This window comes from Nocardioides panacisoli, from assembly GCF_039537325.1.
Taxonomy (GTDB): Bacteria; Actinomycetota; Actinomycetes; order Propionibacteriales; family Nocardioidaceae; genus Nocardioides; species Nocardioides panacisoli.
This window is the reverse complement of record NZ_BAABAH010000011.1, coordinates 1-54727: the sequence shown is the minus strand read 5'-3', so window position 1 is coordinate 54727 and position 54727 is coordinate 1. Positions and strand designations below refer to the sequence as shown.

General features: G+C 71.7%; 61 protein-coding genes and 1 tRNA gene (1 of these 62 cut by a window edge). 35 read left to right on the top strand and 27 right to left on the bottom strand.

The window, feature by feature from the left end; all coding sequences use genetic code 11:
• The 4 genes from ABD709_RS14840 to ABD709_RS14825 form a co-directional block, all read left to right on the top strand.
• Nucleotides 1–273: the 3' end of a CASTOR/POLLUX-related putative ion channel gene (locus ABD709_RS14840; RefSeq protein WP_344776748.1), read on the top strand. It extends 1692 nt beyond the left edge of the window; only the last 273 of its 1965 coding nucleotides appear in the window; its start codon lies off the left edge, out of view; its stop codon occupies nt 271–273.
• A gap of 66 nt (nt 274–339) precedes the next feature.
• Nucleotides 340–978, top strand: coding sequence for a DUF6758 family protein (locus tag ABD709_RS14835; protein ID WP_344776747.1), 639 nt, complete (start codon nt 340–342; stop codon nt 976–978).
• Nucleotides 979–1063: 85 nt separating this feature from the next.
• Nucleotides 1064–1930 (top strand): PHP domain-containing protein, encoded by an 867-nt coding sequence (locus ABD709_RS14830; RefSeq protein ID WP_344776745.1) that lies wholly within the window; start codon nt 1064–1066, stop codon nt 1928–1930.
• Nucleotides 1927–2544: a MarC family protein gene (locus tag ABD709_RS14825; RefSeq protein ID WP_344776743.1), complete on the top strand. Its 618-nt coding sequence runs from the start codon at nt 1927–1929 to the stop codon at nt 2542–2544. The genes ABD709_RS14830 and ABD709_RS14825 overlap by 4 nt, the downstream gene beginning before the upstream one ends.
• A gap of 187 nt (nt 2545–2731) precedes the next feature.
• Here the strand turns inward: ABD709_RS14825 and ABD709_RS14820 are convergent, their stop codons facing one another.
• Nucleotides 2732–3493, bottom strand: a complete 762-nt coding sequence (locus ABD709_RS14820; protein WP_344776741.1) for an SDR family NAD(P)-dependent oxidoreductase — start codon at nt 3491–3493, stop codon at nt 2732–2734.
• A gap of 53 nt (nt 3494–3546) precedes the next feature.
• Here ABD709_RS14820 and ABD709_RS14815 point away from each other — a divergent pair, with 53 nt between their 5' ends.
• From ABD709_RS14815 to ABD709_RS14800, 4 genes are all read left to right on the top strand, one after another.
• Nucleotides 3547–4329: a ParA family protein gene (locus tag ABD709_RS14815; RefSeq protein WP_344776739.1), complete on the top strand. Its 783-nt coding sequence runs from the start codon at nt 3547–3549 to the stop codon at nt 4327–4329.
• Between the two features lie 4 nt (nt 4330–4333).
• On the top strand, nt 4334–5104 hold the full coding sequence (locus tag ABD709_RS14810; RefSeq protein ID WP_344776737.1) for a L,D-transpeptidase: 771 nt from the start codon (nt 4334–4336) through the stop codon (nt 5102–5104).
• Between the two features lies 1 nt (nt 5105).
• A complete protein-coding gene (locus tag ABD709_RS14805) occupies nt 5106–6389 on the top strand; it encodes an MFS transporter (protein WP_344776735.1) in 1284 nt (427 codons plus the stop codon).
• A gap of 61 nt (nt 6390–6450) precedes the next feature.
• Complete coding sequence (locus ABD709_RS14800; protein ID WP_344776733.1) at nt 6451–7263, top strand: endonuclease/exonuclease/phosphatase family protein; 813 nt, start codon at nt 6451–6453, stop codon at nt 7261–7263.
• Between the two features lie 75 nt (nt 7264–7338).
• Here ABD709_RS14800 and ABD709_RS14795 read toward each other — a convergent pair whose 3' ends face one another.
• Nucleotides 7339–8769 carry a DEAD/DEAH box helicase gene (locus ABD709_RS14795; RefSeq protein ID WP_425575144.1) on the bottom strand — a complete coding sequence of 477 codons (1431 nt, stop codon included), beginning with the start codon at nt 8767–8769 and terminating at the stop codon, nt 7339–7341.
• A 212-nt stretch (nt 8770–8981) separates the two neighbouring features.
• On the opposite strand from ABD709_RS14795, the gene ABD709_RS14790 reads away from it, so the two are divergent.
• Nucleotides 8982–9677: a ferritin-like fold-containing protein gene (locus tag ABD709_RS14790; RefSeq protein WP_344776731.1), complete on the top strand. Its 696-nt coding sequence runs from the start codon at nt 8982–8984 to the stop codon at nt 9675–9677.
• Between the two features lie 18 nt (nt 9678–9695).
• Here ABD709_RS14790 and ABD709_RS14785 read toward each other — a convergent pair whose 3' ends face one another.
• Nucleotides 9696–10847 carry a hypothetical protein gene (locus tag ABD709_RS14785; protein WP_344776729.1) on the bottom strand — a complete coding sequence of 384 codons (1152 nt, stop codon included), beginning with the start codon at nt 10845–10847 and terminating at the stop codon, nt 9696–9698.
• A gap of 136 nt (nt 10848–10983) precedes the next feature.
• Between ABD709_RS14785 and eno the strand changes: the two genes are divergently transcribed.
• The 5 genes from eno to ABD709_RS14760 are packed head-to-tail and all read left to right on the top strand — an operon-like array spanning nt 10984 to nt 15999.
• The gene (gene eno, locus ABD709_RS14780; protein ID WP_344776727.1) at nt 10984–12261 is read left to right on the top strand and encodes a phosphopyruvate hydratase; all 1278 of its coding nucleotides are present in this window, start codon (nt 10984–10986) and stop codon (nt 12259–12261) included.
• A 24-nt stretch (nt 12262–12285) separates the two neighbouring features.
• Nucleotides 12286–12882 carry an FtsB family cell division protein gene (locus tag ABD709_RS14775; protein WP_344776725.1) on the top strand — a complete coding sequence of 199 codons (597 nt, stop codon included), beginning with the start codon at nt 12286–12288 and terminating at the stop codon, nt 12880–12882.
• Nucleotides 12879–13376, top strand: a complete 498-nt coding sequence (locus tag ABD709_RS14770) for a DUF501 domain-containing protein (RefSeq protein ID WP_344776723.1) — start codon at nt 12879–12881, stop codon at nt 13374–13376. Before ABD709_RS14775 ends, ABD709_RS14770 begins: the two co-directional genes overlap by 4 nt.
• On the top strand, nt 13349–14281 hold the full coding sequence (locus tag ABD709_RS14765; protein WP_344776721.1) for a Ppx/GppA phosphatase family protein: 933 nt from the start codon (nt 13349–13351) through the stop codon (nt 14279–14281). Before ABD709_RS14770 ends, ABD709_RS14765 begins: the two co-directional genes overlap by 28 nt.
• Before the next feature lie 32 nt (nt 14282–14313).
• Nucleotides 14314–15999 carry a protein kinase domain-containing protein gene (locus ABD709_RS14760; RefSeq protein WP_344776719.1) on the top strand — a complete coding sequence of 562 codons (1686 nt, stop codon included), beginning with the start codon at nt 14314–14316 and terminating at the stop codon, nt 15997–15999.
• Here the strand turns inward: ABD709_RS14760 and ABD709_RS14755 are convergent.
• Entirely contained in the window at nt 15986–16513 is a 528-nt protein-coding gene (locus ABD709_RS14755) for an SRPBCC family protein (protein ID WP_344776717.1), read from the bottom strand. The two genes, ABD709_RS14760 and ABD709_RS14755, sit on opposite strands and share 14 nt — an antisense overlap.
• Nucleotides 16510–16827: an ArsR/SmtB family transcription factor gene (locus ABD709_RS14750; protein ID WP_344776715.1), complete on the bottom strand. Its 318-nt coding sequence runs from the start codon at nt 16825–16827 to the stop codon at nt 16510–16512. Before ABD709_RS14750 ends, ABD709_RS14755 begins: the two co-directional genes overlap by 4 nt.
• Before the next feature lie 88 nt (nt 16828–16915).
• Here ABD709_RS14750 and ABD709_RS14745 point away from each other — a divergent pair, with 88 nt between their 5' ends.
• The 3 genes from ABD709_RS14745 to ABD709_RS14735 all read left to right on the top strand — a co-directional run bounded on the left by ABD709_RS14745 (nt 16916) and on the right by ABD709_RS14735 (nt 18099).
• Nucleotides 16916–17437, top strand: a complete 522-nt coding sequence (locus ABD709_RS14745; protein WP_344776713.1) for a glycine cleavage system transcriptional repressor — start codon at nt 16916–16918, stop codon at nt 17435–17437.
• Complete coding sequence (locus ABD709_RS14740; protein WP_344776711.1) at nt 17434–18018, top strand: peptide deformylase; 585 nt, start codon at nt 17434–17436, stop codon at nt 18016–18018. Before ABD709_RS14745 ends, ABD709_RS14740 begins: the two co-directional genes overlap by 4 nt.
• Nucleotides 18019–18024: 6 nt before the next feature.
• A tRNA-Leu gene (locus ABD709_RS14735) sits at nt 18025–18099 on the top strand.
• A 13-nt stretch (nt 18100–18112) separates the two neighbouring features.
• Here the strand turns inward: ABD709_RS14735 and ABD709_RS14730 are convergent.
• Nucleotides 18113–19363, bottom strand: a complete 1251-nt coding sequence (locus tag ABD709_RS14730; RefSeq protein WP_344776709.1) for a glycoside hydrolase family 43 protein — start codon at nt 19361–19363, stop codon at nt 18113–18115.
• A 64-nt stretch (nt 19364–19427) separates the two neighbouring features.
• Here ABD709_RS14730 and ABD709_RS14725 point away from each other — a divergent pair, with 64 nt between their 5' ends.
• From ABD709_RS14725 to ABD709_RS14715, 3 genes are all read left to right on the top strand, one after another.
• On the top strand, nt 19428–20126 hold the full coding sequence (locus ABD709_RS14725) for an SAM-dependent methyltransferase (protein WP_344776707.1): 699 nt from the start codon (nt 19428–19430) through the stop codon (nt 20124–20126).
• 82 nt (nt 20127–20208) lie between these two features.
• The gene (locus ABD709_RS14720; protein ID WP_344776705.1) at nt 20209–21675 is read left to right on the top strand and encodes a glycoside hydrolase family 5 protein; all 1467 of its coding nucleotides are present in this window, start codon (nt 20209–20211) and stop codon (nt 21673–21675) included.
• Nucleotides 21676–21807: 132 nt separating this feature from the next.
• A complete protein-coding gene (locus ABD709_RS14715) occupies nt 21808–22677 on the top strand; it encodes a Bax inhibitor-1/YccA family protein (protein WP_344776703.1) in 870 nt (289 codons plus the stop codon).
• 48 nt (nt 22678–22725) lie between these two features.
• Here the strand turns inward: ABD709_RS14715 and ABD709_RS14710 are convergent, their stop codons facing one another.
• Nucleotides 22726–23169: a DUF1707 domain-containing protein gene (locus ABD709_RS14710; protein WP_344776701.1), complete on the bottom strand. Its 444-nt coding sequence runs from the start codon at nt 23167–23169 to the stop codon at nt 22726–22728.
• A 188-nt stretch (nt 23170–23357) separates the two neighbouring features.
• On the opposite strand from ABD709_RS14710, the gene ABD709_RS14705 reads away from it, so the two are divergent.
• Genes ABD709_RS14705 through ABD709_RS14690 form a run of 4 tightly spaced genes read left to right on the top strand, consistent with a single transcriptional unit; the run spans nt 23358 to nt 27323 of the window.
• Nucleotides 23358–24101 carry an ABC transporter ATP-binding protein gene (locus ABD709_RS14705; protein WP_344776699.1) on the top strand — a complete coding sequence of 248 codons (744 nt, stop codon included), beginning with the start codon at nt 23358–23360 and terminating at the stop codon, nt 24099–24101.
• Complete coding sequence (locus tag ABD709_RS14700) at nt 24098–25429, top strand: FtsX-like permease family protein (RefSeq protein WP_344776697.1); 1332 nt, start codon at nt 24098–24100, stop codon at nt 25427–25429. Before ABD709_RS14705 ends, ABD709_RS14700 begins: the two co-directional genes overlap by 4 nt.
• A gap of 29 nt (nt 25430–25458) precedes the next feature.
• Nucleotides 25459–26685 carry a sensor histidine kinase gene (locus ABD709_RS14695; protein WP_344776695.1) on the top strand — a complete coding sequence of 409 codons (1227 nt, stop codon included), beginning with the start codon at nt 25459–25461 and terminating at the stop codon, nt 26683–26685.
• Nucleotides 26682–27323, top strand: coding sequence for a LuxR C-terminal-related transcriptional regulator (locus tag ABD709_RS14690; RefSeq protein ID WP_344776913.1), 642 nt, complete (start codon nt 26682–26684; stop codon nt 27321–27323). The genes ABD709_RS14695 and ABD709_RS14690 overlap by 4 nt, the downstream gene beginning before the upstream one ends.
• A 15-nt stretch (nt 27324–27338) precedes the next feature.
• On the opposite strand, the gene ABD709_RS14685 is transcribed toward ABD709_RS14690, so the two are convergent.
• The gene (locus ABD709_RS14685; RefSeq protein WP_344776693.1) at nt 27339–28361 is read right to left on the bottom strand and encodes an SGNH/GDSL hydrolase family protein; all 1023 of its coding nucleotides are present in this window, start codon (nt 28359–28361) and stop codon (nt 27339–27341) included.
• Between the two features lie 36 nt (nt 28362–28397).
• Between ABD709_RS14685 and ABD709_RS14680 the strand changes: the two genes are divergently transcribed.
• Together ABD709_RS14680 and ABD709_RS14675 are read left to right on the top strand one after the other, a co-directional pair.
• Entirely contained in the window at nt 28398–29807 is a 1410-nt protein-coding gene (locus tag ABD709_RS14680; RefSeq protein ID WP_344776691.1) for a cystathionine beta-synthase, read from the top strand.
• Nucleotides 29808–29815: 8 nt separating this feature from the next.
• Complete coding sequence (locus ABD709_RS14675; RefSeq protein WP_344776689.1) at nt 29816–30295, top strand: GNAT family N-acetyltransferase; 480 nt, start codon at nt 29816–29818, stop codon at nt 30293–30295.
• Between the two features lie 145 nt (nt 30296–30440).
• Here the strand turns inward: ABD709_RS14675 and ABD709_RS14670 are convergent, their stop codons facing one another.
• The 5 genes from ABD709_RS14670 to ABD709_RS14650 all read right to left on the bottom strand — a co-directional run bounded on the left by ABD709_RS14670 (nt 30441) and on the right by ABD709_RS14650 (nt 34114).
• On the bottom strand, nt 30441–30893 hold the full coding sequence (locus tag ABD709_RS14670) for a hypothetical protein (RefSeq protein WP_344776687.1): 453 nt from the start codon (nt 30891–30893) through the stop codon (nt 30441–30443).
• 97 nt (nt 30894–30990) lie between these two features.
• A complete protein-coding gene (locus tag ABD709_RS14665) occupies nt 30991–31263 on the bottom strand; it encodes a GlsB/YeaQ/YmgE family stress response membrane protein (RefSeq protein ID WP_344776685.1) in 273 nt (90 codons plus the stop codon).
• A gap of 135 nt (nt 31264–31398) precedes the next feature.
• Complete coding sequence (locus tag ABD709_RS14660; RefSeq protein WP_344776683.1) at nt 31399–32025, bottom strand: hypothetical protein; 627 nt, start codon at nt 32023–32025, stop codon at nt 31399–31401.
• Between the two features lie 89 nt (nt 32026–32114).
• On the bottom strand, nt 32115–32600 hold the full coding sequence (locus ABD709_RS14655) for a hypothetical protein (RefSeq protein WP_344776681.1): 486 nt from the start codon (nt 32598–32600) through the stop codon (nt 32115–32117).
• Between the two features lie 194 nt (nt 32601–32794).
• Entirely contained in the window at nt 32795–34114 is a 1320-nt protein-coding gene (locus ABD709_RS14650; RefSeq protein ID WP_344776679.1) for an ApeA N-terminal domain 1-containing protein, read from the bottom strand.
• Between the two features lie 166 nt (nt 34115–34280).
• Between ABD709_RS14650 and ABD709_RS14645 the strand changes: the two genes are divergently transcribed.
• A complete protein-coding gene (locus ABD709_RS14645; RefSeq protein ID WP_344776677.1) occupies nt 34281–34958 on the top strand; it encodes a hypothetical protein in 678 nt (225 codons plus the stop codon).
• A gap of 589 nt (nt 34959–35547) precedes the next feature.
• On the opposite strand, the gene ABD709_RS14640 is transcribed toward ABD709_RS14645, so the two are convergent.
• Complete coding sequence (locus ABD709_RS14640) at nt 35548–35934, bottom strand: hypothetical protein (RefSeq protein WP_344776675.1); 387 nt, start codon at nt 35932–35934, stop codon at nt 35548–35550.
• A gap of 396 nt (nt 35935–36330) precedes the next feature.
• On the opposite strand from ABD709_RS14640, the gene ABD709_RS14635 reads away from it, so the two are divergent.
• A complete protein-coding gene (locus ABD709_RS14635) occupies nt 36331–37410 on the top strand; it encodes an HNH endonuclease (protein ID WP_425575143.1) in 1080 nt (359 codons plus the stop codon).
• On the opposite strand, the gene ABD709_RS14630 is transcribed toward ABD709_RS14635, so the two are convergent.
• The gene (locus ABD709_RS14630; RefSeq protein WP_344776671.1) at nt 37392–38225 is read right to left on the bottom strand and encodes a GNAT family N-acetyltransferase; all 834 of its coding nucleotides are present in this window, start codon (nt 38223–38225) and stop codon (nt 37392–37394) included. The two genes, ABD709_RS14635 and ABD709_RS14630, sit on opposite strands and share 19 nt — an antisense overlap.
• Nucleotides 38226–38372: 147 nt before the next feature.
• On the opposite strand from ABD709_RS14630, the gene fdxA reads away from it, so the two are divergent.
• The gene (gene fdxA, locus ABD709_RS14625) at nt 38373–38699 is read left to right on the top strand and encodes a ferredoxin (RefSeq protein WP_344776669.1); all 327 of its coding nucleotides are present in this window, start codon (nt 38373–38375) and stop codon (nt 38697–38699) included.
• Between the two features lie 5 nt (nt 38700–38704).
• On the top strand, nt 38705–39811 hold the full coding sequence (gene dapC / locus ABD709_RS14620) for a succinyldiaminopimelate transaminase (protein WP_344776911.1): 1107 nt from the start codon (nt 38705–38707) through the stop codon (nt 39809–39811).
• A gap of 9 nt (nt 39812–39820) precedes the next feature.
• Here the strand turns inward: dapC and ABD709_RS14615 are convergent, their stop codons facing one another.
• The 4 genes from ABD709_RS14615 to ABD709_RS14600 form a co-directional block, all read right to left on the bottom strand.
• Nucleotides 39821–40195: a hypothetical protein gene (locus ABD709_RS14615; protein WP_344776667.1), complete on the bottom strand. Its 375-nt coding sequence runs from the start codon at nt 40193–40195 to the stop codon at nt 39821–39823.
• Nucleotides 40196–40339: 144 nt separating this feature from the next.
• A complete protein-coding gene (locus ABD709_RS14610) occupies nt 40340–40720 on the bottom strand; it encodes a hypothetical protein (protein WP_344776665.1) in 381 nt (126 codons plus the stop codon).
• Nucleotides 40721–40836: 116 nt separating this feature from the next.
• Nucleotides 40837–41559, bottom strand: coding sequence for an ANTAR domain-containing protein (locus ABD709_RS14605; RefSeq protein WP_344776663.1), 723 nt, complete (start codon nt 41557–41559; stop codon nt 40837–40839).
• 45 nt (nt 41560–41604) lie between these two features.
• Entirely contained in the window at nt 41605–42312 is a 708-nt protein-coding gene (locus ABD709_RS14600) for a GAF and ANTAR domain-containing protein (protein ID WP_344776661.1), read from the bottom strand.
• Nucleotides 42313–42539: 227 nt separating this feature from the next.
• Between ABD709_RS14600 and ABD709_RS14595 the strand changes: the two genes are divergently transcribed.
• The gene (locus ABD709_RS14595; RefSeq protein WP_344776659.1) at nt 42540–43442 is read left to right on the top strand and encodes a fatty acid desaturase family protein; all 903 of its coding nucleotides are present in this window, start codon (nt 42540–42542) and stop codon (nt 43440–43442) included.
• Here the strand turns inward: ABD709_RS14595 and ABD709_RS14590 are convergent.
• The 3 genes from ABD709_RS14590 to ABD709_RS14580 are packed head-to-tail and all read right to left on the bottom strand — an operon-like array spanning nt 43439 to nt 45869.
• Entirely contained in the window at nt 43439–44329 is an 891-nt protein-coding gene (locus ABD709_RS14590; RefSeq protein WP_344776657.1) for a VldE C-terminal domain-containing protein, read from the bottom strand. The genes ABD709_RS14595 and ABD709_RS14590 overlap by 4 nt on opposite strands.
• A 12-nt stretch (nt 44330–44341) precedes the next feature.
• On the bottom strand, nt 44342–45286 hold the full coding sequence (gene dapD / locus ABD709_RS14585) for a 2,3,4,5-tetrahydropyridine-2,6-dicarboxylate N-succinyltransferase (protein ID WP_344776655.1): 945 nt from the start codon (nt 45284–45286) through the stop codon (nt 44342–44344).
• 37 nt (nt 45287–45323) lie between these two features.
• Nucleotides 45324–45869 (bottom strand): DinB family protein, encoded by a 546-nt coding sequence (locus ABD709_RS14580; RefSeq protein WP_344776653.1) that lies wholly within the window; start codon nt 45867–45869, stop codon nt 45324–45326.
• Between the two features lie 233 nt (nt 45870–46102).
• On the opposite strand from ABD709_RS14580, the gene ileS reads away from it, so the two are divergent.
• The 3 genes from ileS to ABD709_RS14565 are packed head-to-tail and all read left to right on the top strand — an operon-like array spanning nt 46103 to nt 50324.
• Entirely contained in the window at nt 46103–49324 is a 3222-nt protein-coding gene (gene ileS, locus ABD709_RS14575) for an isoleucine--tRNA ligase (RefSeq protein ID WP_344776651.1), read from the top strand.
• Complete coding sequence (locus tag ABD709_RS14570; RefSeq protein WP_344776649.1) at nt 49321–50019, top strand: AzlC family ABC transporter permease; 699 nt, start codon at nt 49321–49323, stop codon at nt 50017–50019. The genes ileS and ABD709_RS14570 overlap by 4 nt, the downstream gene beginning before the upstream one ends.
• Nucleotides 50016–50324, top strand: coding sequence for an AzlD domain-containing protein (locus tag ABD709_RS14565; protein WP_344776647.1), 309 nt, complete (start codon nt 50016–50018; stop codon nt 50322–50324). The genes ABD709_RS14570 and ABD709_RS14565 overlap by 4 nt, the downstream gene beginning before the upstream one ends.
• Here the strand turns inward: ABD709_RS14565 and ABD709_RS14560 are convergent.
• Nucleotides 50314–51072: a methyltransferase family protein gene (locus tag ABD709_RS14560; RefSeq protein WP_344776645.1), complete on the bottom strand. Its 759-nt coding sequence runs from the start codon at nt 51070–51072 to the stop codon at nt 50314–50316. The genes ABD709_RS14565 and ABD709_RS14560 overlap by 11 nt on opposite strands.
• A gap of 85 nt (nt 51073–51157) precedes the next feature.
• Here ABD709_RS14560 and ABD709_RS14555 point away from each other — a divergent pair, with 85 nt between their 5' ends.
• The gene (locus ABD709_RS14555) at nt 51158–52189 is read left to right on the top strand and encodes an alpha/beta fold hydrolase (protein WP_344776643.1); all 1032 of its coding nucleotides are present in this window, start codon (nt 51158–51160) and stop codon (nt 52187–52189) included.
• A gap of 24 nt (nt 52190–52213) precedes the next feature.
• On the opposite strand, the gene ABD709_RS14550 is transcribed toward ABD709_RS14555, so the two are convergent.
• The 4 genes from ABD709_RS14550 to ABD709_RS14535 all read right to left on the bottom strand — a co-directional run.
• Complete coding sequence (locus tag ABD709_RS14550; RefSeq protein ID WP_344776641.1) at nt 52214–53308, bottom strand: glycosyltransferase; 1095 nt, start codon at nt 53306–53308, stop codon at nt 52214–52216.
• Nucleotides 53305–53895: a TetR/AcrR family transcriptional regulator gene (locus ABD709_RS14545; protein WP_344776639.1), complete on the bottom strand. Its 591-nt coding sequence runs from the start codon at nt 53893–53895 to the stop codon at nt 53305–53307. The genes ABD709_RS14550 and ABD709_RS14545 overlap by 4 nt, the downstream gene beginning before the upstream one ends.
• An 81-nt stretch (nt 53896–53976) precedes the next feature.
• Entirely contained in the window at nt 53977–54591 is a 615-nt protein-coding gene (locus ABD709_RS14540; RefSeq protein WP_344776637.1) for a maleylpyruvate isomerase N-terminal domain-containing protein, read from the bottom strand.
• Between the two features lie 26 nt (nt 54592–54617).
• A partial coding sequence (locus tag ABD709_RS14535) for an integrase core domain-containing protein (protein WP_344776909.1) occupies nt 54618–54727 on the bottom strand: 110 nt, incomplete at its 5' end.

Sequence of the window (54727 nt, the reverse complement as noted above, 5' to 3'; positions counted from 1 at the left end):
GCGCGGATCGAGCCGGTGCTCGCCGAGCTGCTCGCCGCCGACGGCAGCGAGGTCTACCTCCGGCCGGCAGAGTGGTACGTCGTCCCGGCGACCGCCGTGGCCTGGGCGACCGTCGTCGCCTCCGCCGCCCGCCGGGGCGAGACCGCGATCGGCTTCGCCTCCGAGGCGCTGGCCGAGGACGGCTCCTCGATCGGTGTCGTCGTCAACCCGCCGAAGAGCCGTCCGCTGAGCGTGGTGCCCGGCGACCGGGTCGTCGTACTGGCGGAGGACTGAGGTCGTTCTGCGGCCGGCCCGGCGTGGTGCTTGACGCGAGCCGCGCTGGGCACCAGTTTTGACGAGGTGTTGCGTGTCGGCTGCCCTCGCTGCTCGGCACCCGTGGGCGAGGACGGCGCGGGCGGCTGGAGCTGTCCCGAGCACGGGGAGGTCGTCCCGCTGTGGCGACCGGAGTCCGCGACCTACGACGAGTTCGCGCGGCACCTCGGGCGGACCGCGGCGTTCCCGACGTACCTGCCCTGGCCGTTGGGCCCGGGCTGGAGCATCAGCGACTTCGCGGCCGTGGCGCCCGAGCAGGGCTCCGCGGTCGCCTCGATGACCTGCGTGTCCGGCACCAGCGTGCTCGACGGGCCGGTCGACGTGATCGTCGTGAGCGAGGAGGCCGGCACCGGTCTCGGCGCCCGGGTCGCGGGGTTGGGCGACGGCGCGGATCCCGGCGCGGAGCTGGGCGACGGCCCGGCGACCGTCCGGGTGCGGCTCGAGGCCCGCACGGTCGGGCTCTGGCCGGTCTCGGTCAGCAGCAGCGACGGCGAGCTGGACCGGTCGGTGCTGCTCGGCGAGGCGGAGGGACGCTGGCTGTGGCTGGTGCTGCGGCCCGCCTCCGCGATCCTGCTCCTCCGCGACGACTGGATCTTGCGCGACGTGTCCGCCACCGGTCCCGGCCTCGTCGCCCTTCCCTTCGGTGGTCCCGGCCCCGCCTGGTGACCGCCGACCCGGCACAAGCTTGAGCCGACTCGGCGCCGGGTTCGCCGAGTTCCTGCCGACTCGGTGATGGCCCTAGGCTCCACGGGTGCGGATCGACCTGCATACCCACTCCTCGGCGAGCGACGGCACGCAGCCGCCCGCCGCGCTGGTGCGGGCGGGGGCCGAGGCCGGGCTCGACGTCATGGCGATCACCGACCACGACTCGACCGCCGGGTGGGCCGAGGCGGCGGCCGCCGCCGAGTCGATCGGCATCGGGCTGGTCCGCGGTATCGAGATCAGCACCCGGTTCCGGCGCAGCGGCGTGCACCTGCTGGCCTACCTGCCCGCCTCGGACGACCCGGCGCTGGTCGAGGAGCTGTCCCGGGTGGTGGCGGGCCGGGAGGAGCGCGTGCCGGCGATGCTCGCGCGGCTCCGCGCGGTCGGCGTACCCGCGACCGAGGAGGCGCTGGCCGAGATCACCGGCGACACGGCTGCGACGGGACGACCGCACGTGGCCGACCTGCTGGTCCGGCTCGGCGTGGTCGCGGACCGGTCCGAGGCGTTCGACCGCTTCCTGCGGCCCGGCCGCCCGGCGTACGTCGACCGCTACGCCGCGGACCTCGTGACGATGCTCGGCCTGGTGACCGGCGCCGGCGGTGTCCCGGTCGTGGCGCACGCGTGGGGCCGGGGGAGCGGCAGGGCCCTCGACCGCGAGGCGTTCGCGGAGCTCGCGGACGCCGGCCTCTTCGGCATCGAGGTCGACCACCTGGACCACGACGGGGCGCAGCGCGCCGCCCTGCGGGAGATCGCGGCGGACCTCGATCTCGTGGTCACCGGCTCGAGCGACCACCACGGCCTGGGCAAGCTCGACCACCACCTCGGCGTCGAGACGACCGCGCCGGCGTCCTACGAGCGGATCGTCGCGCGCGCGGCCGAGCTCGGCTCGCGCACCCCGGTGGTGGGCGTCGGATGAGCAGCGTCGTCGACACGGTCCTGCTCGGCGAGGTCCTGGTCACCTTGTTCGTGATCATGGACCCGGTCGGCACGGTGCCGATCTTCCTGTCGCTGACCGCCGGGCGCAGCCCGGCGACGGCGAAGCGCGCCGCCTGGCAGGCGGTGGCGGTGTCGTTCTTCGTGATCACCCTGTTCGCGTTCTTCGGGCAGCGGATCCTCGACTACCTGGGCATCTCGCTGCCGGCGCTGCAGTGCGCGGGCGGGCTGCTGCTCCTGCTCGTCGCGCTCGAGCTGCTGACCGGCAAGGAGGAGGAGGCCTCGGCTGCCGGCGACGTCAACATCGCGCTGGTGCCGCTCGGCACCCCGCTGCTCGCCGGTCCCGGCGCGATCGTCGCGACCATGCTGTTCGTCCAGCAGATCGACAGCTTCGCCGACCTGACCGCCGTCGCGCTCGGCATCGTCGGCGTGCACGCCGCCCTCTGGCTCGCGATGCGCTTCTCGCTGCCGATCCTCCGGCTGATCCGCGAGGGCGGCGTGCTCCTCGTCACCCGGATCGCCGGCCTCCTGCTCTCCGCGATCGCCGTACAGCTCGTCGCCGACGCCGTCCGCGCCTTCATCGCCGGCGAGGGCTGACCGCCGAATCCTCCCTCGTGCCGCGTCGAATCGTCGCTCATGCGGCGTCGAATCCTCCGTCGTGCGAGCTCGAATCGTCGCCTGTGACGATCCGGCCGCACCGCTCACGATTCAACGCGGCACGGAGGACGATTCAGCCCGTCACGGGGGAAGATTCGACGCGGCACGAGGGAGGATTCGGCGCCGCCTACTTGCGACCGAGGGACTGGAAGCGCTGGAGGACGCCGCGGGGGACGATGCGGGTGCCGGTGACGATCGCCTTGTAGCGGAGGCTGGGGATCGACATCGCCCGGCCCTTGTCGAAGTCGGCGAGCGCCTCGCGCACGAGGGCGTCGGGCTCGAGCCAGAGCATCTTCGGCGCGGAGGCGTCGCGGTCGACGCCGAGCCGCTCGTGGAACTCGGTCTTCACGAACCCCGGGCAGAGCACCATCACCGTGACGCCGCGGTCGGCGTACTCGGCGTGCGCCCACTGGCTGAAGGAGTTCACCCACGCCTTCGCCGCGCTGTAGGTGCCGCGCGGCAGGAACGCCGACACGCTGGAGACGTTGATCACACCGCCGCGGCCGCGCTCGACCATCCCGCCCATCGCCGCGTGCGTGAGCCTGAGCACGGCGCGGACCAGCACGTCCTGCTGGGCCTGCTCGACGTCGACCGGGTTGTCGAGGAAGTTGTCCTTGAGCCCGAAGCCCGCGTTGTTGACCAACAGGTCCACGGGGCGGGCGCGGTCGGCGAGGCGCTCCTCGACGGTGGCCAGCTGGGCGGGATCGACCAGGTCGGCGGCGACGGTCTCCACCTCGACGCCGTACGACGACCGCAGCTGCGCGGCCACCTCCTCCAGCCGCTCGGTGTTCCTCGCGACCAGGACGAGGTCGTCGCCACGGGCGGCGAGCTGGGTGGCGAACTCATGGCCGATCCCGGCGGTGGCGCCGGTGACGAGTGCGGTGGACATGCCGCCCAGTGTTCCGCACCCCCTCCGGGCGGTACGGCATAGTGTCCCCTGAGATGAGCACGCGCCCCGAGCCCACCGTCCTCGCCGTCGCCAACCAGAAGGGCGGCGTCGCGAAGACCACCAGTGTCGCCTCCATCGGCGCGGCCCTCGCCGAGCGCGGCCAGCGGGTGCTGCTCGTCGACCTCGACCCGCAGGCCTGCCTGACGTTCTCGCTCGGCATCGATCCCGAGGACCTCGAGCTCTCGGTGCACCACGTGCTCACCAAGGGGACCGCACCGGGTGAGGTGATCCTCGAGACCGAGGACGGTGTCGACCTCCTGCCGGCGACGATCGAGCTCGCCCGCGCCGAGGCCGACCTGCTGACCCGCACCGGTCGTGAGCACGTGCTCCGCGGCGTGGTCGAGGACCTCGAGGACCACGGCTACGACTGGATCCTGCTCGACTGCCCGCCGTCGCTCGGCGTGCTGACCGTCGCCGCGCTGACGGCCGCGCGGGGCGTCCTCGTGCCGCTGCAGTGCGAGACCCTGTCCCACCGCGGCGTCGGCCAGCTGCTCGACACCGTGCACGACGTACGCCGGTTCACCAACCGGGACCTCGAGGTGTGGGGCGTCCTCCCGACGCTCTACGACGGCCGCACCAACCACTCGCGGACGGTGCTCGACACGATCTCGGACACCTACGACCTCGCCGTGATCGAGCCGCCGATCCCGAAGACGATCAAGTTCGCCGAGGCGCCTGCCGCGGGCCGCTCGATCCTGAGGACGAGCCGCTCCAGCAAGGGCGCGCAGGCCTACCGCGAGGTCGCCGGGAACCTCATCGACCGGGCAGGCCGCTGACGTCGTGAAGCACGCGCGCGACCCCGTCGGCCGGCACCGGCACGTCGAGCCGGGCCGTCGCCGCGCGCAGCCGCCGACCGGTCGCCACCGCGGCCCCGTCCGGCCACGCTACGGGCGGATCGCCCTGGTCGTCTCGGCAGTGACCGTCACCGCGGTCGGCGTGCTCGGGACGATCGGCGTGCTCGGCAACGACCCCGACCCGGCACTCGCGGCCGCCAGCGCGGGCCGGGACGTCGGCTCGCAGCAGGACCTCGCGCAGTCCGACGACGGGACCACGCGGCACCCCGCTCGGGAGCGGACCACCACGACGAAGGACGAGAGCGACGCGACCGCGGACCCGACCGCGACCCCGGACAGCACGGCCGACGTACCGCTGCCGCCAGCATCGGGCAGCGGCCGGCGGATCGTCTTCAGCGAGTCGCAGCAGCGGATCTGGCTCGTGGACGGGACGGGCTCCGTGCTGCGGACCTACCTCGGCTCGGGCAGCGTCTACGACAACCTCGACCCCGGCAGCTACGAGGTCTACTCGAAGTCGCGCTACGCCGTCGGCGTCGACGACTCCGGCACCATGCAGTACTTCGTCCGGTTCACCCAAGGCGACGAGGGCGCGGCGATCGGGTTCCACTCCATCCCGGTGCTCGACGGACAGCCGGTGCAGACCCGGGCCGAGCTCGGCACACCGGAGTCGCACGGCTGCATCCGGCAGGCGCTGCCGGACGCGATCGCGCTGTGGAACTTCGCCCCCATCGGCACGACGGTCGTCGTCACCGCCTGAGGTGATCGCTCGGCTCCGCGCGCTGCGGATGGACCTCTCGCCGTGGCGGGCGTCGCGCGACTTCCGGCTGCTGCTCCTCGCCGGCACCGTCTTCTACCTGGGCGGGATGGTCAGCTACGTCGCGATCCCCTTCCAGGTCTACCGGCTGACCGGCTCCAACTTCGCCGTCGGCGCGATCGGCCTGGTCGAGCTCGGCCCCCTCATCGTGTTCGGCCTGTACGGCGGCGCGCTGGCCGACCACGTCGACCGCCGCCGGCTCCTCGTCGGCACCGGTGTGGCCCAGGCGGTGCTGACCGGCGTCCTGGCGGTGAACGCCTTCCGGCACCACCCGAGCATCGTGCTGGTCTTCGTCGTGGCGGCGCTGCTCGCGTGCGCCTCGTCGATGCAGCGTCCGTCCCGGGAGGCGCTGCTGCCGCGGACCGTGAGCCACGACCTGATCCCTGCGGCGAACGCGCTCGCGTCGTTCGGCGCGCAGATCGGGCTGCTGGTCGGACCGGGGATCGGCGGCCTGCTCATCGCGTACGCCGGCATCGGCTGGTGCTTCGTCGTCGACGTCGCGGGGCTCGCGGTCGCGACCCTGCTCTACCTGCTGATGCGGTCCTACCCGCACCGCGGTGAGACCACCCCGCCGAGCCTCGCCGGCATCGGCCAGGGGCTGCGGTACGCCGTCGGCCGCCGCGACCTGCTCGGCACCTACCTCGTCGACATCGCGGCGATGCTGCTCGCGCTCCCGGTCGTGCTCTTCCCCGCGCTGGTGGAGGACGTGTTCCACAAGCCGGAGCTGCTCGGCCTGCTCTACTCCATGGAGACGGTCGGCGCCCTCGTCGCCACCGCCCTGTCCGGCTGGACGGGCCGCGTCCACCACCACGGTCGTGCGATCGTGATCGCCGCGACGGCGTACGGCGGCTGCGTCGCCCTCGCGGGTGTGATGCCGACGTTCTGGCTGGTGGCCGCGTTCCTCGCGCTGTCCGGCGCGGCCGACATGATCTCGGGTGTCTTCCGGGGCACGGTGTGGAGCCAGACCATCCCGGAGACGATGCGCGGCCGGCTCGCCGGCATCGAGATGCTGTCCTACTCCGTCGGCCCGCTCGGCGGCCAGGTCCGCGCCGGCGTGACCGCGGACCTGTGGTCGGTGCGGGGGTCGATCACGAGCGGTGGCGTCGCCTGCGTGGCGGGGGTCGCGCTCACTGCGGCGTGGCTGCGCGACTTCTGGTCCTACGACGCCCGTACCGACGAGCACGCCGTCGCGGAGCGGGCCGCCCGCGCCGAGGCGGGGGAGTCCTGACCGCGATCGGCGCTGTCTGACAATTTGCGGCCGCTCGGTGGCCGCGACCTAGTGTGCCGGGATGCTCGGGAACCTAGGAAAGCTCTGTGCCGCCCTCTTTGTCGTCGCTCTCGGACTGGCCCTCGCCGTACCGAACGCCACCAGCGAGGCGCCGGACAAGGCGAAGCGCGGCTACGGCATCAAGGTGATGACCTTCAACATCCTCACCAGCTCGATGGCCGCCGGCGGCCTGGACCGGGCCGCTGAGGCGGCCCACCAGGTGCAGCAGACCGGCCGCGACGTCGTCTCGTTCCAGGAGGTCGCCGGCGACCAGCTGCACACGCTCCAGCGCGACCTCCCGGGCTTCCACTTCTACCCGCGCCGCACGCTCGGCAGCTACAGCTCGGCCATCCAGATCGCCTGGAAGACCGACGAGCTCCGGGTGAAGGACACCGGCCAGATCTACCGGCCGTTCATGGGCAAGCAGCGGGCCATCCCGTACGTCCAGCTGCAGGACCGGCGTACCGGGCGCTCGTTCTTCGTGGTGGCGATCCACAACTCGCCGGGTGGCTACGAGGTGGAGCGCGACATCTCCACCACCGCCGAGATCAAGCTGATCAAGCAGCTCGAGGCGAAGAAGGGCCGGCCGGTGCTGGTCATCGGCGACGTGAACGAGCGGGACGAGTTCTGCCGCAAGGTCGCCCACGCCACCGACCAGATCTCGCTGGGTGGCCGCCGCAAGGCGCCCTGCCCCGTGCCGCGGCACGGCGGCCCCGACTGGATGCTCGGCAGCTGGCGCGGCACCGACTTCTCGCACTACACGAAGGTCTACAACCACATCAGCGACCACCCGATGGTGCTCGGCAAGGTGTGGGTCAACACCGACGGCCGCTGACCCTGCCCGTGAACGGACGCGCCGTCCGATCGCAGTCACCTGATGACTGCGATCGGACGGCGTTCTGGGCCTTGGTCAGGCCGACTGCGTCTCGGTGGGGGCGCTGCTGGAGCCCGACCCCGAGCGGCGGCGGCGCCGGCGACGCGGGTTGCCGCTGCCGGCGGGCTGCTCGGAGCCCTCGGTGGCAGGGGCGGCGGCGCCGGCCTCGACGGGCTGGCCGCTGCGGGTCCGGCTGCGGCTGCGGTTGCGGTTGCCCGCGGGGCGGTCGCCCTCGCGGCGCTCGCGCGGCGCGCGGGGCTCCCGCTTCTCGACCGGCGTCGCGTCGACGATGCGGCCCTTCGTGCCGGGCGCGATGCCCTGGTCGTGGAAGAGGTGCTCGGAGTTGGAGTAGGTCTCGATCGGCTCGTGGAACGGCAGGTCGAGGGCCTTGTTGATCATCTTCCAGCGGTGCACGTCGGCCCAGTCGACCAGCGTGATCGCGATGCCCGAGGCACCGGCGCGGCCGGTGCGGCCGATCCGGTGGATGTAGGTCTTGTCGTCCTCGGGGCAGGTGTAGTTGACGACGTGCGAGACCCCGGAGACGTCGATGCCGCGAGCGGCGACGTCGGTGGCGACCAGGACCTGGATCTTGTCCTCGCGGAACTTCGTCAGCGCCCGCTCGCGCGACGCCTGCTGCATGTCGCCGTGCAGCGGGCTCGCCTTGAAGCCGCGCTCGACCAGGTCGTCGGCCACCCGCTGCGCCTGACGCTTGGTGCGGGTGAAGACGATCATCTTGTCGGCGTCCTCGGCCTGCAGCAGGCGGCCGATGATCTCCGGCTTGTCGAGGTCGTGCGCGAGGTAGATGAACTGCGCGGTGGCAGGCACCGTGGCGTTCTCGTAGGACGACTCCGCCCGGATGTTCATCGGGTGCCGCATGTGGGTGCGGGCCAGCGCCACGATCGCGGCCGGCATGGTCGCCGAGAACAGCATCGTCTGGCGGGTCTCGGGAGTGAGCGAGAGGATCCGCTCGACGTCGGGCAGGAAGCCCAGGTCGAGCATCTCGTCGGCCTCGTCGAGGACCAGCGCGTGCACGTGGGAGAGGTCGAGGACCTTGCGGTTGGCGAGGTCGATCAGCCGGCCGGGCGTGCCGACGACGATGTCGACGCCCTTCTCGAGCGCCTCGAGCTGCGGCTCGTAGCCGACACCGCCGTAGACGGTGAGCACGCGCATGCCGCGGCCGCGGCTTGCGATCTCGAGGTCGCTGGAGACCTGCAGTGCGAGCTCGCGGGTCGGGGCGACGATCAGGGCCTGCGGCTTGCCCTGGGGGATCTCGGCGTAGTCGGGGTCGGTCACGGCGACGCTGCGCTGGATCACCGGGATGCCGAACGCGAGGGTCTTGCCGGTGCCCGTGCGGGCCTGGCCGATCAGGTCGGTGCCGAGCAGGGCGACCGAGAGGGTCATCTCCTGGATGGCGAAGGGGTGCGTGATGCCCGCACCCTCGAGGGAGTCGCAGATCTCCGGCATCACGCCGAGGTCGCGGAAGGTGGGCTTGTCTTCTGCAGGGGTGTTCAGTGTCCTGTCGCTTTCGTGAGTGTTTCAGCCGTTCGACCGCCGGATGACAGCCGTTCCACCGATTCGTCGGATGCGGCTGATTCACACTCAGCCGCGCACATACCGGGCGGCGCCGTACGTCGAGCACAGCGCTCTGCCTGTCCACATCCTATCGCTACGCTCGGCACATGGCTGAATCTCTCGACGTACCGGTCGCGTTCACCGACCCGGAGTACATCAACGCGGTCGTCGATCTGCTCGGTGTGATCGCGTACGGCGAGATCTCGGCCTTCGAGCGACTGGCCGAGGACGCCAAGCTCGCACCCAGCCTCGAGGACAAGGTCGCGCTGGCGTCGATGGCGGCCACCGAGCTCGGCCACGTCCAGGGCCTCCACGACCGGATCCGGATCCTCGGCGGCGACCCGTTCGCCGCGATGGCGCCGTTCCGCCAAGCGATCGACGAGTTCCACGCGCACACGGCGCCGGCCGACTGGTACGAGGGCCTGATCAAGGCGTACGTCGGCGACGGGCTCGCGAGCGACTTCTACCGCGAGATCGCGGCCTACCTCGACCCCGACACCCGCGACGTCGTCATCCGCACCCTCGACGACTCCCTGCACACCGCCTTCGTCATCGAGCGGGTCCGGTCGGCGATCGCCGCCGACGGTCGCCTTGGCGGGCGGCTCGCGCTGTGGGGTCGCCGGCTGATGGGGGAGGCGCTGATCCAGGCGCAGCGGGTGGCCGCTGAGCGGGACGCCCTGACGGCGCTGCTGGCCGGCGGCGTCGACCGGCCCGGCCTCGACCTGGCCGCGCTCGGCCGGATGTTCACCCGGCTCACCGAGCGGCACCAGGACCGGATGAGCGAGCTCGGCCTCGACGCCTGAGCGGGTCCTCGCGGCCGGTCAGCCGGTGGTGGGGCCGATGCCGTTCATGTCCAGGTGCGTGATCAGCGCGGGGTGGTCGGAGACGACGTGCACCTCGTGGCTCTCCTCGACGCTGGCCGCGCCAGGGAAGAACAGGTAGATGACGCCGGAGTCCTTGGTGTAGTTGTAGCCCGCCGCCGTCATCTTCGGCGCCGCCGCCCAGGACCCGTCGCTGGCGTGGGAGTTCATGTCGCCGCCCACGAGCACCGGACCGTACGCCGACAGCTGGCTCACCAGCCCGTGCAGCAGGTCCATGCCGTGGCCGTACTGCGCCGCGCGGGACATCGCGTTGGCGCCGTGCTGCTTGGGGAACTTCCGGGGGTTGGTCGGCATGTGCACCGAGATCACCGACACCACGGCGCCGTCGTCGCGCTGGAGCACCGCCCAGGTGGCGTAGCGGTCCCAGGTGAACGGCCGCCCGTTGTAGTAGCCGTTGTCGTTGTCGACGACCTTGAACCGGCCGGCGTCGAAGAGCGTCCAGCGGTCGGAGCGCCACATGACGACGTTGTTCATGGACTGGCCGGCGCCGCCGGTCGACCGGTCCGGGACCGGGTCGCGGTAGGCGCCGTAGCCGGGCGCCACGCCCTCGATGCCCGAGGTGCTGTGCCGGCCGACCTCGTTGAGCGTGATGAAGTCGGGCTGCGCGCCGGTGAGCGTGTGCATCGAGGTGACCCAGCCGGCGTCGTTGGTGCGGTTGGGGATGTTCGCGTCGGCGACCGTGACCGTTCCGGTCACCGGCGAGCCGATCGGGGCGTTGATGTCGGTGACCGGGCCGATGCTCAGGCCGGTGCCGCTGCGTCCGGAGGTGGGGGTGATCGCGGGCCGGAGGTTCTGGCGGACCCGGCGCTTGAGGTTCGGGTCGACGCTGATCTGGTCGCCGGGACCGCCCGGGCCCACCCGGGCGTCCGGCTTGAGCGTCTGGCCCTGCTCGGTGGGCGGGAGCGTGGGCGTCGTGCCGTCCGAGGCGACGGTCGACGGCGAGGTGTCGTCGAGGGCGGTCCCGGGACTGTCGTCGCCGGTGCCGACGAGCTGGAACAGCGCGAAGACGATCGCGGCCACCACCGCGAAGGCAGCCACCAGCAGCAGCGGACTGTGCTCCGCGTCCGCGCGATGTCCGCTGGGCTCCCTCACGCGAGGATCTTACGTGGTCCCGATCACGCCGGTGACCGAGTCCACCCACACCGGTGGGTGCTGCGCGGCGGGGCGTCCCACATCCCCTAGGCTGACCGGACGACAGCCGTCCCACCACCGGAAGTGAGCAGCCAACGTGGCAGCGATCGAAGCCGTCGGAGCCCGCGAGATCCTGGACTCGCGCGGCAACCCCACCGTCGAGGTCGAGGTGCTCCTCGACGACGGGTCGTTCGCCCGGGCGGCGGTCCCGAGCGGTGCGTCCACCGGCGCGTTCGAGGCCGTCGAGCTCCGTGACGGCGGCGACCGCTACGGCGGCAAGGGCGTGCAGCAGGCCGTCGAGGCCGTCATCTCGACCATCGGGCCCGCGCTCGAGGGTCTCGACGCGGCCGACCAGCGGCTGATCGACCAGACCATGCTCGAGGCGGACGCGACCCCCAACAAGGCCAAGCTCGGCGCGAACGCGATCCTCGGCGTCTCGCTCGCCGTCGCCCGTGCCGCGGCCGACTCCGCCGACCTCCCGCTCTACCGCTACGTCGGCGGCCCCAACGCGCACGTGCTGCCGGTGCCGATGATGAACATCCTCAACGGGGGTGCCCACGCCGACACCAACGTCGACATCCAGGAGTTCATGGTCGCGCCGATCGGTGCCGCGAGCTTCCGGGAGGCGCTGCGGATCGGTGCGGAGATCTACCACGCGCTCAAGTCGGTGCTGAAGGACAAGGGCCTGGCCACCGGCGTGGGCGACGAGGGCGGCTTCGCCCCCGACCTGGAGTCCAACCGTGCCGCGCTCGACCTGATCGCCGAGGCGGTCGACAAGGCCGGCTACCAGCTCGGCAAGGACGTCGTGCTCGCCCTCGACGTGGCCGCCTCGGAGTTCTGCGAGGACGGGACCTACACCTTCGAGGGCGCGAGGAAGACCGCCGAGGAGATGACCGCCTACTACGCCGAGCTCGTGGCGGCGTACCCGATCGTCTCCATCGAGGACCCGCTCGACGAGGAGGACTGGGACGGCTGGAAGGCGATCACCGACCAGCTCGGCGACAAGATCCAGCTCGTGGGCGACGACCTGTTCGTCACCAACGTCGACCGCCTCCAGCGCGGCATCAGCGGCGGCCAGGCCAACGCGATGCTGGTGAAGGTGAACCAGATCGGCTCGCTCACCGAGACCCTCGACGCCGTCGAGCTCGCGCACCGAGCAGGTATGCGCAACATGATGAGCCACCGCTCGGGCGAGACCGAGGACACCACGATCGCCGACCTCGCGGTCGCGACCAACTGCGGCCAGATCAAGACCGGCGCCCCGGCCCGGTCCGAGCGGGTCGCGAAGTACAACCAGCTGCTCCGGATCGAGGACGAGCTCGGGGACGCGGCGCGCTACGCCGGCGCCGGCGCGTTCCCGCGGTTCCAGGGCTGACGAGGTAGCGGACCGGAGACCGACGTGGCCGACGAGCGCAGGAGCACCCGCGGGCGTTCCGCTGCGCGCGGCCGGTCGGGCCCGGGCCGCGGTGCCCCCGCCAGGCCGGCCAAGCAGCAGAAGATCGAGCGTCGCCAGGCCCAGCGGGAGCGGATCTCCGCGCTTGCGGAGACGCGGGCGGAGGAGAAGCGCCGCTCCCGACTGACCGGCCGCGCCGCGATCCTGGTGCTCGTGCTCGCCGTCCTGGCCGTCTCGTTCGCGTCGTCGCTGCGGGCCTACCTCCAGCAGCGCAGCCACATCGACGAGCTGCGGTCGACCATCGTCGAGCGCGAGGCCGCGATCAAGGACCTCCAGGACGAGAAGGACCGCTGGCAGGACCCGGCGTACGTCGCCCAGCAGGCACGCGAGCTCGGCTACGTCCCGGTCGGCGACACCCCGTTCATCGTGCTCGACAAGGACGGCCAGCCGCTCGGCAGCACGGCCGACCTCGCCGACCCGGCGAGCGTGGGCAGCACCGACCAGCGCACCTGGATCGACGACCTGTGGACCTCGGACAAGGTCGCGGGCAACCCCCCGACCAAGATCCCGCCTCCTCCGAGCCGCCACCTCAAGGACCGATGAGCGAACCTCTCGAGGACGAGCAGGTCATCGCGGCCCAGCTCGGCCGGCCCCCGCGGGGCGTGCACTCCGTCGCTCACCGATGCCCGTGCGGCAACCCGGACGTGGTCGCGACCGAGCCGCGGCTCCCGAACGGCACGCCGTTCCCGACGACCTACTACCTGACCTGCCCGCGGGCGAGCTCGCGGATCGGCACGCTCGAGGCATCCGGCCTGATGCGCGAGATGCAGGACCGGCTCGGCACCGACGAGGAGCTCGCCGCCGGCTACCGCGCCGCGCACGAGTCCTACCTCGCCGACCGGGCCGAGATCGGCGCCGCCGCGGAGCAGGACGTGCCCGAGATCGAGGGCATCTCCGCAGGAGGCATGCCCGACCGGGTGAAGTGCCTGCACGTGCTCGCCGCCCACGCGCTCGCCAAGGGCCCGGGCGTCAACCCGCTCGGGGACGAGGTGCTCGAGGCGCTCGGAGCGTGGTGGGCCGGCGGGGCGTGCGTGTGATCGCCGCGATCGACTGCGGCACCAACACGATCAAGCTGCTCGTCGGCGACCCGTCCGACGAATCGACCGTGGTGCGGCAGTCCCGGATGGTGCGGCTGGGGCAGGGCGTCGACCGGACCGGACGGCTCGCGCCGGAGGCACTCGAGCGAGCGTTCGCGGCGATCGACGAGTACGCCGCGATCATCGAGGAGGCCGGGGTCGAGCGGATCCGGTTCTGCGCCACCTCTGCGACACGCGACAGCGAGAACGCCGCAGAGTTCGCCGAGGGCGTGCGGCAGCGCCTCGGCGTGGAGCCGGAGGTGCTGTCCGGCGAGGAGGAGGCGCGGCTGGCCTTCGCCGGTGCGGTCCGGTTCCTCGACCCCGCCCCCGCCGACCCCGTGCTGGTGGTGGACATCGGCGGCGGGTCGACCGAGCTGATCGTGGGCAGCCGAGCCTCGGGGCCGCGGTCGGCGTACTCGATGGACATCGGCTCGGTCCGGCTGCACGAGCGGCGGATCGAGAACGACCCGCCGACGGCAGCGGAGATCGACGCCGTCGTCGGCGACATCGACGCGGCGCTGGACGCCTGCCCGTTCGATCCGCGCGAGGCGGCGTCGATGGTCGGCGTCGCGGGCACGATCACGACCGTGGCGGCCGGCGTGCTCGGGCTGGAGGAGTACGACCGCAACCGGATCGACCGGCAGCGGCTCGCCGTCGCGGACGTGCACCGGACGGTCGAGCGGCTGGTCGGGATGACCGTCGCGGAGCGCCGGGCACTGGGCTACGTGCACCCCGGTCGTGCCGACGTGATCGACGCCGGCGCGCTGGTCCTGGACCGGGTGCTGCGCCGCACGACGCTGGACACGATGACGGTGGCGGAGACCGACATCCTCGACGGCATCGCCTGGTCCCTCGTCGAGGGCTGACGGGACGGGCTCCGCGGGTCTAGGTTGCGGCCATGGAGTCCCGCTTCGTCGGGCGGTTCGAGGTCGTCGGCACGACGACCGTCGGTGGTGTCGACGCGCTCGTCGCGTCCGATCCCGCGGGCGGTGGGACGGTCGTGCTGCGGTCCGTGCGGCTGGCGGACGAGGCTTCGGTCGCGCGATGGCACGGGTACGTCGCGCGGCTCGCGTCCCTGGGCGGCCACGGCGTCGCGCGGGTGCACCAGCTCGTGGTCGAGGGCGACGTCGGCTACGTCGTGCAGGACCTGGTCGACGGCCCGACCTTGGCAGCTCTCCTGGACGCGGTCCGGCCGACCGAGGAGCAGGCGCTCGGCGCCGCCACGGGGATCCTCGCCGCTCTCGCACACGCCCACGGAGGGGGCGTCGTCAGCGGTGCGCTCGACCCGGCCGGCGTGGTCGTCGACTCCTCCGGTGCCCCGTGGCTGGTCGACGTGGGCCTGGTCGGGGCCTTCGGTGCGTCCGTGAACCACGCTTACGCCGCGCCGGAACGACTCACCGGCGTGACACCGACGGCGGCGAGCGACGTGTTCTCCGCGGCCGCGGTCACCGCCCACCTGCTGCGCGGCGCCGCGAGCCTGCCGCCCGGTGTCGAGGGGCTCGACCCGGCCGCCGCGAGGGTGCTGGCTCCGGCCCTCGCGCTCGATCCGGCGGCGCGCCCGACCGCCGCCGACCTCGGCGCGGCGCTGGCCGCAACGGCGGTCGAACGGCACGGCCCGGACTGGCGGTCCCGCGCCTCGATCGCCGGCCTCGCGGTCGGCGGTGCGGCAGGCGCCGCAGCGGCGGGTGTCGCGCTCGCGAGCCCGGCCTCGGCCGCCTCCGCCGCCTTGCCCGGTGCGGCCTCCGCGCCGGCAGGCACCGCCGGGGCCTCGGCGGGCGACGCGGCATCGGCGACGCACGGGCTGTCGAGCGGTGCGTCGTCGGCGCACGCCGGCGCCGGCCCCGGCGCGTCCTCCGCTCAGGCGGCCCACGTCGCCCACGGCCCGACCGCCGGCGCGACGTCGTCGACGGGCCACGCGGCGACGCACGGCGCGGCCGCCGCGGGCAAGGGGATCGGACTGAAAGCCGGCATCGCCGGCGCCGCCCTCATCGTCGGCGGCGGTGGGGTCGCGGCGGCCGTGCTCCTCACCGGCGGTGGCCAGTCCCACCAGCTCGAGGTGCCGGGTACCGCCGACATCTACCTGGTCGGCACCGACGAGGTCGACCTCGGCAACCCGGGCACCCAGCCGGAGGGTGTCGACGTCGACGGCGCGGGCAGCGTGTCCTTCGACGACGTGCAGGGCCGGCTCGCGGCTTGCGGTGGCTGCCAGCCGGAGAGCGTCGACGGCGGCAACCTCTCGTTCGGCTCCACCTCGCTCACCGCGGTCAACGGGATCTCGGGCGTCTCGCACACCGACCGCACCATGTTCCTGGTGGGCGTCTTCGTCGGCGAGGGCAAGCCCGACCGGACCGACGTCGTCGACCTCAGCGAGGCGAACTCCGAGACGGAGCAGCACCCCGCGCTGGGGCAGCCGTTCTTCATCGGCGACGGCAAGGACTCCCACGGCGACCAGCAGAAGGTCGACGTACCGGACGGGGCGAAGGAGATGTACATCGGCTTCGCCGACGGCTTCAGCTTCGCCGGGCAGCCCGGCGCCTACGACGACAACAGCGGCACCGTGTCCTTGAAGGTCAGCGTCGACTGAGCGCGTCCTCGTAGACCGGCGTCAGCTCCTCCCAGCGCTCCTTCCAGGCCGAGGCCGGCTCCTGGTCGGACCACCCGTCCTCGTGCGCCGGGCCGCCGGTGTTGAGCGACCGGCCCAGGTCCTCGAGGTGGACCTGCCAGCCGGCGCCGTAGAAGTGCAGGCCACCGACCGGAAGACCGCGCTCCTCGACCACGAGCCTGGTCCGTTCCCCCTCGGTGGTCAGCCACGCCTCGATCTGGGCCTCGTCGGGGGTGCCGGGCTGCGTCGTGAGCAGCAGGTGGTGAGGGGCCTCGCACGCCTCGACCGTCGCCGGGCCGGTCCACGTGCTCGTGAACACGAGGTGGACCGCTCCGCCGACCCGGAGGTCGCCGGAGACCTGGGCCAGCCAGCGTCCCAGCCGTTCGGGGCTCGTGCAGGCGTGCCACAGGTCGTCGATGTCGGTGTCGTAGACGTCCTCGACCCGTACGGCCCCGCGGGTCTCGTCAAGCGACCGCATCGTCCCGGTCATCTTCATCTCCGTGCCTTCTTTCCTCGAGCGATCTCGGTGTGCAGGGCGTCGAGCCGGTTCGACCACAGCGCGCGGTAGTCCGCCAGCCAGTCGTCGACCTCGGCCAGCGCCTCCGGGCGCAGGCTGTAGATCCGGCGCTGGGCCTCCTGACGTACGTCGACCAGCCCGGCCTCCCGGAGCACTCGCAGGTGGCGCGAGACGCCGGGTCTCGCGATCGGCAGCGCGTCGGCCAGCTCGCCGGCGGTCGCCGGGTGGTCGCGCAGGATCTCCAGCACCGTCCGCCGGCTCCGGTCGGCCAGCGCCTGCATCACTGCGTCCATGGCCGTGGAAAGTACCCTATCAGTTACGTAACTACAAGGGTACAGAGCCGGGTCCGCTCGGCACGCGCGGTCCTGCGAGGATGCGCAGGTGAGCAACCTGCACGCCGTCACCGTTCTCGGGCACGATCGACCGGGCATCATCGCGGCCACCACCGCGGCGCTCGCGGACCTCGGGCTGAACATCGAGGACTCCACGATGACCCTGCTGCGCGGGCACTTCGCGATGATGCTGCTCTGCGCCGGGGCCGTCGACGACGGTGCCATCGAGGCCGCCCTGGCGCCACTCACCGCGGACGGCGACCTCGACGTCGCGGTCCGTCCCGTGACCGACCAGCCCGCGCACGCCGGCGCGGCGAGCTCCTGGGTGCTGACCGTGCACGGAGGCGACCGGGCCGGCATCGTGTCGACCGTCGTGGGCCAGGTGGCTGCCGCGGGCGGGAACATCACCGACCTGACCACCCGGCTCGCGGGCGACCTCTACCTGCTCGTCGCCGAGCTCGACCTGCCGGCCGGTGCCGACCCGGCCGCCGTCGAGTCCGCGATCAAGGCCGCCGCCGACCAGGTCGGCGTCGCCGCGACGCTGCGGCCGGCCGAGGCCGACGACCTGTGACCGGGACCGGCCCGGAGGTGCCGGAGGAGGACAGTGCGCGGCTGGCCGCCTGGACCGCGGCGGAGCTGGGCGTCGAGGGCCGCGTGCTGGACGTGGTGCGTGCGCCGGCCGCCGTGCTGTCGACGGCCGGCGAGCCGGTCGACCCAGCCGCCGCCGCGACGGTGCAGCTGGCGGCCGACCTGGTCGCCACCATGCGCGTCAGTCCCGGCTGCGTGGGCCTGGCCGCCCAGCAGGTCGGCGTCGCCGCGCAGGTCTTCTGCGTCGACGTCTCGGGGCACCAGAAGGCCCGCACCTGCCATGGCACCTTCGTGCTCTGCAACGCCGAGGTGCTGTCGGCGAGCCGGAACGAGAAGGCCCGGGAGGGCTGCATGAGCGTCCCCGACCTCACGGGAGACGTGAAGCGCGGGTCGCGGCTCGTCGTACGCGGGCAGCTGCCGGGGACGGGCGAGGAGGTCACCGTCGCGACGGACGCGTTCGAGGCGCGGGCGCTGCAGCACGAGATCGACCACTGCGGCGGGTTCCTGTTCCTGGACCGGGTCGCCGGCGCGCACGCGATCTATCCTCGCCAGACGTATCTGTGAGCATCCGCCCCCGTATCCCAATCGGCTAGAGGAAGCCGTCTTAAACACGGCGCAGTCTGGGTTCGAGTCCCAGCGGGGGCACCCGACGCGGCGCTCAGCCCGGGTCGACGACCTGCAGGGTGCCGTCGGAGCGCTGCCAGAGCCCGGCGACGTGGATCCGGCGGAGCTGGTCGACCCGGCCCGGGTCCCACGCGTGGTAGACGAGCATCAGCGAGTCGCCCCGCACGAAGCCGGACGCGCCTCCGGGCCCGAGGTTCCCGGTGGACGCCGTGGTGAGCAGCGGGGCTCCGTCGCCGGGACGCGTGCACGGGCCCTGGGGCCCGGCGCAGATCGCGTAGCCGGTCGCGTAGTCGGTGGTCTTCCACGAGCCTCCCGAGTAGAAGAGGTAGGTCACCCCGCGGAACCGCACCATGCTGGGGTTCTCGATGGTCAGCCCCTCCCACGGGAGCGCGCGGCGCAGGATCTCGTGCGTCTGCGACCCGGCGGCGAGGGCGGTGCCGTCCTCGTCCAGCCGACGGACGAAGACGCCGGCCGGCCGCTGGGCGTGGATGCCGGAGAACTTCCACAACAGCCAGCCCTGACCGTGCTGGTCGACGTACAGGTCGGGGTCGATCACGCCGAGCCGGGAGGAGGAGTAGCAGATCGGCTCGCCGACGGGGGAGAACGGCCCGCGCGGCGACCTGCCCCGGGCGAGGCCGATGCAGTTGTGGCGGGCGCCCTCGATCGTGGCCTGCGGCGCGGCGTACGCCGCCGTCCAGCCGCCGGCGATCCGCGCGACGCTCGGTGCCCAGAGCCCGTGACCGGGACCGCGGGCGTCGACCCACCCGCCGACGTGGGGCAGCGCGTCGCCCACGGGCACCCAGTGCGCGAGGTCCTGCGAGGACAGGGTCGGCAGTGCGTTGCCCGCTGTGTTGGTGCCGTAGGCGAAGAAGGTGCCGTGGTCCTCGACGATGTCGGGGTCGGCGAAGACCCCGCGGTACGGCGTTCCGGGGCGCCAGCGGGTGCTGCCGGCGGCGACGTCGATCGCCGCGGGCCGGGTCTGCGGCGGCAGCTGCCCGGCGATGCGCTCCGCCTGGGCGGCCAGGTCGCTCATCTGCTTCGGCAGCACGTCCGCAAGGCCGACCTCGGGGAGCTTCGTGGGCTGCGGGATCAGCGGGGCCTCGGTCGTCGTCGGGACCGGAGGCGTCGTCGCCGCGTGGTGCGGCCGGTGGTGGGTCCCTGCGGCGCCATCGGTGCCGTCGCCGTCGCCGGCTCCGCTGGAGCACGCGGCTCCGAGCGCGGCGCAGGCGACCAGCACGGCGGCCGCGCGCAGCCGCCGTGAGCGCGTCCTGGCTGCCTGCCGCACCTCGCACCCCTCCTGCTGCCAGGAGGATATGTCGCGGAACGGGCCCGCACGGCAGAGTGGGGACATGAGCCATCGCCGCCACCGGGACGAGGACCACCCCACGACTCTCGAGGAGATGCGGAACGCTCTCAGCGCGGCGGTCTGGGACGAGCGCTACGCGGGCAGCGACCGGGTCTGGAGCGGCCGGCCCAACCAGCGGCTGGTCGAGCAAACGGCCGACCTGACGCCCGGCACCGCCCTCGACGTCGGCTGCGGCGAGGGTGCCGACGCGATCTGGCTCGCCGAGCAGGGATGGCAGGTCACCGGCGTCGACGTCTCGGAGGTCGCGCTTCGCCGTACGGCCGCGCACGCGGTCGAGCGCGGCGTCGACGACCGCGTCGACGTCGGCTTCTACGACGTGCTGGGCAAGAAGGGGCCACGACCGCCACGCGGCCGTCGCGGGTTCGACCTGGTGAGCGCCCACTTCATGCACGTGCCGCGCGAGGACTTCGACGCGGTGTACGCCAAGATCGCCGCGGCCGTGGCGCCCGGGGGCCGGCTGCTCGTCGTCGCCCACCACCCGCACGACGTCGAGAGCGGAGCCCGCCGCCCGCACGGCCCGGGCCTGATGTTCCCTCCCGAGCAGGTGGTCGCCTCGCTCGGCGCCGGCGGCGACGAGGGCCCGTGGGAGGTCGAGGTCGCCGACGCCCCCACGCGCGAGCAGCAGACCGAGGACGGCCCGGTGCAGGTCCAGGACACCGTTGTCCGCCTCCGCCGCCGCTGAACGCCGGGTCCGCGTCGGCACCAACGGGCGGGTGCGTCGTTGAGAGGGCGTGTGGGCTAGAACACGTTCCATCCGCGTCGGAGTGATCGCCCTGGTGGTCGGGCTCGGCCTGGGGGCGGCGGTCCCCGGACCGTCCGCGGGCGCGCCCGTGACGGCCGACCCGCCGGCGCCGGTGCCGCAGCTGCAGCGCGACGGGCGGTGGCTGGTCGACCAGTACGGCCGGGTGGTGATCGTGCACGGCCTGAACCTGGTGTGGAAGCGAGCGCCGTACGCGCCGCCGGACATCCCCGCGGGGTTCACGGCCGCGGACGCGCAGTGGCTGCACGACAACGGTTTCAACGGTGTCCGGCTCGGAACCCTGTGGGCCGGTGTCACGCCCGACCAGCCGGGCGTCGGCGACCCCGCCTACCGGGCGCGGTGGCAGCGGGTGATGGACCTGCTGTCCCAGCAGGGGATCTGGATGCAGCTCGACATGCACCAGGACGAGTGGAGCGAGACGTACGGCGGCGAGGGTGTGCCGGCCTGGGCGGTCAGGCGGCCCTCGCCGTACAACCTCTTCCCGCCGGTCCAGGCGCCCTTCCCGCTGGGCTACTGGACGCCCGAGCTGTCGACGGTCTTCGACCGGTTCTGGGCGAACAAGGACCACCTGCGCGACGGCTGGGCGCAGGCGTGGAAGGTGGCGGCCGGCTGGTGGCACGACCAGCCGTACCTGATGGGCTACGACCTGCTCAACGAGCCGTGGATGGGCATGGAGTGGCCGGCCTGCCTCACCAACGGCTGCCCCGGCGCCTACCGGCGCGAGCTGCAGCCGGCGATGGAGCAGGCGACGCGGGCGGTGCGCTCGGTCGACGACCACAACGTCGTCTGGTGGGAGCCCCAGCAGCTGGCGGCCGGCCAGCAGGTGCCGACGTTCCTCCGGCCGATGGCGGGGGAGGACCAGCTGGGCCTGTCCTGGCACAACTACTGCTTCGCGGTGTTCCTGGAGTCCCAGCACGTCCCTGGGACCAACGTGAACAGCTGCTGGCGGTTCAGCCGCGAGCGCACCCGCAACGCGCTCGCCCAGGCGAGCCGGATGCATGCCGTGCCCCTGATGTCCGAGTGGGGCGCGACCGACAACGTGGCCGCGATCAAGATCGACGCGGCGGTGGCCGACGAGAACCTGATGGGCTGGCTGCACTGGGCCTACAAGCGCTGGGACGACCCCACGACGGCCGACACCTCGCAGGGCCTGTTCACCGACGACGCCGACCTCTCCAGCGTCAAGCAGGCCAAGGTCCGGGCGCTGGTCCGCACCTACGCCCAGGCGACCGCCGGCACCCCGCTGGCGATGTCGTTCGACGCCGACACCGGCGCCTTCTCCTACCGCTACCAGCCGGACCTCTCCATCAGCGAGCCGACGGTGGTCTTCGTCAGCCCGCTGCACTACCCCAACGGGTACGACGTCCAGGTCGACGGCGGGACGGCGGTCCAGCGCCCCGACCACCTGCTCTGGGTGCAGCCGGACCCGGGCCGCACCACCCCCGTGACGGTTCGGGTCACCGCCCGCTGACCGCGAGAACCAGGTGGCCGCGGCGGGAACGCCGCCGTGCCGCCGTGCGTTGAACTAGTCACGACCATCCCTAGGATGGATGTACCGACGAGCTCGCCAGAGCGGCGACCGTCCTCGGCCTCGGAGGAGACCATGCAGAGCAACAACCCGGTGTTCCGCCGGTCGGAGGAGTTCAACCGCGCGAACTCCTACGGCAACCAGACCTACCAGGGCAACGGCGCGTCCTACCAGGGCTACGGCACGCCGCAGCAGCAGTACGCCGGCTACGCGCCCGCCCCGCCGACCACCGGCACCGGCCGGATGACGATCGACACGGTGGTCCAGTCGACCGCGATCACGTTCGGTATCACCGTCGTCCTCGCGGCGATCACGTGGTTCGTCACGCCCGACGTCAACGAGGACCCCGCGGCCGCCATCCCGGCGCTCAGCGCGGCGATGCTGATCGGCTCGGGTGCGGCGTTCGTCCTGTCGCTGGTCAATTCGTTCAAGCGCGTGGTGAGCCCGGCGCTGGTGATGCTGTTCGCCGCGGCTGAGGGCGTGGCGCTCGGCGCGATCAGCAAGTTCTACGACGCGGCCTTCGGCTCGGACTCCTCGTCCTACGGCGGCATCGTCGTGCAGGCGGTCGTCGGCACCTTCGCCGCGTTCGCAGGTACGCTGGCGGCGTACAAGTTCTTCGACATCAAGGTCGGCCAGAAGTTCCGCACGTTCGTGATCGCCGCGATGTTCGGAATGATCGCGCTGAGCCTCCTCGAGGTCGTGCTCGGTCTGTTCGGCAGCGGCTTCGGCCTGTTCGGCTTCGGCGCGATGGGCCTGCTGTTCTCGGTCGCCGGCCTCGTGCTCGGTGTGTTCATGCTGATCCTGGACTTCGACTTCGTCGAGCAGGGCATCCGCAACGGGCTGCCGGCGCGTGAGTCGTGGCGGGCGTCGTTCGGGCTGCTCGTCAGCCTGGTCTGGATCTACACCAACCTGCTGCGCATCCTGGCGATCCTGCAGGACAACTAGCCACAACGGTCGAGAGCCGCTCGGTGCCGACGCACCGGGCGGCTCTCGTCATTTGCCCCGCGGGCGGTGGTGCGACTCGTTGACCAGCCAGAGCACGCCGACGACGACCGCGCCGGGCAGGGTGGAGTAGAGCCACCAGGGGCCGTCCAGCCCCGCGGCGATGCCGATGACGAGCCAGACGACCACCTGCGCGACGGTCATGACCAGCCAGAGCGACGAGGCCACCCCGAGCGCGGTGGTCAGGCCCTCCGGCGGTACGCCGCCGGCCAGCCCGCGCACCGCGTGCCGCAGGTCGCCGCGGCTCCGGGCGGTCCCGATCGACGCCCGGCGGTAGCCGGCCTCCGAGGCGGGCAGGGTGCCGGCCGTGACGGCCGCCTCGACGGCGGCCTCGGCGGTGGCGCGGTCCTCGTCGGACGCGCGGCGCGCGTCGGGCCAGACCAGGCCGGTGATGGTGTCGACACTGCGGTCGACGGTGGTGGTGAGAGTGGTCATGTCGGGCTCCTTCGAAGCGGTTCGGACACCTCCGACGCTACGAACGGCGCGGCCCGCCCACGAGGGGTCCAGACCGCCGCCGGAGGTAGGCAAAACCCCACCCCAGGAGGCTGCCTGGGCCCATCGAGCGGGGCGTCCCGCGTCCCTAGCGTCGGAACGACCAACCGACACCCCAAGGGAGATTCGACATGACCACACCAGCCCTCGAGGTCCGCGGCCTCACGCGGACCTACGGCGACGGCGCCACCGCCGTCACCGCGCTGCACGGCCTCGACCTCGGCTTCGCCGCCGGCACCTTCACCGCCGTCATGGGCCCGTCCGGCTCCGGCAAGACGACGTTCCTCACCTGCGCCGGCGCGCTGGAGGCGCCGACCCACGGCCGGGTCGTGATCGACGGCGACGACATCACCGACCTGGACGAGACCCGCCGGACCCGGGTCCGGCGCGAGCGGATCGGCTTCGTCTTCCAGTCCTTCCACCTGATGCCCTACCTCACCGCCCGGCAGAACGTCGCCCTGCCGCTGCGGCTGGCCGGACGCCGGGCGGACCGCCGACGGGTCGACGAGCTGCTCGCCCGGGTCGGCCTGGCGGACCGGGCGGACCACCTGCCGGGTGAGCTCTCCGGAGGGCAGCAGCAGCGGGTCGCCATCGCGCGGGCGCTGGTGACCGACCCGGCCGTGATCCTCGCCGACGAGCCCACCGGCGCCCTGGACTCCCGTACGGCGACCTCGGTCCTCGCGCTGCTGCGGACCACCGTCCAGGAGCTCGGCGCGACCGTGGTGATGGTGACCCACGACCCGGTCGCCGCGTCCTTCGCCGACGCGGTGGTCTTCCTCGTCGACGGACGCGCCGCCGGACGGATGGAGCACCCCTCGACCGAGGCCGTCGCCGGGCAGATGGCCCACCTCGACGACCTGGTGGCCGCGTCATGACCGGGCTGGCCCTGCGCTCGCTGCGTCATCGTCCGGCCGCAGCCACCGCGACCTTCGTCGCCGTACTGCTCGGCACCGCCCTGATCGGCACCTTCGCGACCTTCGTGGAGTCGGCCCTGCACCTGCACGGCGAGGACCGGACCTCCCTGATCGTCATGGGCGCCGTCGTCGGCGGCTGGGGTGCGCTCATCGTGCTCTACTCGGTCGCGTCGACGGCCGGGATCACCGCCACCCAGCGGACGGCGGAGACCTCGCTGCTGCGCGTCGTCGGTGCCACCCCACGCCAGGTCCGCCGGCTGATCGGCCGCGAGGTGCTGGTCGTCTCCCTCCTCGCCGCAGCCGGCGGCTCGGCCGTCGCTGCCGTGGCGGGCCGGGTCCTGTTCGGCGCGCTCCGCGACGGCGGGATGGTCTCCGACGGCGCCCGCTTCGGCGGCGGACCGGCCTCGGTCGCCGCGGCAGCGGGACTGGTCGTGCTCACCTCGTGCCTTGCCGCCTGGATCGCCGGCCTGCGCGCCACCCGGCCCTCGGCCGTCGCCGCACTGCGTGCCGCCGAGATCGAGCCCCGCGGGATGCACTGGTGGCGAGCCGTGGTCGGCGGCCTCCTCATCGCGTACGGCGTCGGCGCCGCCGTGGTCACCCTGACCGTGACCCGCCACTCCGCCGACCCCTACGACGCGATGTCGACCTGCGGAGCCGCGTCGATCTACGCGGGCGTCGGCATGGCCGTGCTCGCTCCGTGGCTGCTGCGCCGGTTCTCGGCCCCGGTGGCGGCGCTCGTCGGCCGGACGGCCAGCGGTCACCTCGCGGCGCACAACGCGGCCCGGCGGTCCCACCTCCTGGCCGGCGTCCTCGCACCCGTCATCGTGCTCACCTCCGGCGCGATCGGGACCCTGATGCTGGTCGGGATCGACAACCGGACGATGCACGACCCGGCGCAGCGGGCGGACGGCCGGCTGATCAACATGCTCAACTACGTCGTGACCGGGATGATCTCGCTGTTCGCCGCGATCGTGGTCGTCAACGCCTTCGCTGCGGTGGTGGCCCATCGACGTACCGAGCTGCGGCGGCTGCGCCTGGTGGGTGCCACCCGGGCCCAGGTGCGGTCCTCCGTCGTGGCGGAGGCGGGCATCGTCGCCGCGGTCGGGATCGTCCTCGGCACGTTGGGCTCGCTGACGACCGTCGTCCCGTTCGCCGTCGTCCGCCACGAGGGACTGGTCCCCGACGGGCAGCTGTGGCTGCCGCCCGCCGTCGCCGCGGCGGTCGTGCTGCTCACCCTCGTCTCGGCCCGTGCCTCCGTGCAGCGCGCCACTCGCGAGCTGGCGGGATGACCGCGGACCGGGTGCCAGAATCCGGTCGCATGGGCACCGTCGTCGCTCCGCTCGAGCGGACCCCGTTCTGGCCACCCGACCGGGCCGGGGTGGTCGAGCGGCTGCGGCTGACCGGGATCTCGGCGGCGTACTGCCTCTCCTTCGCTCCGTCGCTGGTGCTCGGCATCCTCACGGTCCTGCTCGTCCCCCTCTACCTGCCCACGATCGGGTTCCTGATCGCGCTGGTCGTCATCCCGGCGACGGCCGCCCTCGCCGGGGTGCACCGCGCCGTCAGCGGTGCCCTGCTCGGCGAGGAGATCCCCAGCGGGTACGCCGACCTCGGTTCCAACCCCGTGCGTCGCGCGGTGGGCTGGATGCGGGACCGGGCCCGGTGGCGCGACTTCGGCTTCCTGTGGTTCTCCGCGACCGGTGGCTTCCTGCTGTCGCTGCTGCCGGTCGCCCTGCTCACCGGTCCCGTCACCTACGCCGTGTTCCTGGTCGTCGACACCAGCTGGGTGTGGGCGCTGCTCTTCGTGCTCGGCGGTCCGATGCTGCTGGTGTGGTGGCTGGTGACCCCGGCGCTGGTGCGCGCGCGTGCGGTCGCCGAGCGCAACATCCTCGGCGGCTCGCGCGTCGCGGAGCTGTCCCGGCGCGTCGAGGAGGTCGAGGAGACGCGCAGCGAGACCCTCGACCACTCCGCCGCCGAGATCCGGCGGATCGAGCGCGACCTCCACGACGGCGCCCAGGCCAGGATCGCCGCGGTCGGCATGAGTGTGGGGCTGGCCGAGAAGCTGATCGCCTCCGACCCCGAGGCCGCGGCCGCGCTGCTCCGCGAGGCGCGCGAGTCGACGGTCTCGGCGCTGGAGGACCTGCGAGCCGTGGTCCGCGGCATCCTGCCGCCGGTGCTCGCCGACCAGGGCCTGGCCGGCGCCGTCGAGGCGCTGGTGATCGGCCTCCCGATCCCGGTCACGGTGGCGCTCGACGTACCCCGGCTGCCGGCGCCGATCGAGTCGGCCGCCTACTTCGCGGTGGCCGAGTGCCTGGCGAACACCGTCAAGCACTCGAGGGCGGAGCGAGCGTTCGTGCAGGGCACCCACGACGGCGTGCGACTGCGGCTGATGGCGGGCGACGACGGGATCGGCGGGGCCGATCCGGCCGGGTCCGGCCTGGCGGGGGTCGACCGGCGGCTCGCGGCGTTCGACGGCACAATGCGGGTGGACAGCCCGCCGGGAGGCGGGACCAAGGTGAGCCTGGAGGTGCCGTGCCCGACCGGCTGAGGGCCGTGCTCGCCGAGGACCAGGCGCTCCTGCGCGTCGGCCTCGAGCGCATCCTCCAGGCCGGCGACATCGACGTCGTGGCGTCGGTCGACAACGCCCCCGAGCTCGCGATCGCCCTGGGCCGCGACGACGTGGACGTCGCCGTCACCGATGTCCGGCTGCCGCCGACCTTCACCACCGAGGGTCTCGCCGCCGCGATCAGCGTCCGCGAGCAGCGGCCGGGGTTCCCCGTCCTGGTGCTGAGCCAGTACGTCGAGCCGCTCTATGCCCGCGACCTGCTCGCCGGTGGCGAGGGCGCGGTCGGCTACCTGCTCAAGGACCGGGTCTCCGACGTCGACGGATTCCTCGCAGCGGTCCGCCAGGTCGCCGGAGGGGGCACGGTGCTGGACCCCGAGGTCGTCGCCGGCCTGGTCACCCGGCGCGAGCGACCGCTCGACCGGCTCACCGACCGGGAGCGCGAGGTGCTGACGCTGATGGCCGAAGGGCGCTCGAACGCCGCCATCGCCGCCCGCCTGTTCGTCACCGAGAAGGCGATCGGCAAGCACACCAACAGCATCTTCACCAAGCTCGACCTGCCGCCCGCGTCGGACGACAACCGCCGGGTGCTCGCGGTGCTGGCCTGGCTCAACTCCGCCTGAGCGGACGGGCGACCCTTACGAGTCCGCCACGAGCGACTCGTGCTCCTCGGGCGCCTCGCCCTCGACCTGGTCGCGACCGCGGCGGTGCCGCAGCTCGACCCACAGGCCCCGGACACCGGCGCGGCGGCCGGCGACCTCGGTGCCGTCCAGCTCGGTGCCGGGGTTGTTGACCGCCTGGACGGCGGCCCGGGTGACCGGAAGCACGCCCTCGCCGCGGAACGTCTCGAGGTCGACCTCCTCCTCGGGCACCTCGCCGATGGCGGCCAGGGCGGAGGGGATGAGCACGTTGGCCAGGGCGCGATAGCCCTCGGCCGACGGGTGGAACTGGTCCGGCCCGAACAGCAGCGCGGGTGCGGCCGCGAACTCCGGTCCCAGGATCGAGCCCAGGGACACCGTCCGGCCACCCTCCTCGATCACCGCGATCGTCTGGGCCGCGGCGAGCCGGCGGGACCAGGCGCGCGCGACCTGCTTGAGCGGCGGCGCGATCGGTTGGACCGTGCCGAGGTCGGGACAGGTGCCGACGACCACCTTGGTGCCGGCGGCCACGAGTCGGCGTACTCCTTCGGAGAGCTGGCGCACCGACTGGGAGGGCAGCACCGTGTGGGTCACGTCGTTCCCGCCGATGAGCACGATCGCGAGCTCGGGCTCGATGAGCAGCGCCCGGTCGACCTGGCTGGCGAGGTCCGACGACTTCGCGCCGACCACGCAGAACTCCCGCAGGTAGACCCGCCGGTCGGCGTGCTCCGCGATCGCGGTGGCCACGAGTGCGCCCGGGGTCTCCTCGACCCGCTCCACGCCGTAGCCGGCGGCGCTCGAGTCGCCGAGCACGGCGATCCGGATCGCCGGGCCGGGCCGGCCGCGGCCGTACCACCCGGTCGCGTCCGGCGGCGGGTCCTCCCGGACCGGGCCGATCGTCTTGCGGGCCAGCTTCGCCTCGCCGACCAGGACGCCGTACAGCCCGGCGCCCGCGACCGTCAGCCCGCCACCGCCGTAGAGGGCGGCAGCGGCCAGCTTCCGGGCGGCAGCGGCTTTGCTCACGCGGGCAATCGTACGGAGGACGATTAGGGTGTCGACGTGGAGTACGTCGACTCGCTGCTGGACCTGATCGGGAACACCCCCCTGGTGCGGCTGCGCCGCGTCATGGACGGCGCCGAGGGGGAGGGACACCCGCTCGTGCTCGCGAAGGTCGAGTACCTCAATCCGGGCGGGTCGGTGAAGGACCGGATCGCGACCCGGATGATCGACGCCGCCGAGGCCTCGGGGGAGCTGAAGCCGGGAGGCACGATCGTCGAGCCGACGTCGGGCAACACCGGGGTCGGGCTCGCCATGGTCGCCCAGGAGCGGGGTTACCGCTGCATCTTCGTGTGCCCGGACAAGGTCAGCGAGGACAAGCGCAACGTGCTGCGTGCCTACGGTGCCGAGGTCGTGGTGTGCCCGACCGCGGTCCCGCCGGAGCACCCCGACTCCTACTACAGCGTCTCCGACCGGCTCTCCTCCGAGCCGGGCGCGTGGAAGCCGGACCAGTACTCCAACCCGCACAACCCCCGCTCCCACTACGAGGAGACCGGGCCCGAGATCTGGCGTCAGACCGAGGGCAGGATCACCCACTTCGTCGCCGGCGTGGGGACGGGTGGGACGATCAGCGGTGTAGGGCGCTACCTGAAGGAGCGCAGCGGTGAGCAAGGGGGAGCTCCTGTGCAAGTGATCGGTGCTGACCCGGCAGGGTCGGTCTACTCGGGCGGCAGCGGCCGCCCCTACCTGGTGGAGGGTGTCGGCGAGGACTTCTGGCCGGACACCTACGACCGCGACGTCGCGGACCGGATCATCGAGGTCTCCGATGCCGACTCGTTCGCCTTCACGCGCCGGCTGGCGCGGGAGGAGGCGATGCTCGTCGGCGGCTCGTCCGGCATGGCCGCCTACGCCGCGGTCCAGCTCGCCCACGAGCTCGACGGCACGCCGGAGGGCGAGAACGCGGTGATCGTGGTGCTGCTGCCCGACTCGGGCCGTGGCTACCTGACGAAGGTCTTCAACGACGAGTGGCTCGCGCAGTACGGGTTCGACAGCGGGCACGGGAGCGCCGCCCGCACGGTCGGCGAGGTGCTGCGCGGCAAGACCGGCGCGCTGCCGGACCTGGTGCACACCCACCCCGGCGAGACGATCGCCGAGGCGGTGGCGATCCTGCAGGAGTACGGCGTCTCGCAGATGCCGGTCGTGCGGGCCGAGCCCCCGATCGTCGCTGCCGAGGTGGCCGGCTCGGTGTCCGACCGGGCGCTGCTGGACGCGATCTTCGCCGGCAAGGCGCGGCTGACCGATGCGGTCGAGAAGCACATGTCCCCGCCGCTGCCGACGATCGGCTCGACCGAGGACGCCCGCGACGCCGCGGCGCTCCTGGAGTCGGCGGACGCGCTGCTGGTGCAGGAGGACGGGAAGCCGGTCGGCGTGCTGACCCGTCAGGACCTGCTCGCCTTCCTCGCACTGGAATGAGAGCGGTCTTGCTACCGGAGCGCATCAGGGTCGCCGTTCCGGACGACATCGACGACATCCTGCGCCTGGTGCGCGACCTGGCGGACTACGAGCGCGACCTCGCCTCGGTCGAGAACACGCCCGAGCTGGTCGAGAAGGCGCTGTTCGGGCCCGACCCGCTGGCTTCGGCGCTGGTCGCGGTGGTCGACGGCGACGTGGTCGGCGTCGCGGTCTGGTACCGCACCTACTCCACCTGGACCGGTGTCGGCGGGATCCACCTCGAGGACCTGTACGTCGAGCCGGGCCACCGGGGGAGCGGCCTGGGCCGGGACCTGCTCGCCGCGCTCGCCCGGATCGCGGTCGCCCACGGCTACCCGCGGCTGGAGTGGGTCGTGCTCGACTGGAACACGCCGTCGATCGAGTTCTACACGTCGCTCGGCGCCCGGCCGATGGAGGACTGGACGACGTTCCGGCTCTCCGGTGAGGGGCTCGACTCGCTCGCGAAGTGACTCGTGCAGGGTGACACTTCCCGCATGACCGGCGACGACGTACCCGAAGCCTCGACGTTCCTGCCTCTGCCCGAGGCCACGGTCGGGGGCCGACCGTGGACCCAGCGGGCTGGTCCCAGCTCCGCTGGTCGATCTCAGCGGGCGCTCAAGCCACACCTCGCGCAGCTCGCTCCATCAGTCGCGGCGCTGCCAATCGGTGGATGGGCCCGACGAGGGTCCAGATGCTTCGACTGAGTCCGGGGCGACGGAATCGAAGGGACGTCACCAGTCGGAGAGTGCGTGAGCCGCGTCGATTCAGCAGCAGGCGGCCCTCCATCAACGGGCCTTCGGCCCGCAGGAGCACCTCCTGCTCGGTTGACTTAAGGACCCTCCAGCCCAGCACATGGTCAGTGCTCTCGGTGGGGTGAAGGTCGAAGCGCAGCACGTGTCGATGGATGAGTCGGATTCCGTTCCGCACGAGGATGGGCGTTCCCTCGAGAGCTGCTCTTGCGATCTGTTCAGGTGTGCGGTGGCCCGGCGTGGACGGCGTCAGCTCGAAGGCGTCGATGTAGTTCGCGCCCGTCAGATCGGAGGCGGATTCCAGGGCCTCGATGGGCACGCGTACGGCTTGCGGGCGTTCTGGTGTCGTCACCGTCCTGCTCCACGTGGATCGCGCGACTCGGATATGGCTTGGCGACCGATGTCGTGCAGCCGGGTCAGCGGTGGGCGTAGGCGGACTTCCTGCCCGTCAATCCCTCGACGATGCCGATCAACAGGACCGCAGCGATGATGGCGACGACAGCGCCCAGGAAGTTGAGTTCGAACACGTCCCCGGTGCCGAGGGCCGACGCGACGACGCCTCCGATGACCGAGCCCAGGACGCCCAGGAGGAGGGTCCCGAGCAGCCCGAGGTTCTGCCTGCCCGGCTTGATGAGCCGTGCCAGAACTCCTACGACGAGACCGAAGACCAGAAAGCCAATGATTGCCACGCTCGGTCAGTACCCAGGCGCAGGTTTGTCAATCAAGGGGCGAACGCAACTGCTGGCGAGGTTCGGCACCCGCGCGCCGAACGCGAGCGGGCTCGCACATCGAGCCTCTATGCGGCAGTAGCGTGCGCATTAGGCCTAGTCGTTCCGGCCGCGCCCTTGCAGGATTCGGCTGCACTCGGTGCGCAACTCGGGATCGTTCGCGACGCGTTCGATGACCCTCCGTCCTTCGCCCGCGCGCATCCGATTGCCGATGCGGTGCACTGGCCGGAGAAAGTAAATCCTGGTCTCTCCCAATGCCTCATTGTCGAGTATCGCGACGAGGTCGGCGTAGTGAGTTCGGACGGCGCATCCGCTCAGCGTTGCGGCGAGACCGTCGCGAGCCTCCGGGCGACCTTCAGCGAGGTAGATCTGGAGCAACTCCTTCCAATGCCTTCGCGCGGCGGCCTTGCTGAACCCCCGTGCGATGCCCTGCAGGATCCGGTCGGGGTAGTCCAAGACGAGGTGTCTTACCAGGAGCGGGTAGGCCGTCTCGCCGAGCTCAGGATGCTTGTACAGATCCCAGGCTGAGTCCACCGGAATCCCGGCAGCTTGAAGATCCGCCACCAACGGTTCTTCGGCACGCATCAGCTCCTCACGCCGTTGCCGACGTTCCGCCTCCTGGCGATCAACGCTCGCCCGGTACTCCGGGTCCTCGCGGTACCGGTCTTCGATCTGCCGCTGCAACTCGGTTGCGGAGACCGCTCCGCGGCGTTGTGGCGGCATGTCTGAACCCTATGCCGGCACGAGTGCACAGCGCCCAGAGCGGCAGTAGCGTGCGCAACCGCGCACGCCGTGCGGCAGTAGCGGTCGCATCAGTTGCTGAACAATCTCGACGTAGCCAGCGTCACGGTTGACTCGACGACGGCGGGATACACGCCCGGGGGGATGCACGGTTTCCCTCCACCAGCGCGAAGGCCTGTGGCGGCACCCCCGAACTGGATCGCTGTGCCGTCTGTGAACGCGCGGCCGTCAGCAGTCAATAAGCGGTAGCGGTGGTGCTTCTTGTAGGTGTCGACGGAGAAGTTCGCGGGCCAGACGACCCAGGTCGGATGCGAGCCTCCGATGTAAGGGCAGCCGCGGCTCGTGAAGTGGAGGACACCGCCGATGAGGGCCATGCGACCGCCATCCCCCTCGCGCCACGACGACGTGCCGATCTCGGGACCGGCCGAGGCTGGCGAAGCGGTCGGCGCGGGACTCGGCCGAGCGCTCGACGCCTTCGGCCGTCCCTCTTGGCTCCCTGTGCAGGCAGCCGAGGTCAGCGCGATTGCGAGCGCGAGGCTGAGCAGACTGATGCGCATGGTCACGACCGTATGACGAGGACAGCCCGCGGTGGGTTCCTTCGGCCCGTTCGAATCGTTCTCAACTCGGCATCAGCGGGCGGCACGCACGGCGGAGAAGGAAGCTCCGGTCGGAAGCGCCACTTCGGTTCTCGCGATGGTGCTCGGTTGTGTGTCGAGAGACCCGGGCGCCGGGGAGAGGGTTCGCAGCCACCTCACCGGTGGGCGGTTGGCGGGATGGGCGCATGGTCGAGCACCTCGCGGATCCGATCGGGCACCGGGTACCGCAGGCCGTGCCCCGAGAAGATCCGATCAGACGGCGCTGACGAGTCCGCGCACTGGTCGAGGATCGATGCCGTGAGCAGCCACCGCCCCGAGTACTCCAGCGCTTCAACCACCCCTACGTCGGGCTCGTCGGTTCTGTGCTTCAACTGGACGTAGGTGCCGTAGAACAACTGCGCCCAGTGGTCGGCGTCGCCGATCCAGGTGTTCCAGGCGATGCTGACCGAGCGACCGACGGCGGCGGGTACCTCGTACTCGCTGACCTTCTTCGCCCACGAGGCCGCAGCGTTCCGGGCATTGCTGGCTTTCCAGTACTCCAGCGCCGCCGCCGTGGAGAGCATGCGGGACTCTGGCGTCTGGTTCTGGAACAGGCGGTGCTTGATGATCGGTGTGACTGCGCGAGGCTTCGTGAGGCAGATGATTACCCACGCCGCGAGCCCGTCGAGATCGTTGATGTCGGCGAGTGTGAAGATTGGGAACTCGTTCGGGTCGGGCTCCACCAGGTCGTTGATCATCGTGTGGTCCCAGAGCTTCGCGCGCTTGCGCGAGGAGGGATCGAGTCGAGCCTTCCCGCTCGCGGCTGACACGGGCTGCCAGTGGGCGATCGACAACAGCGCGTGGACCGCATCTAGTCGGACGATGTGCTCGGCGAGGGGTTGGCGGGTGTTCGATCGGAATCCGACTATCAGCGGCCTATCCAGCGAGAGGCGATCGGATGTGGAGGCGCGAGCCCAACTGTGCTGGATGGTGAGATCGAACTCGTCGCTGATCGTGACCGATCGCACCGGCTCGGCGCGCACCTCGATCCGCCAGCCCCTCACACCGTCCTCGTTGAACGGCTCGTCTACATGCGCCGGGCGGCCTGACCAGGACCCGAGGCCGAGGTAGCTGAGCGTCACCTGGGTGACGGTGTCGTCGTCGATCTCCTTGAACGGGGGGTCGATCAAGAGGTTGCTGGAGTGCCAGCGCGCGACCCGCACGCTGACGTCACCACGGGTGGTGCTGGGGACGCCGGGACCCACCGGCGCGAGGACGGTCCCCGCCTCAGTGATGCCGTAGAGGATCCGGCAGTTGGCCGGGTCGTCTACCCACGTTGCATCACGATCTCGCTCCGTACCCGCCACCACGGCGATGACCACGCCCTCCGGCCCGAGTTGAAGATGGCCGTCGAAGTACTCGCCCGGTGGGTCGGTGACGGGTTGGAAGGTACCGACCACGCCCTTGCGCAGCATCGGAAGCGAGTCGGAGAACACGCGGACCTCCTCGGTCGTGATCGCTTCATCATGCCGCCCCGCATCCGCCCGACCCCAGCACCTTCGGCGCCGACCAGCCTGAGGCGCGCCCGCGCACGCTGCGCGGCAGTAGCGCGCACAGGAAACTGGGGTGCCAGCTGAGCCGGAGCCCTGCCACCATGGCTGAATGTCTCGCGAAGAGTTAATCGATCGGGACTGGTGGGTTGGACTCGACGGCTGGGTCCTTCAGGACGGTAACTACACCGACTTCGCGGTCGGCCAGGTGCGACAGTTCGCGCTGGAGTTCGGATATCAGCGACATGAGCGTCTCAAGCCCACCACGCGACCGGGGGTGACCTGCCAGGCGGTGGACGAGAACGCGTTGTACCGAGTGAACGCCGACCTGATCCGAGCCGCGGACGCGCCGATGCAGGACGGTTTCGTTCTCGACTTCGGACTGCTCGCGTACAAGGAATGGATGGTTCTGGACGACTTGAGACCCCCGCGCGCGGGGCTAAGGCTCAGCGGCGAGATCTACCTAAGCGTCGATCATTTCGCCTACATGGACCAGCTTGCGACGCGCGAAGGTATACCACCGATGATTTACACGTGGCGGATCGAGGAGATCCGCCTGGACACGTCTCCTGGGATCCAGGTCGAGTACGGACACCCTCTCTACGTCGGCCCCGACGAGGGCGCCATGACGATCAGGGATCCTCACCGCAGAGAGTGGCGAAACCTGCGCTCCACCGACATGTGGGGCGACGAAGGTAGTTACACACTCCGATGCACGCTCCTCGAACCGACAGGCCAGCAGTCAATGGCAAGGTCTGGCCGGAGCAGTCCCTACGGCCCGTCAGCTTGAGGCGCACTCATCGGCCCCTTCGCGCCTGCCGTGCGGCAGTAGCGTGCGGAACCGCGCACGCCGTGCGGCAGTAGCGCGCAGACGTCTGAGATGGTCGAGGCATGACGAGTTGGCAGCGGGTCCCGCCAGTGGCTGTGGGCGGCCTTGTTGCAGTGGCCTTCTGGGACGAAGACACTGTCGCGGTCGGCAGCCACTCCGGCATCGGTCTCGTCGACGCTCGCACGGGAGCTGTGCGCGGACGCGAGAGTGATCCCCACGGGGACTACGCCTGGTATCAGGCGGACCCTCCGTCCATCAGGAAAGAGACCCCGACGGGAGTGGTCCTAATGCCGTCGATGGGACTATGGGGCGGGAACTTCCGCAAGGAAACCGATGATGGCTGGTCGGCGGCGTTGGTCCCGACCGGAGCACTCGTGAGCCATGAAGACCGGCCCCGCTTCGCGATCGAAGACACGGACGAGCCTCGGGCGCTGGGTTTCTCGCAGGGTGGCACCCTGCTCATCTTCGCCACATCCTCGACCCTTCACCTCTGCCACCGCTCATCGGTTTGATCGCGCTACGCGCGCCAGTAGCGAGCGACGCGCCTGAGTCACTGCTTCCAGGTGAGGGGTCCCTCGGGCCTCGCGGTGGCGACCAAGAGCGTGCCCATTCCGTAATCGTGAACGAACTCGTACAGCACGTCCGACCTAGCCACCAGGGTCGCGAAGCGTGGGTCCACATCACACGCGGTCCCAATGAGTTCACGCGCTCTGGCCAAGCCGGCGGTGGCGACGTGACCAAGCCGGTCGGGCGCTGGACCGTCGCCGCGGAGCGGATCGAACCGGCACGGGAACTCGACGTGCAGCCTGCCCCGGGTTCGCTCGGTGGCGAGGTCGCAACACAAGACCAGGTCGCCGAGGCCGATCCAAGTCTCTCCGGAATCGAGCAAGTCCAACGCCGCGGGCCAACGGCTATCTGTCACGTCGTTGACCTGCATCGAGACCCGGGATCCAACCACGAGCGCATCTTCTCAGCCGGATGAGGTCACCCGCACGCACATCGGCATGAGAGGGCGTATCGCGTATCAGGAACTGTCTGAAACTCCGCGAGACGGGTGAGGAGCGTTACTTGCGATTCGAACATACGTTCGATAGACTGTGGTATGGCTTCCGAGACCACTCTCTCAGCGCAGCAGGTCGCTGATCTGCGACGTGTGCTGCAGGCCGGTGGGTTGCCGTCTGATCCTGCGGAGCTGATCGCTGTGGTCGGTGAGCTGGAGGCGTTGAAGTCGGCTGCGTGTGCGGTGCAGGCCGAGTCGAGCGTGGCTTATGACGCCGCTCGGCGCGGCGTGGAGTCGGCACGCGGTGTTCCGGCGCGTCGGCGGGGCAGGGGAGTGGCGGCGGAGGTCGCGCTGGCTCGCCGGGAGTCGCCGCACCGGGGGCAGGTGCTGCTGGGTTTCGCGAAGCTCGCCCAGGCCGAGATGCCGCACACGTTGGCGCGGCTCAAGGACGGCACCCTCAACGAGTGGCGGGCGATGCTGTTGCTGCGGGAGACCGCGTGCCTGTCTGCGGAGCAGCGGGCGTTCGTCGATGAGGAGCTGTGTGCGGACCCCAAAGGGCTCGAGGGGCTCGGCACCCGCCGGTTGTTGGCGAGGGCGAAGCAGCTGGCCTACGAGCTGGACCCCAAGGCGGTGGTCGACCGGGCGAGCAACGCCGCCAAGGACCGCACCGTGACCCTGCGTCCGGCGCCGGAGACGATGACCTACCTGACCGCGTTGTTGCCGGTCGCCCAGGGTGTGGCGCTGCGTGCGGCGTTGCAGCAGGCGGCGGTCGCGCTGATCGCGACCGGTGACCCGCGGAGTCGGGGTCAGCTGATGGCCGACCTGTTGGTCGCGCGGGGCACCGGGGTGCCGATGAGCACCGGTGTCGAGCCGCCGGCGGTGCCGGTCGCGATCAACCTGACCATGTCTCATGCCACCCTGTTCGGTGGCCATGCCGCGGCCCTGGTCGAGGAGGAGGTCGTGCCCGCCGAGATCGCCCGGCTCCTCGCCGCACAATCCCTGACCGGTGACCTGCAGACCTGGATCCGCCGGCTCTACGCCGACCGCCACGGTCGCCTGGTCGCGATGAGCAGCAAGCAGCGGCTCTTTCCCCAGGGCCTCGCCGAGTTCCTGCGGATCCGTGAGCAGGGGATCTGCCGCAACCCCTACTGCGGCGCCCCGGTCCGCCACGCAGACCACGTCCAGCCCGCCGAGGACGGTGGCCAGACCAGCGCCGAGAACGGTCAGGGACTGTGTGAGGCGTGCAACCACGCCAAACAAGCCCCCGGCTGGCGACAACACGCCACCGATGAGGGGATCGAGACCATCACCCCCACCGGTCACCGCTACCTCAGCCACGCCCCGCCACCGCCCGGCTGGCGCCAGCCCTACTACGTCCAGGTCGCCCCAGGGCGCTACCAGCTGGTCGCCTGACCACCCTGCGCAGGAAACGCGAGGTAGCGCACCGAATGGTGCACCGCGAGGCCGAGGTCGTCGTACAGCGCCCGCGCGGGCTCGTTAGCGGTCTCGACGTGCAGCCAGACGGTGGTCGCGCCCTGCTCGGCCCCCCAGCCGAGGAGCTCGGCCATCACGGCGCGGGCCAGGCCCTGGCGCCGGTGCGCCGGGTCCACCTCGACGGCGTGCACGCCGAGCCAGTCGCCGTCGATCGCGGCCTCACCGCGGGCCCAGGTGGTCGCGCCGTCGGCGATGGTCGCGACGACCCGGGGACCGTCGGCCGCCACCTCCGCCATCCCTCCGACGGCGCGGAGGCGTCGCCGTACCTGCGTCAGCGAGGCGAGGCGGTGCTCTGCGTCGCCGGTCGGGTCGATCTCCCAGCCGGCAGCGATGAAAGCCGCTTCCTCGGCCGAGCCCAGCTCGACCTGGGCGTACGCCGCCCGCTGCCGCTCCCCGTAGAAGGCGATCACCGCCGCGGCGGCCTCCGCGAACGGCAGCCCGGGGTCGCCCATCGCCAGGCAGGAGTTCGCGCGGCGACGGAGCCGCCCGACGGGGGCCACGTCCGTGCGCAGCACCCACTCGCCCAGCGGACGGGTCTCCACGGACGGCCAGAGCGAGGCGGTGTGCAGCTCTGCGTCCCGCGCCGACACCCGCATCCGCACCGACGGTCGCGGTGGGACCGGCTTGCCGGACACGATGTCGGCGAGCGGGATCTCGACCGGCGGGCCGGACTCGGGCTGGACCACGCAGACCCCGTCGCCCCAGGCCGTGCACACCCCGAGCAGGTCGGTCATCGCGGGCCCTCCGCTCGGGCCGGTCTCGCCGCGCAGCAGCCTTCGGACCACGACGCGCTGTCCCACCACATGGGGTCCGAGAACGTGTTGTCCCGGATGGCGAGGGTCCTGCACGTCGTCCATCCGGCGGACACTAGTATTCCGCGCATGACCTACGTCATCTCGCAGCCCTGTGTCGACCTGAAGGACCGCGCCTGCGTCGACGAGTGCCCCGTGGACTGCATCTACGAGGGCAAGCGGATGCTCTACATCCACCCCGACGAGTGCGTCGACTGCGGCGCCTGCGAGCCGGTGTGCCCGGTCGAGGCGATCTTCTACGAGGACGACGTCCCGGAGGAGTGGAAGGGCTACTACGACGCCAACGTCCACTTCTTCGACGACCTCGGCTCGCCCGGTGGCGCCGCCAAGATGGGCGAGATCGACAATGACCACGAGTTCGTCGCGGCGCTCCCGCCGCAGAACACCGAGCACTGAGTCCACTGACCCCTCAGGTCTCCTCGCGGCTCCCGGACTTCCCCTGGGACAAGCTGACGTCGTACGCCGCGACGGCGCGCGCGCACCCGGACGGCCTCGTCGACCTGTCCGTGGGCACGCCCGTCGACCCGACGCCGGAGGTCGTGCAGCAGGCGCTGCGTGAGGCCGCCGACTCGCCGGGCTACCCGCTGACGATCGGCCGTCCTGAGGCGCGCCAGGCGGCCGTCGACTGGCTGGCGCGCCGGCACGGCGTGACCGGCCTGGACATCGACGGCGTGCTGCCGGTGATCGGCTCCAAGGAGCTGATCGCTTCGCTGGCCCTGCACCTGGGCGTCGGCGCCGGCGACCTGGTCGTCTACCCGGAGCTTGCCTATCCGACCTACGAGGTCGGCGCCGCGCTCGCCGGCGCTCGTGCGATGGCCTCCGACTCCCTCACCTCGCTCGGGCCGCAGTCGCCGCGGGTGCTCTGGATCAACAGCCCGTCGAACCCGACCGGCCGCATCCTGCCTCCTGCGCACCTGAAGAAGGTCGTCGACTGGTGCCGCGAGCGTGGGGTGCTGCTCGTCAGCGACGAGTGCTACGTCGAGTGCGTCTGGGAGGGGGAGGCCGTCTCCGTCCTCCATCCCGACATCTGCGGGGGGAGCCACGACGGGATCCTCGCCGTGCACTCGCTGTCGAAGCGCTCGAACCTGGCCGGCTACCGGTGCGCGTTCGTCGCCGGCGACCGGGCCGTCGTGGCCGAGCTGCTCGCGGTCCGCAAGAACCTCGGACTGCAGATGCCCGGCCCGCAGCAGGTCGCGATGGTGGCCGCGCTCGACGACGACGCCCACGTGGCCGAGCAGCACGCGCGCTACGCCGTACGCCGCTCGAAGCTGAGGGCCGCTCTGAAGGGAGCGGGCTTCACCATCGACCACTCCGAGGCGTCGCTCTACCTGTGGGCGACGCGCGACGAGGAGTGCTGGGCCACCGTCGCCGCGCTCGCCGAGCGGGGGATCCTGGTCGCTCCCGGTGAGTTCTACGGCCGGGCCGGCGCCCGGCACGTCCGGGTCGCATTCACCGCGACCGACGAACGCGTCGACGCGGCTGTGGAGCGCTTGTCCGCGAAGCCCTGAGCGCGGCCGTCAGGGGTTCCGGACAGCCCGGATCGTTTTGCTCGTGTCGCCGGCGCAATGGGCGGTCTTGCGCACCTTCGCGAAGAACCTGCCTGGGGTGCCGGTGTTGCCGATGCTCCAGCTGCCGTCGTTCTCCGTGGTGTCGCTGGCGAAGCGGAGGTCGTCGCCGCCGCCCCGGCTGCCGACCTGCTTGATGACGATGATCTCGCGGTGCCCGACGCAGGCGGGCCTGGTGCTCGACACGCTGCCGTGGAGGTCGAGACCGTCGGCATGGATCGTGACCTTGGAAGGCGTCAGCGCCCAGGCCGACGACGGCGTGCCGACGCACGCGAGCGCGACGCCGGTGGACAGAAGCGTGAGAGTGACTCGGGCGAGGTTGGTCATGAGAATTCCTCTCGAAGTCGTGGGAGCCCTCTTGTCAGTGTCGACACACGCGACCGCCGATGCGCCAAATTTCAGACATAGGCCCCGGGACCGGGAGCGGTGCCCGGTCCCGGGGCCGAGCCCGGATGTTGCGGGGTGCTGGTCTCAGCGCACCGCGTGGACGGTCGAGCTGAAGGCCCGGCCACAGGTCGTGTTGGCCTTGACCTTGGCGTAGAAGTAGCCCTGGATGCCGGTGTTGCCGGTGTTCCAGCTGCCGTCGTCGCCGGTGGTGTCGCTGGCGAGCCGGGTGTCGTCGCCGCCCCCGCGGGTGCCGACCACCTTGTAGACGATGACCGTGCGGTCCGACAGGCAGCCGGGGTTGCTGCTGGAGACGGCGCCGGACAGGTCGACGCCGTCGGCCTGGATCGTGACCGTCGACGCGGACTTGGACAGCGCGTTGGCCGGGGCGGACGCCGCGAGGGCGAGGCCGCCGACGGCGGCGGTGGCGAGGAGACCGGTGGCGATGCGGTGGGTGATGGTGTTCATGATCGAGTTCCTTGTCGGGAGGTGGAGGACGGCTCGTTCGGTGAGCCGCAGATGCCCGTTGTGATGCGGGCTCCGCCCGGTTGGTTCTCGATTCCGGGTAAAGGATCTCGGAGGCGTCAGGCAGGTCGCAGCTGGTCGGCTGTGAGCTCGTGGTCCACCACGCTCTGGGCGACGGCCTTGAGCGGCTGGCGGTTGCGCCGGCTGTACGCGCGCATCAGCTGGAAGCCGAGCTGCACCTCGAGCCCGGCGCTGGCGAGGAGGACTCCCTTTGCCTGCTCGATCAGGATGCGGCTGTCGAGCGCCGTCTGCAGCTGCTCGGCGATCAGACCGGACTGGCGGACGGCGCGCTCCTGCAGCAGGCCGATCGTGGCGATGTCCGCCAACGCCTGGGCGAGCGCGATGTCCTGCTCGCTCAGCCGGGTGGCGTTCACGCAGAACAGGTTCATCGCGCCGACCAGGGAGTCCCGCAGGCGCAGGGGGATCGCATGGGCCGACTGGTAGCCCACCTCGGCCGTCGCGGCGCTGAACCGCGGCCAACGGGTGCGCGCCTCGGGCACGGCCACGTTGACGACCTCGCGGCCCGTGTGGAAGCAGTCCAGGCAGGGGCCCTCCTCGTTCTGGAGCTCCAGCAGCTCCAGGAGCTGCGCCTGCTCGCTGGTCGACGCGACCACGTGCAGGTTCCCGCGCAGGTCGTTCAGGATCACGCCGGCAGCGTCGGCGTGGAGGAGCTCCACCGCCCGCTCGGTCAGCGTGGACAGGAAGTCCAGGGCGTCGAATTCGTCGACGAGGGTGTCGGCGAGCTCGACGAACACCTGGGTCAACCGCTGTTCAGTGGTCATGAGGGTGACCTCTCACGTGGTCGGTCGAGGGTCGCGGATGTCGAGTCAATCATCCTCGTCGCCCCTGAGGATGCGGATGCGCCCGGACAGCACGTCTCGGGCGACCTGGAGGAGGGGCCGGTCGCTGGAGAAGGCGCGAGCCCGGAGGAGCAGCAGCGCCTCGGGCAGGCCGACAGCCGCCTGGACGGAGAGGAAGCCGGTGGCCTGGTGCACCTCGGCGCGGTACTCCAGCGGCCGGCCGAGCTCGGGAGGGAGGGCGGCCGCACCTCCCGCCCCGGCCTGCAGGCGCAGCAGCACCGCCACGGCCGCGTCCGCGTAGGCGACGGTCGTCATCGCCTCGCCGTCGTCGAGAGCGCCATGGGCGGACCGGTAGAGGCACAGGCTCCCCAACCGGATCGCGTCCACCTGGAGCGGGACCGCGAAGACCGCCTGGACGCCCGCGCCGAGGGCCGCCGGCGCGAAGCCCGGCCATTGCGACAGCGCGCCGGCGAGGTCGGGCCGGAGGACCGGGCGGTTGGAGCGGGACGCGTCCAGGCTCGGTCCCTCGCCGAGCTCGAACTGGAGCTCCTCGAGCTGGCCCGCGAGCGGACCCGAGCACCCGATCACGCCCTGGTGGCCGGCGTCGTTCATCAGGGACATCGCGCTGCCGCTCAGGCCGAGGGCCTCGTCGCAGTCGACGCACAGCAGCTCCGGCAGCGGACGACCATCGTCGACGGCGTCGATCGTCGTGAGGATCTGGCTGGTGGTCCGCACGCCTCTACCCCTCAGGGTTGTGGGGGTAGCCTCGAACCAAGGCCACCTCGGACCCCGGCGGCACCGTCAGCGAGCAGCCGGGAGTCTCAATGTCCGCCACCGGGTCCGTCCGTCAGCCCATCCAAAGTGGTTTCAGCGAGCTGGTCAGGGAGATCCGCGATCGAGGACTCCTCCAGCCTAGACCCACGTACTACCTCTTCCTCGGAAGCCTGGACGTCGCCGCCCTCGTGGCAGTCGTGGCAGGCATGGTGCTGCTGCGGGACTCGTGGTGGGCGGTCGCACTGGCGCCGGTCTTTGCGATCGTGTCCACGCAGATCGCGTTCTTCTCCCACGATGCCGCGCACCGCCAGATCGTCCGCGGCAGCCGACCCGCGGCCGTGCTCTGCCTGGTCTTCGGCAACCTGCTCAACGCCCTGAGCTACGGGTGGTGGGTCGCCAAGCACAACGCGCACCACGCGCACCCCAACGACCTCGAGACCGATCCCGACGTCGCCGCCGGCGCGTTCGTGTTCGACGCGGACCAGGCCGGCGCACGCCGGGGGGCGGCGGCATGGCTGACCCGCCACCAGGCCGCGCTGTTCTTCCCGATGCTGACGCTGGAGGCGTTGAACCTGCGCGTCTCGAGCGTGCGGGCGGTGCTCCGTCCCGGTCTCCGGTACCGCAAGACCGAGGCTCTGCTGCTCGTCGTCCACCTGGCGCTGTATGCCGCCTTGCTCGTCAGCACCCTCACCCTGGGCCAGGCGGCGGTGTTCTTCGTCGTCCACCAGGCCCTCTTCGGTGTCTACCTCGGTTGCTCGTTCGCGCCCTCGCACAAGGGGATGCCGGTCCTGACAGCCGAGCAGGGTGCGGACCCGATGCTGCGGCAGGTGCTCACCTCGCGCAACGTCCGAGGAGGACGAGCCGTGGACCTGGCGCTCGGTGGCCTCAACCTGCAGATCGAGCACCACCTCTTCCCGAGCATGCCGCGGCCGAACCTCCGACGCGCCCAGCCGGTCATCGAGCGGCACTGCCGGTCGCGGGGGATCACCTACGCCGAGGCCACCCTGCCCGAGACCTACGGGCTGGCGCTGCGACACCTGCACCAGGTGGGGGCGCCGCTGCGAGCCCGCGCCCGTTCCGACGGTGCCTAGCTGAAGACGTCGACGTGGAGGTGGTCGCCACCGGACGCCGAGGTGTCGGTGTGCCAGCCGTCCTCGCCCGCGCGCCAGACCCGGCCGTCGAAGCCGACGGTGCGCACGTCGAGCCGCGCGGCGTTGGCGACCAGGTACTCGGCCAGTGCCCACCCGCGCACCTTGCTCGCCGCGTTCTCCGGGCGGAGGTAGATCTCGACCGCGCGGCCGTCGTAGTGGGCGGACGCCAGCACGTCCTCACCGAACCGCTCCGCCAGGTCCTTCCGCACGGCGTCCGCGCGGCTGGTCAGCCCGGTCGACGTGAGCTTGTCGTCGGCCGACGGCGCCCCGCCGTCGAGGTCGCAGGAGAAGGTCGCCGGGGAGTAGCCGGTGAGCGAGGAGGCCACGGTCCGCGCGTCGGCCTCGTGGTCGGCGTACGCGTCGGGGAACTGGGAGTGCTGCACGGTCTGCGCGGCCACGGTGATGTCCATGTTCTCGTAGCCGTCGACCCGCTGCAGGGCGTCGTAGAACGCGTTCGTCGCATAGACCGGGTCGAGCAGCTGCTCGCGGCTGCCCCATCCCTGCGACGGGCGCTGCTGGAAGAGCCCGACGGAGTCCCGGTCGCCGTAGTCGATGTTGTAGAGGTCGGACTCCTGGTACGCCGTCGCGAGCGCGATCGACGCGGCTCGCGCGGGCAGTCCGCGCCGGATCGAGAGCGCCGTGATCAGTGCGGCGTTCTCGGCCTGCTCGCCGGACAGCTTGACCTCGTGGTGCGCGACCGTCACGTCGCAGTCGCCGCTGGGACCCGCGAGGATCTCGTCGGCCGACTGCAGCACGGCAACGCCGACCACCGCGATGATGCCCATCGCAGCGAGGCCGACGACCACCGCTCCCGTGCTGGTCCTCACTCCGAGAGTTTGTCAGTTCGTGTGAAGCGCGTCGTTGAGCGCGATGCCCTCGCCGTGCCACGGGACGGCCTCGATGGCGCCCGTGACCGAGTTGCGCCGGAACAGGACGTTGCCGGCGCCGGACAGCTCCAGGGCCTTGACCACGCGCGGGTCCTTGCCCGGCTCGAGCACGGTGACCTTGGTGCCCGCCGTGACGTAGCAGCCGGCCTCGACGACGCAGTCGTCGCCGAGCGAGATGCCGACCCCGGAGTTCGCGCCGAGGAGGCAGCGCTCGCCGATCGAGATGACCTGCTTGCCGCCGCCGGACAGGGTGCCCATGATCGACGCCCCGCCGCCGACGTCCGACCCGTCGCCCACGACGACGCCGGCGCTGATCCGGCCCTCGACCATCGAGGCGCCGAGCGTGCCGGCGTTGTAGTTCACGAAGCCCTCGTGCATGACCGTCGTGCCGGCCGCGAGGTGGGCGCCGAGCCGCACCCGGTCGGCGTCGGCGATCCGGACACCGCTCGGCAGCACGTAGTCGACCATGCGGGGGAACTTGTCGACCCCGTAGACGGTCACGGTGTGCCCGGGTACGACCGCCCTGAGACGTGCGCGGGTGAGCTCGAACCCGTCGACCGCGCACGGACCGGCGCTCGTCCACACCACGTTGGTCAGCAGGCCGAAGATGCCCTCGAGGCTCAGGCCGCGGGGCTGCACCAGCCGGTGGGAGAGCAGGTGGAGTCGCAGCCACACGTCGGCGGTCGACGTCGGCGCGGCATCGAGGTCCTCGATCTCGACCAGCTCGACCCTCCGCGTGACCCGGCGGAGGTCGTCCTCGCCCTCGAGGGCGGTCAGCTCGGCCGGGGCCCCCGCGTCGGTGGGCCTCTCGCCCAGCGCCGGCGCGAGGAACCACACGTCGAGGACCGAGTCGTCGACGGCGTACGTCGTCAGGCCGAAGCCCCATGCGGCAGTCACGTGGGGAGAGCCTAGTGGCTGACCGCGGCGGCCCTCGTCACTGGCCGGTTCGGCCGTCGATGCACTCGCGGAGCAGGTCGGCGTGGCCGCAGTGCCGGGCGTACTCCTCGATCATGTGGATCAGGATGTCCCGGACCGAGGCGACCTCGCCGTCGCTGTTGTAGGCGATCCGGGCGGCCATCGACTCGTCGGTCTGCGCGGCCAGCCACTCGTCGGCACGCGCCAGCTGGTGGCGCCACTGCTCGAAGGCGTCGTCAACGCAGTCCTTCGTGCCGACCGCGCCGGTGAACTCCACGTCGGGGTCGTCCGGGTCGCCGTAGGGCCTGGGCTCGTCGAGGTTGCCCTGCAGGGCGCGCTGGAACCAGTTGTGCTCGACGCGCGCCATGTGGCGGACCAGGCCGAGCAGGCTGAGGTTGCTCGGTGGGACGGACTGCGTGGCGAGCTGCTCGGGTGTCAGGCCCTCGCACTTCAGCCCGAGCGTGAGTCGGTAGTTGCCGAGGTACTCCCGGTAGTTCGCCAGCTCCCCGTCGGGCGCGCCGTAGGAGCGGGGGTCGGATTCCGGCTCGGTCCACATGTCCGCCATGACCTAGACTCTGCACCACAGGCGTTCGAGCCGTCATCAGCGGCGAGCCCCGGGAAGAACACCGGTGGTCGAGGAGGTCGCGCAGCGACCGTCACGAGACCGGCAAGTAGAACCCGGCGGGTAGGCCCGTCACAGCCGTCATGAGTGGTCGACGTACGTCGGCAAGCAGGGTGGTACCGCGGCAGACGTCGTCCCTGTGGCCAGATGAGACCCGACCAGCAGGAGCAGCCGCGATGACCTACCCCAAGGTCACCACCGACCCCACCGGGGCCGTCCCGTCGAGCCCGAGGTTCCCCGAGATCGAGGAGCGGGTGCTCGCGCACTGGGCCGAGGACGACACCTTCCGCGCGTCGGTCGAGCAGCGTGACCCGGGGACGGACGGCGAGAACGAGTTCGTCTTCTACGACGGGCCGCCGTTCGCGAACGGCCTGCCGCACTACGGCCACCTGCTGACCGGCTACGTCAAGGACATCGTGCCGCGCTACGAGACGATGCGCGGCAAGCGGGTCGAGCGCCGGTTCGGCTGGGACACCCACGGTCTGCCTGCCGAGCTCGAGGCGATGCGTCTCAACGGCATCAAGACGACCGACGAGATCCTCGAGATGGGGATCGACAAGTTCAACGACGCCTGCCGCGCGTCGGTGCTGAAGTACACGGGCGAGTGGCGCGACTACGTCACCCGGCAGGCGCGCTGGGTCGACTTCGACAACGACTACAAGACCATGAACCCCGAGTTCATGGAGTCGGTGCTGTGGGCGTTCAAGAGCCTCTTCGACAAGGGCCTGGTCTATGAGGGCTTCCGCGTCCTGCCCTACTGCTGGAACGACGAGACGCCGCTGTCCAACCACGAGCTGCGGATGGACGACGACGTCTACCAGGACCGGCAGGACCCATCGGTCACGGTCGGCTTCGAGGTCACGTCGGAGGGTCCGTTCGCCGGCGCCAAGCTGCTGATCTGGACCACGACCCCGTGGACCCTGCCGAGCAACCTGGCGGTGATGGTCGGCTCGGACATCGACTACGTCATGGTGGAGGAGTACGGAGAGCGCTCGGTCCTCGCGGAGGCGCGGCTGTCGGCGTACGCCCGCGAGCTGGGGGAGGAGCCGAACGTCGTCTGGCGGGGCAAGGGCTCGGACCTGGTCGGGTTGACCTACAACCCGCCGTTCTCCTACTTCGAGGGCCACACCAACGCCTTCCGCGTCGTCCCCGCGGACGAGGCGGTGACGACCACCGACGGCACCGGGCTGGTGCACAGCGCGGGCGCCTTCGGTGAGGTCGACAAGGAGGTCACCGACCGCGAGGGGATCGAGGCGGTGATGCCCGTCGGCAAGGACGGCCGGTTCACCCACCCCGTCGACGAGTACGCCGGGATGCTGGTCTTCGACGCCAACCTGCAGATCATCGACGACCTCAAGAGCCACGGTGGGCGGGTGACGCCGGGCACCGTCCTCGTGCGCCGCGAGACCTACACCCACTCCTACCCGCACTGCTGGCGGTGCCGCGAGCCGCTGATCTACAAGGGCGTCTCGTCGTGGTTCGTCGAGGTCACCAAGTTCAAGGCGCGGATGGGCGAGCTCAACCAGCAGATCCGCTGGGTGCCCGAGCACATCAAGGACGGCCAGTTCGGCAAGTGGCTGGAGAACGCCCGCGACTGGTCGATCACCCGCAACCGCTTCTGGGGCAGCCCGGTGCCGGTGTGGAAGAGCGACGACCCGGCATACCCGCGGATCGACGTCTACGGCTCGTTCGAGGAGCTCGAGCGCGACTTCGGCCGGCTGCCGCGCAACGCCGCGGGCGAGCCGGACCTGCACCGGCCGTGGGTCGACGACCTGACCCGGCCGAACCCTGATGATCCGCGACCCGGCAACGAGAGATCCACGATGCGGCGCGTGTCCGACGTGCTGGACGTGTGGTTCGACTCCGGCTCGATGTCCTTCGCGCAGGTGCACTACCCGTTCGAGAACGCCGAGTGGTTCGAGCACCACTTCCCGGGCGACTTCATCGTCGAGTACATCGGCCAGACCCGCGGCTGGTTCTACACGATGCACATCCTGGCGACGGCGCTGTTCGACCGTCCGGCGTTCCAGTCCTGCATCAGCCACGGCATCGTGCTCGGCTCGGACGGCAACAAGATGTCGAAGTCGCTGCGGAACTACCCCGACGTGCGCGAGGTGTTCGACCGCGACGGCGCCGACGCCATGCGCTGGTTCCTGATGGCGTCGCCGATCCTGCGCGGCGGCAACCTGATCGTCACCGAGCAGGGGATCCGCGACGCCGTGCGGCAGGTGATGATCCCGCTCTGGAACACGTGGTACTTCTTCCAGCTCTACGCCAACGCCGAGGGCTACGAGGCCACGGTCGGCTCGGCCGCCTCGTCGGGCTCCTCGGACGTGCTCGACCGCTACCTGCTGGCCAAGACCCGTGAGTACGTCGAGCAGCTCACCGGCCAGCTCGACGACTACGCGATCGCCGACGCCTGCGAGACGGTGCGCGGCTTCTTCGACGTGCTGACGAACTGGTACGTCCGCCGCTCGCGCGAGCGGTTCTGGGAGGGCCGGGCGGAGGCGTTCGAGACGCTCGCGACGGTGCTCGACGTCGTCTGCCGCACGACGGCTCCGCTGCTGCCGCTGACGTCGGAGGAGATCTGGCGGGGGCTGACCGGCGGCCGCTCGGTGCACCTCGAGGACTGGCCGGACGCCGACGCGCTGCCCGGTGAACCGGCGCTGGTCGCCGCGATGGACCAGGTGCGCGAGGTCTGCTCGGCGACGTCGGCGCTGCGCAAGGCGGCCAAGCTCCGCAACCGGCTGCCGCTGGCGACGCTGACGGTCGTCGTCGACGACCCGGACGCGCTGTCGTCGTACGTCGGGATCGTCGCGGACGAGGTCAACGTCAAGCAGGTCCGGCTGGTCGCCGCGGACTCGGAGGAAGCCGCTTCGTACGGCGTCGAGCAGCGGCTCACCGTGAACGCGCGAGCGGCCGGCCCGCGGCTCGGCAAGGACGTCCAGGTCGCGATCCGCGGCTCGAAGTCGGGCGACTGGTCGGTCGGGGACGACGGCACGGTCACGGCCGGCGGCATCGCGCTGGTCGAGGGCGAGTTCGCGCTCGAGACCGTCGTCGGGTCCGCGGCGGAGGGCGCTGCCACCGGCATGCTGCCGCGCGGCGGGTTCGTCGTGCTCGACACCCTCGTGACACCGGAGCTGGCAGAGGAGGGTCTCGCCCGCGACCTGGTCCGCGCGGTCCAGCAGGCCCGCAAGGACGCCGGCCTCGACGTCTCCGACCGGATCTCGCTGGTGCTCGCCGGCACGCCCGCGGTCGTGGCGGCCGCCCGCGCGCACGAGCAGCTGATCGGGCGCGAGACGCTCGCGACGTCGTACTCCGTCGACGACCACATGACGGGCACGGAGATCGCGCTCGGCGACGGCGAGCTCGCCACCGTGTCCCTCGCGAGAGCGTGACCGCGGAGACGCCTCCCGACCGTCGCGTCGTCGTCGACTCGCTCGGCGTCGGCGTGGCGACGGGCGCGTACGGCGTCTCCTTCGGCGCGGTCGCGACGGCCTCCGGGCTCGACGTGTGGCAGGCGTGCGCGCTGTCGCTGCTCGTCTTCACGGGGGCGTCGCAGTTCGCGTTCGTCGGGGTCGTCGCCGCGGGCGGCGCGCCCCTGACGGGGTCGCTCACGGCGCTGCTCCTGGGCAGCCGCAACCTGTTCTACGGCGCGACGATGGCGCCGCGGCTCGAGGTGCGCGGGTGGCGGCGGCTGGTCACCGCGCACCTGGTCATCGACGAGTCGACGGCGATGGGCCTCGGCCAGGACGACTCCCGCCAGTCGCGCCTCGCGTTCCGCCTGACCGGCTGGTCGATCTTCGTGCTGTGGAACCTGATGACGCTGGCCGGTGCGGTCGCCGGGTCCAGGCTCGGTGACCCTCGGACGTTCGGGCTCGACGCCGCCGTCGGCGCCGCGTTCCTCGCCCTGCTCTGGCCGCGGCTGACCGCATGGCCGCAGCGCCTGGTCGCGCTGGTCGGCGCGGCCGCGGCGACCGGCCTGGTCCCCTGGACGGCCGCCGGCGTGCCGGTGATCGGCGGGGGAGCCGTCGCGGTCGTGGTGGGCCTGGTGCTGGCGCGCCGGGGCGTTGCGATCGAGGAGCCGTCGTGAGCACCACGTGGGTGGCGATCCTGGTCGCCGCGATCGGCTGCTACGTGCTGAAGTACGTCGGCCTGTCGGTCCCGCAGCGCCTCCTCGAGCACCCGGTCGCCGAGCGGGTCGCCGCACTCATCCCGGTCGCGCTGCTCGCGGCGCTGGTCGCCGTGCAGGTGCTCGCCACCGGCCACGAGCTGACCCTGGACGCCCGCGCCGTCGCCCTCGCTGCGGCGGTCGGCCTGCTGCTGCTCCGGGCGCCGTTCCTCGTGGTGGTCTTCGGCGCCGCCGCGGTCGCCGCTCTCGTCCGGCTCATCGGGTGAGGCGCCAGGGCACGAACCGTGGCGTGCGAGCGGCGTAGTCCTCGTACCCGCTCAGCTGGCCTGCGAGGTCGCGCTCCTCGAACCGCACGCCAACCACGACGTACGCCGTGCTCAGCGCGGCGAACAGCAGGTGGCCGACCGTCATCGTTGGCGCAGCCCAGAAGGCGATGACGAACCCGGTCATCATCGGGTGCCGCACCAGCCGGTAGGCGAGCGGCACCGACAGCTGCGGCGTCGCCGGCTCCTGACCCGACCGGCGCAGCAGCGGCTGGCGGAGCCCGAACAGCTCGGCATGGTCGAACGCGTGCGTCATCGCGACGACGAGCAGCCAGCCGAGGACGTACGCCGCCCACACCGCCACGCGGCCGGCGGTCGGGCCGACGTCCCAGACCACGTCCGGGACCGGGTGCCACAGAGCGAACGTCAGCGCCAGCGAGGCGCTGGCGGCAAAGACGTAGGTCGCCCGTTCGAGGTGCGCCGGGACGACGCGGGTCCACCGGCGCTTGAACGCCGGCCGCGCCATCACGGTGTGCTGCACGGCGAAGACGGACAGCAGCAGGGCGTCGACGACCACCGACACGGCGGTCGACGCCGTCGGGCCGCCTTCGTCGACCGTGCGGGGCACGACCGTGTCGGCGAGGAACGCGACCGCGTAGCCGGTCACTGCGGTGAAGAGGAGGTAGGCCGAGGCTGCGTAGCCGATCCCGGCGGCCCCGCCTCGCTTCAGGACGTCGATGCTGGTGGTCACGTGCGAAACTTCGCACGCGGTCGCGGGCGGGGGCAGGCGTGGAACTACCCCACCTGCGCGGATCGGCGAGGAGCGGAGGTCGCGGGTGCAGGAGCAGCGCATCGCGTCGACCCGCCTGGGCGATGGGACCGAGGTCGCGTACGCGACCGCCGGCTCGGGGCCGCCGCTGCTGTTCGTCGGCGGCTGGCTGAGCCACCTCGAGCGCAGCTGGGCGCTGCCCGCGGAGCACGCGTTCCTCACCGCGACGGCACGGGGCCGCACGCTGATCCGGTACGACCGCCCGGGCTGCGGGCTGTCGGGGCCCGCTCCGGCCCCGAGCCTCGACCGGGAGGTCGATGCGGTGTCGGCGGTCCTGGCGGCCGCGCGGGCCCAGCTGCGCGCGGAGGGGCCGATCGACGTCGTCGCCAGCTCGCTGGGCGTGCCGGTGACGATCCGCTGGGCGGCCGAGCACCCGGACGCCGTACGCCGGCTCGTGCTGTACGGCGGCTGGGCCGTGGGGCCGGAGCTCTCCGAGCCGGACGTGCGTGAGCACGTCATCGGACTGGTGGCCACGCACTGGGGCCTCGGCTCGGACGTCCTCACCGAGATCTTCGCGCCGGATGCGCCGCCCGGGTCGCGGTCGGCGTTCGCGGAGTACCAGCAGCAGTGCTGCTCCGGGCCGTTCGCCGCCTCGCTGCTGCGGTTGTGCCACGAGCTCGATGTCAGCGACTCGCTCCCGGCCATCGCCGCACCGACCCTGGTGCTGCGCCGGGACGGCGACCGGGCGGCGCCGGACGAGCAGAGCCGGCTGATCGCGGATCGGGTCCGGTCGGGGACGATGCGGGTCCTCCCCGGCCGCTCCCACCTGCCCTACGTCGGCGAGGTCGGACCCCTGGTCGCGGAGATCCGGTCGCACCTCGGCCTTCGGGCGTCCGGTCGCGCCGAGGCGCGGGTGCTGACCGACCGCCAGCGCGCGGTCGCCGAGCTCGTGAGCCAGGGCCTGACCAACCGCGAGATCGGTGCCCGGCTCGGGATCACCGAGCGCTCCGCCGAGGGCCACGTCGAACGGATCCGCCTGCGTCTCGGCGCTCGCTCGCGCGCCCAGATCGCCGCCTGGTGGGCGACCGACGCCGGCTGAGCCGGATCGATGGGACTGCGGTCCTCAGCTCTGCGGAACCTCGTCCCTGACCACGGCCTCGAGTCGGTCCGCGGCGGTGGCGGCACCGCGCGCCCCACGGATCGCCGCGCCGAGCGCTGCCGCGGCGGACCGGTGCGGCCCGTCGTCGAGGAGCTCCTCGATGAGCGGACGGAGCTGACCGGAGGGTGCGGTCTTCTTCGCCATCCGGCCGGCGCCGGCCTCCGCGATGCTCCGGCCGACCATCGGCTGGTCGAGCATCGGGTGCATCGGCAGGATCAGCAGGGGGATGTCGTGCGCGAGGGCGGACATGGTCGTCGCGTGCCCGCCATGGCCGACGACGAGAGACACCTCCGGCATCAGCTCGCCGTGCCGCACCCAGTCGTGGATCTCGGTGTTGGAGGACGGACGCAGGGCCGATCCGTCGATGGCGGGACCTGTGGTGACGACGACGCGAGCGTCGAGCCCCGCAACCGCGTCGATGACCCGCTGCAGAGCCGCGGCCTGGCCCGGGAAGTTGTAGGTGCTCAGGCTGACCAGGATGGTCGGCTCGGAGGGATTCGCCGGCGTCCCCGTCACGACGGGACCCGTGTGCACCATGTTCGCGGGGCGGTCCCGCCGCCCCGCCGGGTCGAGCTCGGGCGCGGAGGCGACCAGCCGCAGGGCGGCCGCGTCGAGACCGCGCTGGGGCGCGAGCCGCTGCGCGCGGACGCCGAGGCCGATCGGGCCCTTGAGCCACTTGGCGCTGAAGTACTCGTCGTAGAGGTGCTCGAGCAGCACGTAGCGGATGCCGGCCCGCTCGATCGCGTGGATGACGCCGAAGGCCATGCAGTCGACGACGACGAGGTCTGCCGGCCGGCGATCGAGCTCGGCGAGCACGTCGGCGCCCATCCCGCGGTCGCCGAACATCTTGATGTGGGCGAGCAACGAGTTCTTCTCCACCGACGCGAACGGCCGGGCGCGGGTGTACGCCGTGAAGTCCGTCCCGGGGAGCTGCCGGCGGTTGCCCTCGTGCCCGATGAACCGGACCGTGTGGCCGCGGGCGGCGAGCTCGGTGGCGATGCCGGCCGCGGGTGGGACGTTGCCGCCACCGTCCCAGGTGACGAAGAGGAAGTCGCTCATGGTCGTGTGTCCTTGGTCGCCTCGTCCAGGACCGCCCGGACGAGGGTTTTCATGCGTTGCTCGGTGTGGGACCGCGAGAGCCCGCGGTCGTGGCGCAGCAGCTTCCAGGTGTAGACGTCGGTCGCGACGACCAGCAGGTCGATGGTCGGCGAGCTCGCGTCGGCGTACGGCGCGAACACCTCCTCGACCCAGCCCCGGTGCATCTGTCGGCCGCGTTCGGTGATCCGGCTGACCAGGTGGTCGCTCTTCTCCTGCGCGAGCATGAGGAGAGCGGTCTTCCCGCGGCGCTCGTAGTGATCGACGATCACGTGCAGGGCGGCGTCGATGTCGCCCACGGGGGTGGCTCGTTCCTCGGTGACCCGGCTGACCGCGTCCTCGATGTTGGCCTCGAACAGCCCGGCCCGGCTGCCGAACTGCCGGAGCACGGTCTGGACGCTGACCCCCGCCTCGCGGGCGACGTCGTCCAAGGAGATGTCGGGGAACGTCCGCTCGCCGGCGAGCTCGAAGAGGGCGTCGAGGATCCGCCGACGAGTCTGCTCGACGGCCTGGGCCCGCGCCCCCATGGTGTAGCTACGCTTCGTTTTCATGTCAACCTCAGTTGACATGAAAACGCATTTCGTGTCAACCAGCGTTGACGTTAAATATCCGGACCGCCGCGCCCCCGCGGGTCAGAGGACGCTGAACCCGGAGGGGAGGCCGGACCTGCCGGTGAGAGCGAGCAGCACCTGTCCGACGGCACCGGTGTCGATGGAGAGGTCCGTCAGCAGCTGCATGACCTGGCGGGCGGCTGCAACCGGCGGCTCGACGGGGAGGCTCAGCGCTCTGGCGAGGTCGGCGGTGTGCACGGTCAGCTCGAAGGTGCGGGTGGGCAGGTAGTCCGACAGCCGCATCCCGCCGGCGATGGTGGTGAGGAGCTCCGTCCCGTCGTGGGCGTCGACGAGCGGGAGGACCCGCTCGGCGATCTGCGCCACCGCGGCGGCCGGGTCGTCGCCGAGCGCTGCACCCGCGGCACGGCCGCGGTCTGCGACCTCGGGACCGGCGCTCAGCGCGCTGGTCGCCCGGTAGTAGCCGGCCGGTGAGGGGATGGCCGCCGTCTCCGCCGGTCGCTCGAGGTAGGTCTCCACGGTGAGGAACGACCGGCTGGTGTGGCCGACCAGGGCCCGGACGTCCCACTCGCCGAGGCCCGGGGCGCTCCAGCGGTCGCCGACGAGCGCGGCCGTCCCGACGAACCATCGAGCCGCGGCCGCGAAGGCTTCGCGAGAGGTGTCCCAGGTGTACGTCATGCACGGAGGCTAGATGTACTCGGCCGTCACGTTGGTGACAGCCGGCTGATCGGTGGCAGGCCGTCGAGCGCAGTGTGGCGGCGCTGAGTGTTGTAGAGCTCGAGCCACGGAGCAAGGGCAGCGGCGCGGTCATCGT

Coding starts and splice junctions, on each gene's coding strand:
- ABD709_RS14545 (WP_344776639.1), bottom strand. CDS start 53,895: ATGAAAACGAAGCGTAGCTACACCATGGGGGCGCGGGCCCAGGCCGTC.
- ABD709_RS14550 (WP_344776641.1), bottom strand. CDS start 53,308: ATGAGCGACTTCCTCTTCGTCACCTGGGACGGTGGCGGCAACGTCCCA.
- ABD709_RS14760 (WP_344776719.1), top strand. CDS start 14,314: ATGGAGTCCCGCTTCGTCGGGCGGTTCGAGGTCGTCGGCACGACGACC.
- ABD709_RS14820 (WP_344776741.1), bottom strand. CDS start 3,493: ATGTCCACCGCACTCGTCACCGGCGCCACCGCCGGGATCGGCCATGAG.
- ABD709_RS14715 (WP_344776703.1), top strand. CDS start 21,808: ATGCAGAGCAACAACCCGGTGTTCCGCCGGTCGGAGGAGTTCAACCGC.
- ABD709_RS14710 (WP_344776701.1), bottom strand. CDS start 23,169: ATGACCACTCTCACCACCACCGTCGACCGCAGTGTCGACACCATCACC.
- ABD709_RS14825 (WP_344776743.1), top strand. CDS start 1,927: ATGAGCAGCGTCGTCGACACGGTCCTGCTCGGCGAGGTCCTGGTCACC.
- ABD709_RS14645 (WP_344776677.1), top strand. CDS start 34,281: ATGTCTCGCGAAGAGTTAATCGATCGGGACTGGTGGGTTGGACTCGAC.
- ABD709_RS14655 (WP_344776681.1), bottom strand. CDS start 32,600: ATGCGCATCAGTCTGCTCAGCCTCGCGCTCGCAATCGCGCTGACCTCG.
- ABD709_RS14660 (WP_344776683.1), bottom strand. CDS start 32,025: ATGCCGCCACAACGCCGCGGAGCGGTCTCCGCAACCGAGTTGCAGCGG.
- ABD709_RS14790 (WP_344776731.1), top strand. CDS start 8,982: ATGGCTGAATCTCTCGACGTACCGGTCGCGTTCACCGACCCGGAGTAC.
- ABD709_RS14755 (WP_344776717.1), bottom strand. CDS start 16,513: ATGAAGATGACCGGGACGATGCGGTCGCTTGACGAGACCCGCGGGGCC.
- ABD709_RS14615 (WP_344776667.1), bottom strand. CDS start 40,195: ATGACCAACCTCGCCCGAGTCACTCTCACGCTTCTGTCCACCGGCGTC.
- ABD709_RS14800 (WP_344776733.1), top strand. CDS start 6,451: ATGCTCGGGAACCTAGGAAAGCTCTGTGCCGCCCTCTTTGTCGTCGCT.
- ABD709_RS14750 (WP_344776715.1), bottom strand. CDS start 16,827: ATGGACGCAGTGATGCAGGCGCTGGCCGACCGGAGCCGGCGGACGGTG.
- ABD709_RS14630 (WP_344776671.1), bottom strand. CDS start 38,225: ATGACCGACCTGCTCGGGGTGTGCACGGCCTGGGGCGACGGGGTCTGC.
- ABD709_RS14695 (WP_344776695.1), top strand. CDS start 25,459: ATGGGCACCGTCGTCGCTCCGCTCGAGCGGACCCCGTTCTGGCCACCC.
- ABD709_RS14725 (WP_344776707.1), top strand. CDS start 19,428: ATGAGCCATCGCCGCCACCGGGACGAGGACCACCCCACGACTCTCGAG.
- fdxA (WP_344776669.1), top strand. CDS start 38,373: ATGACCTACGTCATCTCGCAGCCCTGTGTCGACCTGAAGGACCGCGCC.
- ABD709_RS14540 (WP_344776637.1), bottom strand. CDS start 54,591: ATGACGTACACCTGGGACACCTCTCGCGAAGCCTTCGCGGCCGCGGCT.
- ABD709_RS14700 (WP_344776697.1), top strand. CDS start 24,098: ATGACCGGGCTGGCCCTGCGCTCGCTGCGTCATCGTCCGGCCGCAGCC.
- ABD709_RS14610 (WP_344776665.1), bottom strand. CDS start 40,720: ATGAACACCATCACCCACCGCATCGCCACCGGTCTCCTCGCCACCGCC.
- ABD709_RS14580 (WP_344776653.1), bottom strand. CDS start 45,869: ATGGCGGACATGTGGACCGAGCCGGAATCCGACCCCCGCTCCTACGGC.
- ABD709_RS14640 (WP_344776675.1), bottom strand. CDS start 35,934: ATGCAGGTCAACGACGTGACAGATAGCCGTTGGCCCGCGGCGTTGGAC.
- ABD709_RS14705 (WP_344776699.1), top strand. CDS start 23,358: ATGACCACACCAGCCCTCGAGGTCCGCGGCCTCACGCGGACCTACGGC.
- ABD709_RS14815 (WP_344776739.1), top strand. CDS start 3,547: ATGAGCACGCGCCCCGAGCCCACCGTCCTCGCCGTCGCCAACCAGAAG.
- ABD709_RS14770 (WP_344776723.1), top strand. CDS start 12,879: ATGAGCGAACCTCTCGAGGACGAGCAGGTCATCGCGGCCCAGCTCGGC.
- ileS (WP_344776651.1), top strand. CDS start 46,103: ATGACCTACCCCAAGGTCACCACCGACCCCACCGGGGCCGTCCCGTCG.
- ABD709_RS14605 (WP_344776663.1), bottom strand. CDS start 41,559: ATGACCACTGAACAGCGGTTGACCCAGGTGTTCGTCGAGCTCGCCGAC.